Source organism: Neomoorella stamsii (genome assembly GCF_002995805.1).
Classification (GTDB): Bacteria; Bacillota; DSM-521; order Neomoorellales; family Neomoorellaceae; genus Neomoorella; species Neomoorella stamsii.
On record NZ_PVXL01000040.1, the window covers coordinates 114,981 to 172,651 of the forward strand.

At 53.8% G+C, this 57,671-nt stretch carries 57 protein-coding genes and 2 pseudogenes (1 of these 59 only partly in view); 12 read left to right on the forward strand and 47 right to left on the reverse strand.

The window, feature by feature from the left end:
- Positions 1–148: 148 nt before the first annotated feature.
- From MOST_RS17920 to truD, 4 genes are read right to left on the reverse strand one after another with little or no spacing between them, the layout of a single operon-like run.
- Positions 149–349 carry a DUF6485 family protein gene (locus tag MOST_RS17920; protein ID WP_054938217.1) on the reverse strand — a complete coding sequence of 67 codons (201 nt, stop codon included), beginning with the start codon at positions 347–349 and terminating at the stop codon, positions 149–151.
- 29 nt (positions 350–378) lie between these two features.
- Positions 379–864 (reverse strand): flavin reductase family protein, encoded by a 486-nt coding sequence (locus MOST_RS06900; RefSeq protein WP_054938138.1) that lies wholly within the window; start codon positions 862–864, stop codon positions 379–381.
- A gap of 42 nt (positions 865–906) precedes the next feature.
- The gene (locus MOST_RS06905) at positions 907–1,677 is read right to left on the reverse strand and encodes a pseudouridine synthase (protein WP_054938139.1); all 771 of its coding nucleotides are present in this window, start codon (positions 1,675–1,677) and stop codon (positions 907–909) included.
- A 46-nt stretch (positions 1,678–1,723) separates the two neighbouring features.
- Positions 1,724–2,884 (reverse strand): tRNA pseudouridine(13) synthase TruD, encoded by a 1,161-nt coding sequence (gene truD / locus MOST_RS06910; protein WP_054938140.1) that lies wholly within the window; start codon positions 2,882–2,884, stop codon positions 1,724–1,726.
- A 226-nt stretch (positions 2,885–3,110) separates the two neighbouring features.
- On the opposite strand from truD, the gene MOST_RS06915 reads away from it, so the two are divergent.
- A complete protein-coding gene (locus MOST_RS06915; protein WP_054938141.1) occupies positions 3,111–3,464 on the forward strand; it encodes a cupin domain-containing protein in 354 nt (117 codons plus the stop codon).
- Between the two features lie 217 nt (positions 3,465–3,681).
- Positions 3,682–4,122: a Uma2 family endonuclease gene (locus MOST_RS06920; RefSeq protein WP_054938142.1), complete on the forward strand. Its 441-nt coding sequence runs from the start codon at positions 3,682–3,684 to the stop codon at positions 4,120–4,122.
- On the opposite strand, the gene MOST_RS06925 is transcribed toward MOST_RS06920, so the two are convergent.
- The 4 genes and pseudogenes from MOST_RS06925 to MOST_RS06940 all read right to left on the reverse strand — a co-directional run.
- Complete coding sequence (locus MOST_RS06925; RefSeq protein WP_054938143.1) at positions 4,072–4,455, reverse strand: AAA family ATPase; 384 nt, start codon at positions 4,453–4,455, stop codon at positions 4,072–4,074. The genes MOST_RS06920 and MOST_RS06925 overlap by 51 nt on opposite strands.
- A 47-nt stretch (positions 4,456–4,502) precedes the next feature.
- Entirely contained in the window at positions 4,503–5,201 is a 699-nt protein-coding gene (locus MOST_RS06930) for a hypothetical protein (RefSeq protein WP_054938144.1), read from the reverse strand.
- Between the two features lie 70 nt (positions 5,202–5,271).
- Complete coding sequence (gene brxF, locus MOST_RS06935; RefSeq protein ID WP_106007068.1) at positions 5,272–5,658, reverse strand: BREX-3 system P-loop-containing protein BrxF; 387 nt, start codon at positions 5,656–5,658, stop codon at positions 5,272–5,274.
- 59 nt (positions 5,659–5,717) lie between these two features.
- A pseudogene (locus tag MOST_RS06940) lies at positions 5,718–5,852 on the reverse strand (AbrB/MazE/SpoVT family DNA-binding domain-containing protein); the annotation flags it as partial.
- A gap of 411 nt (positions 5,853–6,263) precedes the next feature.
- On the opposite strand from MOST_RS06940, the gene MOST_RS17635 reads away from it, so the two are divergent.
- From MOST_RS17635 to hepT, 6 genes and pseudogenes are all read left to right on the forward strand, one after another.
- Positions 6,264–6,404, forward strand: coding sequence for a Uma2 family endonuclease (locus tag MOST_RS17635; protein ID WP_083476834.1), 141 nt, complete (start codon positions 6,264–6,266; stop codon positions 6,402–6,404).
- Between the two features lie 240 nt (positions 6,405–6,644).
- Positions 6,645–7,073, forward strand: a complete 429-nt coding sequence (locus MOST_RS17640; protein WP_208974879.1) for an AAA family ATPase — start codon at positions 6,645–6,647, stop codon at positions 7,071–7,073.
- On the forward strand, positions 7,034–7,888 hold the full coding sequence (locus MOST_RS17645; protein ID WP_244267258.1) for an AAA family ATPase: 855 nt from the start codon (positions 7,034–7,036) through the stop codon (positions 7,886–7,888). Before MOST_RS17640 ends, MOST_RS17645 begins: the two co-directional genes overlap by 40 nt.
- Entirely contained in the window at positions 7,885–8,502 is a 618-nt protein-coding gene (gene mads4 / locus MOST_RS06955) for a methylation-associated defense system protein MAD4 (RefSeq protein ID WP_054938145.1), read from the forward strand. The genes MOST_RS17645 and mads4 overlap by 4 nt, the downstream gene beginning before the upstream one ends.
- Positions 8,503–8,648: 146 nt before the next feature.
- Entirely contained in the window at positions 8,649–9,098 is a 450-nt protein-coding gene (gene mntA / locus MOST_RS06960; RefSeq protein ID WP_054938146.1) for a type VII toxin-antitoxin system MntA family adenylyltransferase antitoxin, read from the forward strand.
- Positions 9,099–9,202: 104 nt separating this feature from the next.
- Positions 9,203–9,517: pseudogene (gene hepT, locus MOST_RS06965) on the forward strand (type VII toxin-antitoxin system HepT family RNase toxin); the annotation flags it as partial.
- Between the two features lie 278 nt (positions 9,518–9,795).
- Here hepT and glmS read toward each other — a convergent pair.
- Positions 9,796–11,616 carry a glutamine--fructose-6-phosphate transaminase (isomerizing) gene (gene glmS / locus MOST_RS06970; protein WP_054938148.1) on the reverse strand — a complete coding sequence of 607 codons (1,821 nt, stop codon included), beginning with the start codon at positions 11,614–11,616 and terminating at the stop codon, positions 9,796–9,798.
- Positions 11,617–11,749: 133 nt separating this feature from the next.
- Between glmS and MOST_RS17215 the strand changes: the two genes are divergently transcribed.
- The gene (locus MOST_RS17215; protein ID WP_157049512.1) at positions 11,750–11,926 is read left to right on the forward strand and encodes a hypothetical protein; all 177 of its coding nucleotides are present in this window, start codon (positions 11,750–11,752) and stop codon (positions 11,924–11,926) included.
- A gap of 164 nt (positions 11,927–12,090) precedes the next feature.
- On the opposite strand, the gene glmM is transcribed toward MOST_RS17215, so the two are convergent.
- Genes glmM through cdaA form a run of 3 tightly spaced genes read right to left on the reverse strand, consistent with a single transcriptional unit; the run spans position 12,091 to position 15,256 of the window.
- Complete coding sequence (glmM, locus tag MOST_RS06975; protein ID WP_054938149.1) at positions 12,091–13,425, reverse strand: phosphoglucosamine mutase; 1,335 nt, start codon at positions 13,423–13,425, stop codon at positions 12,091–12,093.
- A gap of 50 nt (positions 13,426–13,475) precedes the next feature.
- The gene (locus MOST_RS06980) at positions 13,476–14,420 is read right to left on the reverse strand and encodes a CdaR family protein (RefSeq protein ID WP_054938150.1); all 945 of its coding nucleotides are present in this window, start codon (positions 14,418–14,420) and stop codon (positions 13,476–13,478) included.
- A gap of 2 nt (positions 14,421–14,422) precedes the next feature.
- Complete coding sequence (gene cdaA, locus MOST_RS06985; protein WP_106007069.1) at positions 14,423–15,256, reverse strand: diadenylate cyclase CdaA; 834 nt, start codon at positions 15,254–15,256, stop codon at positions 14,423–14,425.
- Between the two features lie 155 nt (positions 15,257–15,411).
- On the opposite strand from cdaA, the gene MOST_RS06990 reads away from it, so the two are divergent.
- Positions 15,412–16,143: a DUF881 domain-containing protein gene (locus tag MOST_RS06990; protein ID WP_054938151.1), complete on the forward strand. Its 732-nt coding sequence runs from the start codon at positions 15,412–15,414 to the stop codon at positions 16,141–16,143.
- A 3-nt stretch (positions 16,144–16,146) separates the two neighbouring features.
- The gene (locus MOST_RS06995) at positions 16,147–16,872 is read left to right on the forward strand and encodes a DUF881 domain-containing protein (RefSeq protein ID WP_054938152.1); all 726 of its coding nucleotides are present in this window, start codon (positions 16,147–16,149) and stop codon (positions 16,870–16,872) included.
- 14 nt (positions 16,873–16,886) lie between these two features.
- Here MOST_RS06995 and cimA read toward each other — a convergent pair whose 3' ends face one another.
- From cimA to MOST_RS07050, 11 genes are all read right to left on the reverse strand, one after another.
- On the reverse strand, positions 16,887–18,476 hold the full coding sequence (gene cimA, locus MOST_RS07000; protein WP_054938153.1) for a citramalate synthase: 1,590 nt from the start codon (positions 18,474–18,476) through the stop codon (positions 16,887–16,889).
- A 3-nt stretch (positions 18,477–18,479) separates the two neighbouring features.
- Positions 18,480–19,553 (reverse strand): 3-isopropylmalate dehydrogenase, encoded by a 1,074-nt coding sequence (gene leuB / locus MOST_RS07005; protein WP_054938154.1) that lies wholly within the window; start codon positions 19,551–19,553, stop codon positions 18,480–18,482.
- Positions 19,546–20,046: a 3-isopropylmalate dehydratase small subunit gene (locus tag MOST_RS07010; RefSeq protein ID WP_054938155.1), complete on the reverse strand. Its 501-nt coding sequence runs from the start codon at positions 20,044–20,046 to the stop codon at positions 19,546–19,548. Before MOST_RS07010 ends, leuB begins: the two co-directional genes overlap by 8 nt.
- The gene (gene leuC, locus MOST_RS07015) at positions 20,043–21,308 is read right to left on the reverse strand and encodes a 3-isopropylmalate dehydratase large subunit (protein ID WP_054938156.1); all 1,266 of its coding nucleotides are present in this window, start codon (positions 21,306–21,308) and stop codon (positions 20,043–20,045) included. Before leuC ends, MOST_RS07010 begins: the two co-directional genes overlap by 4 nt.
- 445 nt (positions 21,309–21,753) lie before the next feature.
- Positions 21,754–23,301, reverse strand: coding sequence for a 2-isopropylmalate synthase (locus MOST_RS07020; RefSeq protein WP_054938157.1), 1,548 nt, complete (start codon positions 23,299–23,301; stop codon positions 21,754–21,756).
- Positions 23,302–23,326: 25 nt separating this feature from the next.
- Complete coding sequence (ilvB, locus tag MOST_RS07025) at positions 23,327–25,009, reverse strand: biosynthetic-type acetolactate synthase large subunit (protein ID WP_054938158.1); 1,683 nt, start codon at positions 25,007–25,009, stop codon at positions 23,327–23,329.
- Entirely contained in the window at positions 24,993–25,511 is a 519-nt protein-coding gene (gene ilvN / locus MOST_RS07030) for an acetolactate synthase small subunit (RefSeq protein WP_054938159.1), read from the reverse strand. The genes ilvB (MOST_RS07025) and ilvN overlap by 17 nt, the downstream gene beginning before the upstream one ends.
- Positions 25,508–27,193 carry a biosynthetic-type acetolactate synthase large subunit gene (ilvB, locus tag MOST_RS07035; RefSeq protein WP_054938160.1) on the reverse strand — a complete coding sequence of 562 codons (1,686 nt, stop codon included), beginning with the start codon at positions 27,191–27,193 and terminating at the stop codon, positions 25,508–25,510. The genes ilvN and ilvB (MOST_RS07035) overlap by 4 nt, the downstream gene beginning before the upstream one ends.
- A gap of 129 nt (positions 27,194–27,322) precedes the next feature.
- On the reverse strand, positions 27,323–28,981 hold the full coding sequence (ilvD, locus tag MOST_RS07040) for a dihydroxy-acid dehydratase (RefSeq protein WP_054938161.1): 1,659 nt from the start codon (positions 28,979–28,981) through the stop codon (positions 27,323–27,325).
- A gap of 21 nt (positions 28,982–29,002) precedes the next feature.
- Positions 29,003–29,881, reverse strand: coding sequence for a branched-chain-amino-acid transaminase (ilvE, locus tag MOST_RS07045; protein WP_054938162.1), 879 nt, complete (start codon positions 29,879–29,881; stop codon positions 29,003–29,005).
- A gap of 315 nt (positions 29,882–30,196) precedes the next feature.
- Positions 30,197–31,693, reverse strand: a complete 1,497-nt coding sequence (locus tag MOST_RS07050) for an Nramp family divalent metal transporter (protein WP_054938163.1) — start codon at positions 31,691–31,693, stop codon at positions 30,197–30,199.
- A gap of 403 nt (positions 31,694–32,096) precedes the next feature.
- Here MOST_RS07050 and MOST_RS18210 point away from each other — a divergent pair, with 403 nt between their 5' ends.
- A complete protein-coding gene (locus MOST_RS18210) occupies positions 32,097–32,231 on the forward strand; it encodes a hypothetical protein (protein WP_277995732.1) in 135 nt (44 codons plus the stop codon).
- 114 nt (positions 32,232–32,345) lie between these two features.
- Here MOST_RS18210 and MOST_RS07055 read toward each other — a convergent pair whose 3' ends face one another.
- The 24 genes from MOST_RS07055 to MOST_RS07180 all read right to left on the reverse strand — a co-directional run.
- Entirely contained in the window at positions 32,346–32,564 is a 219-nt protein-coding gene (locus tag MOST_RS07055) for an FmdB family zinc ribbon protein (RefSeq protein WP_054938164.1), read from the reverse strand.
- 24 nt (positions 32,565–32,588) lie between these two features.
- Positions 32,589–32,921 carry a hypothetical protein gene (locus tag MOST_RS17220; RefSeq protein WP_054938165.1) on the reverse strand — a complete coding sequence of 111 codons (333 nt, stop codon included), beginning with the start codon at positions 32,919–32,921 and terminating at the stop codon, positions 32,589–32,591.
- 10 nt (positions 32,922–32,931) lie between these two features.
- Complete coding sequence (locus tag MOST_RS17225; protein WP_054938166.1) at positions 32,932–33,345, reverse strand: hypothetical protein; 414 nt, start codon at positions 33,343–33,345, stop codon at positions 32,932–32,934.
- A gap of 563 nt (positions 33,346–33,908) precedes the next feature.
- Positions 33,909–35,582, reverse strand: coding sequence for an L-lactate permease (locus MOST_RS07075; RefSeq protein ID WP_054938169.1), 1,674 nt, complete (start codon positions 35,580–35,582; stop codon positions 33,909–33,911).
- Between the two features lie 448 nt (positions 35,583–36,030).
- The gene (locus MOST_RS07080; protein WP_054938170.1) at positions 36,031–37,530 is read right to left on the reverse strand and encodes an aminotransferase class I/II-fold pyridoxal phosphate-dependent enzyme; all 1,500 of its coding nucleotides are present in this window, start codon (positions 37,528–37,530) and stop codon (positions 36,031–36,033) included.
- A gap of 305 nt (positions 37,531–37,835) precedes the next feature.
- The gene (fbp, locus tag MOST_RS07085) at positions 37,836–38,975 is read right to left on the reverse strand and encodes a fructose-1,6-bisphosphate aldolase/phosphatase (protein WP_054938171.1); all 1,140 of its coding nucleotides are present in this window, start codon (positions 38,973–38,975) and stop codon (positions 37,836–37,838) included.
- Positions 38,976–39,252: 277 nt separating this feature from the next.
- Positions 39,253–40,743, reverse strand: a complete 1,491-nt coding sequence (locus MOST_RS07090; RefSeq protein WP_161952814.1) for a tripartite tricarboxylate transporter permease — start codon at positions 40,741–40,743, stop codon at positions 39,253–39,255.
- Positions 40,744–40,756: 13 nt separating this feature from the next.
- On the reverse strand, positions 40,757–41,233 hold the full coding sequence (locus MOST_RS07095; RefSeq protein ID WP_054938173.1) for a tripartite tricarboxylate transporter TctB family protein: 477 nt from the start codon (positions 41,231–41,233) through the stop codon (positions 40,757–40,759).
- Between the two features lie 102 nt (positions 41,234–41,335).
- Complete coding sequence (locus MOST_RS07100) at positions 41,336–42,370, reverse strand: tripartite tricarboxylate transporter substrate binding protein (protein WP_129588672.1); 1,035 nt, start codon at positions 42,368–42,370, stop codon at positions 41,336–41,338.
- Positions 42,371–42,464: 94 nt separating this feature from the next.
- A complete protein-coding gene (locus MOST_RS07105; RefSeq protein ID WP_054938175.1) occupies positions 42,465–43,541 on the reverse strand; it encodes a zinc-dependent alcohol dehydrogenase in 1,077 nt (358 codons plus the stop codon).
- An 85-nt stretch (positions 43,542–43,626) separates the two neighbouring features.
- Positions 43,627–44,889, reverse strand: a complete 1,263-nt coding sequence (locus MOST_RS07110) for a Tm-1-like ATP-binding domain-containing protein (RefSeq protein WP_054938176.1) — start codon at positions 44,887–44,889, stop codon at positions 43,627–43,629.
- A gap of 21 nt (positions 44,890–44,910) precedes the next feature.
- Positions 44,911–45,828, reverse strand: a complete 918-nt coding sequence (locus MOST_RS07115) for a sugar phosphate isomerase/epimerase family protein (protein ID WP_054938177.1) — start codon at positions 45,826–45,828, stop codon at positions 44,911–44,913.
- An 82-nt stretch (positions 45,829–45,910) separates the two neighbouring features.
- Positions 45,911–46,504 (reverse strand): class II aldolase/adducin family protein, encoded by a 594-nt coding sequence (locus tag MOST_RS07120; protein ID WP_054938178.1) that lies wholly within the window; start codon positions 46,502–46,504, stop codon positions 45,911–45,913.
- Positions 46,505–46,588: 84 nt separating this feature from the next.
- Entirely contained in the window at positions 46,589–47,440 is an 852-nt protein-coding gene (locus tag MOST_RS07125; RefSeq protein ID WP_054938179.1) for a creatininase family protein, read from the reverse strand.
- A 22-nt stretch (positions 47,441–47,462) separates the two neighbouring features.
- Positions 47,463–48,464 (reverse strand): LacI family DNA-binding transcriptional regulator, encoded by a 1,002-nt coding sequence (locus MOST_RS07130; RefSeq protein WP_054938180.1) that lies wholly within the window; start codon positions 48,462–48,464, stop codon positions 47,463–47,465.
- Between the two features lie 417 nt (positions 48,465–48,881).
- On the reverse strand, positions 48,882–49,577 hold the full coding sequence (locus MOST_RS07135) for a FadR/GntR family transcriptional regulator (protein ID WP_054938181.1): 696 nt from the start codon (positions 49,575–49,577) through the stop codon (positions 48,882–48,884).
- Positions 49,578–49,815: 238 nt separating this feature from the next.
- Positions 49,816–50,505 carry a GntR family transcriptional regulator gene (locus MOST_RS07145; RefSeq protein WP_054938183.1) on the reverse strand — a complete coding sequence of 230 codons (690 nt, stop codon included), beginning with the start codon at positions 50,503–50,505 and terminating at the stop codon, positions 49,816–49,818.
- 273 nt (positions 50,506–50,778) lie between these two features.
- Positions 50,779–51,054: a hypothetical protein gene (locus tag MOST_RS17065; protein ID WP_054938184.1), complete on the reverse strand. Its 276-nt coding sequence runs from the start codon at positions 51,052–51,054 to the stop codon at positions 50,779–50,781.
- Between the two features lie 276 nt (positions 51,055–51,330).
- Entirely contained in the window at positions 51,331–51,531 is a 201-nt protein-coding gene (locus MOST_RS07155) for a 4Fe-4S dicluster domain-containing protein (RefSeq protein WP_054938185.1), read from the reverse strand.
- Positions 51,532–51,555: 24 nt separating this feature from the next.
- A complete protein-coding gene (locus MOST_RS07160) occupies positions 51,556–53,259 on the reverse strand; it encodes an FAD-dependent oxidoreductase (protein ID WP_054938186.1) in 1,704 nt (567 codons plus the stop codon).
- Positions 53,260–53,374: 115 nt separating this feature from the next.
- Positions 53,375–54,487, reverse strand: coding sequence for an LVIVD repeat-containing protein (locus MOST_RS07165; protein ID WP_054938187.1), 1,113 nt, complete (start codon positions 54,485–54,487; stop codon positions 53,375–53,377).
- Between the two features lie 297 nt (positions 54,488–54,784).
- Positions 54,785–56,590 (reverse strand): aldehyde ferredoxin oxidoreductase family protein, encoded by a 1,806-nt coding sequence (locus MOST_RS07170; RefSeq protein ID WP_054938188.1) that lies wholly within the window; start codon positions 56,588–56,590, stop codon positions 54,785–54,787.
- 13 nt (positions 56,591–56,603) lie between these two features.
- Positions 56,604–57,134 carry a 4Fe-4S dicluster domain-containing protein gene (locus MOST_RS07175; protein ID WP_054938189.1) on the reverse strand — a complete coding sequence of 177 codons (531 nt, stop codon included), beginning with the start codon at positions 57,132–57,134 and terminating at the stop codon, positions 56,604–56,606.
- An 83-nt stretch (positions 57,135–57,217) separates the two neighbouring features.
- Positions 57,218–57,671: the 3' portion of a Bug family tripartite tricarboxylate transporter substrate binding protein gene (locus MOST_RS07180; protein ID WP_054938190.1), read on the reverse strand. The gene runs 605 nt beyond the window's last position; only the last 454 of its 1,059 coding nucleotides appear in the window; its start codon lies off the right edge, out of view; it ends in the stop codon at positions 57,218–57,220.

Below are 57,671 nucleotides of genomic sequence, written 5' to 3' on the forward strand. Positions count from 1 at the left end.
TCACCCCTGCCTGGCAGCCGGGATGGCGGAGTTTATTAAGAGGCCGGAAATTTTACCGGTTTGAGGAAAAATCAGAAGTAAAAAGACGGGGCTGAGGCCCCATCTTTTCCTTCTACCTTCACGCCAGGTTTGCCTTTCGTTTGTGAAACTAGGCACGGCTATTATAGGCTATAAAGCGTGCAATGCTGCGATCATAAGTTCTTTCTATTTCCGGTGGAAAGAAACAGCCAGGCAGCTCTCCATATTTCCGGTGATAGGTTATACATTCGCAGCATTTACCCTTGCGGCTGCAGGGTTGATAGGTACAGGTGCACCTTTCCATATTGGCCTGCAGATTGCACTGCGCCATTTTCTCACCCCTTACCGGTTCCAAACTCTTTACCGGCTCCAGCGGGTAATGTTGTGTTCATAGTAGAGAAGGGGTTTTTTATCGCCGCTGACATTGGCCGCCGCGACCTGGCCGACAACAATCACATGATCGCCGCTTTGATAGTGACCAGAGACCTTACACTCCAGGTTAGCCAGGGCGTCTTTTACCCTGGGAGTGGCAACCACCGCCGCCGGTTCGGTAGCCAGACCAAGTTCCTTAATTTTATCCACGTTCCGCCCCGAATGGGTGCCGCAGAAGACGGCAATATTCTCCTGGTCCTCGGCCAGGATGGAAAGAACAAACTCCCCGGCAGCATCCAACAGTTCCAACACATAGCGATCGGGGTGCAGGGCCACCATTACTTGGGGCGGGTTGGAGGATTCCTGGGTAAACCAGGCCACGGTGGTCAGGTCGTGCTTCTCCCCGTGTTTAACGCCTACCAGTCCGCAGGGGCAGGCAATTTTACCCAGGGCACGGGTAATATCGCTGCTCATAACGGTTCAACTCCTTCCTGCCAAGGAAAAGTTTCCTAACGTTTATATTTTAGCTGAAAACAGGTCGGGAGGCAACGTTGGCGGGTTTAATTCCCGCAGCTTGCCGATTTCTTCCGCCGTCAATTCCCGGTACTCCCCGGGTTTTAATTGTTCGTCCAGCACCAAAGACCCCATGGCAATCCGCTTGAGATAGGTTACTTTCTTGCCTAGAGCAGCAAACATACGTTTTACCTGGTGATATTTTCCTTCATAAATGGTGAGTTCAACCTCTGCTTCCGGTCCGGGGCAGAGAATCTTTAACTCACCCGGCATGGTACGGTAACCGTCATCTAAGATTATCCCCTGGCGAAACGCTTCCACATCTATTTCTGTAACCATTCCACAAACCACGGCATAATACGTTTTTGGCACATGTTTTTTGGGTGACAGGAGCTGATGGGCCAGCTTGCCGTCATTGGTAAGTAAAAGCAATCCCTCGGCGTCTTTGTCTAAACGCCCGACAGGAAATGGATGAAAGGCGCGATACCGGGGAGGGAGCAGGTCAACTACTACTTTCGCCAATCTATCTTCAGTGGCAGACAGGACACCCTGCGGCTTATTTAACATTAAATAGATGTACTGTCTATACTCTAAGGGTTCGCCGTCCACGTCAATGTGATCACGGCCGGGGATAACATGTAATCCCGGCTCTCTGGCCAACTCGCCGTTGACCTGCACTCGTTTTTCTTTAATCAGCTTCTTAATCTCTTTACGCGTACCAAACCCCATGTGGGTCAGCAATTTATCCAGGCGCTGCCGCTCTTTTACCGCCATTTTTCTTACCTCACCGCTGTTTCCTAAACGCTGGCTATGCCAGTCATCATGGCATGGTCAGCCTCTTGATAAGCATTGTACCGTAGCTCCCCCGCGGCAGTTTGAAAAAAAGGCGGATTTTCTGCCTGCCGGGGTAAAGGTCATCAGGCTCCGCGGGCTGCAAATGAAAATCGCCGGGAAAAACTACGGCTTCCCTGGGCGTCGACTTAAAAAAGGCCTGCCGGACTTTACGCAGGTTGAAACTGCTGCGCTTGATACCTCTTTCCTCCATGATGGCCACAAAGAGCTGCTCGGTGCGGGCATCGGGAAACTCCATGCGGCTGGCAGCCAGCGGCAAGAAAAGGGACTTCAAACAGGCAAGCTCTTTTCTTTCCAGGCGCCGGTAAAAAAGGTAGGGCCCGGCTACTCCGGGTACGGCCACAAGATCAAGCCCCAGATCCTGCAAAATCCTTCTTAAAAGCTCGTTAAAGAGAAAACTCTGGTAGGCCGAAAAAAGTAGCGAAAGCTCTTCTCCGGGGATCATCTGCAAAGCCTCTATGTAGGCCTTTGGTTTCTCTGCGAGCAAGGAAAACATTCTACTTTCCATGGTGGTTTTAGCCCGAGAAAGGCAGGTCGCCCAGTCACCCCAGTGCTCGCGGAAAAAGAGCTTGCGTTCCCTGGCTTCTTTTTTTTCTTCCGGGTAAATACCGGTAAGGTAGATCTGCAGGCTGCCGTTATAGTGCCTCTTCAGCAGCCTTTCGGCCATGAGGCCCATCTGGCGGTCCATGCTGCCGAAACGCTGGTCGTCGTAGTAATTAGGATAGCCGAAACCCCGCACCTCATCAACCCGGCGGGTGATGCGGGATACCTCTGCTGCGCTGAGGGCGCGGAGGGTGATGGCAAACTCGTTTCCCTCCAGGAGGTCGGGCCCCATGGGCCGGTCCATATAGCCAATGCTCCGCAAGGAAAAGTTTTTGTCTTCAGAGGTTAAATCAGCGGGATGCTTTACCGTAACGTATTGATAGGTATGGGCATGCCTGTCCTTCAAGCCCCCGTAAGCAAAAAGGCGGTAGGGAAGGTCATGGGCCCTGGCAAGGCGTATTAAAAGATCAATGGTATTCCAGCCCTTCTTTTCCAAAAGGTACAACCGGTAAGGACCCTTTTCCCGGGCAGGGAGGCGGGCCAGTTCCCTTACCACGAAATCCTCGGGGGTCACCTTTAATTTCATAGCCTTACTCCTTATGCCTGTTTATCGCCTCCTTAATATGTACCACAATCCCTACCGCTTTGCAAATGTGCCGGACCGAAAACCAGAGTCGGGACACCATTATTACCACTTCCTGTATCTTAAAGCACCAATATTTAAAAAATTATCCTTGCTCCCTAATACCTTCTCAGGTAAAATAAAGAAAAAGCTGGTAGATAATATAATTTTGCAAAGGAGGATATATTGCATGATAAGAAGAGCTCAGGAAATGAAAGAGGAAATAATTACCGGTTTAAGAGGTGGCAAAGGTAACGTCGCAATGGTTCATATACTAGAAGAAAGCAAAAATGAGTTCAATGGCAAGGGACGACTATTTGCCCGGTTAACCCTTAAACCTGGTGCATCAATCGGCTGGCACCAACATAGCGGCGATTCAGAAGCTTATTACATACTTAGCGGCCAGGGAATAGTAAATGACAACGGGACGGAATCTATAATTAAGGCAGGCGATATGGTTCTAACAAAAAATGGTGAATATCACTCGATAATCAATAACGGTGAAGAAGATCTGGTTTTCATCGCGTTAATTTTGTTCGCATAACTGCCCTTGATACCGGAGCCCCGACCCATCAAAGTAAAGAGTTCGTTGCGGGACTCCGGGCTAATGTATTTGCCGCCGCCCGGCCTCAGTTTCGCGCTGCAGGCGCGCCAGCACGGCAACGACCCGGAGCTCGCTTTTGCCCACCTTCATGCTGTCCGCCAGGCGGCTGGCGGCATCTGGAATAGACTTTCTCGTCTTGAAAGGGGGTACGAAACAGGTGGATACCTTGGTGCAGGAGGCAGCTTTAACTTACGATACCGGCAAGCTCTTACCGCCAGGCAAAATGACTTTCGAGGAGTTCCTGGCATGGTGCGACGAGGACACCTGGGCAGAGTGGGTGGACGGGGAGGTCGTGGTCTTGGCGCCAGCAGCGAGAAAGCACCAGGACGTTAAGGGTTTCTTATATAGCTTTATACGTGAGTTCTTATATTACAAAAAAACTGGACGAATTCTGGATGCCCCCTTCCTGGTGCGACTGCCGGAAACCTTACGCCGGGGGCGCGAGCCCGACCTCCTTTACGTCAGTAACAAAAGGATCCACCTTTTAAAAGAAACCTACATGGACGGCGCTCCCGATTTGATCGTTGAGATTACTTCTCCCGAAAGCCTAGCCCGGAACAGGGGCGCTGCGGTCATGCAGGCCCGCCATTTCATTTAAACGGGTTTTACCATGGGCAATAGCCCTCAGCACAGCAAAATAATTGGCCGGTTCCCGCAGTTCCTGCATAAGAAGAAAACGAGGTTCTTCATAAAGGAAAGTGCCCCGGCGTAACACCCGGCGGGCAATGCCGGCAAAAAGATCATCTTCATCCATAAATTCCAGCAGGTATGCCGGTACTCCACCGAGCACGGCGTAGGCTTCCACAAGCCATAGAGAATCCCTCCCCGGGAAAAAGCCAGCAATATTGTGAAAATGCAGGGGCTCAATCAGGTATTGCCCGGTGCGCCTGCCATAGAGAGCACTTTTATATCCCAGAACCCCCCTCTCCATCACCTCCACATAGGAACCACACAAAATACATATTACCCCAGTATTCCTCAATCCCTCGTCCCAGACTTTCTGCAAAATGGAAGGAATAGCCGGATTGGTTTCCATAAGATAGGGAAATTTATCCAGCACCACGAACTAAGGTCAACATATCTAGTGTTGGTATCAATATAGTTTTCTTGCTGCAACTTATCTTCCTCGATGTGTATATACCTTATAATTTCTTTCGGGAATCTTTCACAAAAATCTTTCACAATTCGCTCACTAACATGGAATGGAGCCTTGTAATCTCCGTAACGGTCGATAAAGGCGTGTGGTTCAGAAAGAAGTTCTTCTCTCCTAAGGCCCAATTTGCAAACCGATTCTTCAAATTCACTAATGATTATTAGGTTTTTCTCTATTGCCTTCCACCCGAAGAAGATAAGCTCCTCGCCAAACAATTCGGCGATAGCCCCGAATACTTCTCCAGCAGCCTTATATATAATTGACCCTTGGACATCACCGGAAGCTGTTACCGCATTCAATAGCCTCCGTTCGTCATCACAGAATGCATTTGCTTCCTCCCATGGAGCGACTAGTCGACTTTTGGGGACCCACTCTTCGAAGCCCTCGTATTCACCATCGAGGTAGCGGATTCGCCCCTTTTGTGATCGCGGTGGCCCCTCTTTTACAACTATTACAGGCACAACTGGTTCACCTAGCATTCGCGCACGTTCTCGATAAGCATATCGCTGTCCTACGATTGCCATCTGGTTACCCCCAATCTTCTCCAACATTAGAAGTGCTGTGAGAAACCCTTCAAACTACAGTTACCCGCAGTTAAAGTGTACGACCTTCAAATTTTCCACTCCATGCAGCCACAATGGTCCGGGTGCGGCTGATGTGTTGAAGCAGGCGTAAAGGGTCCTGCTGGAGAGCAGGGTCAAAGAGTATCTCAATGTTATCCAGTAAAACAGTGTCTCCCACCGTATCATCAATAATTGCTTCGACGATTCTTGGCAACCGCAACGTCCGTATCCGGTGGGGGTATTCAAGCAGCTTCTGGCTAAGGACAAGGCTCAAATTAATATATGGGCAGCCGGCGTCCTGGGCTAATTGAAGAAGAATTTGGGTCTTTCCGGAATGAAACGGTCCCACGATTAGTAGTAAGCGGTAATATCTTGACCGGGCTGCCTCTATCTGTTTTCTAAGTTCATCTGTTCTCATGGCTATTTTTAACACCAGCCTTTGTCCTGGACAGGTTAACTTTCATTGGCATGTCGCAATTAATTCTTTTTACCGGCAGGCATAATTATTGCTTTTTCCAGGACAACCTTCCCATCCGGTTCAACCTTGAGCAAAACCCGGTCACCCTCTTCCAGATCAAGGGCAGCCCGTATTTCTTTCGGCAACGTCATCTGGCCTTTTGGTCCTTTAAAAAACTACCTCCAGTAAACCTGAATTATGGGTATAGTAACCATTTTGATAAAACTCAACCTAAATCCTGCTGAAAACGGCAGGTGTTGCTGCAGTTAGAAAGATAGAAACATCCTTAAAGTCATTATATAGAGCGAGTTGGAATCCATGCGCTGTTCATAAGTTCTAGTTTGTAGGGATTTCGTTATAAGACTGGCTGAAATAAAAAGCATTGTATGATATACTAAAGGCCAGGAGGGTATTTTCTGGAATAGAATTTCCGGTTCTGAAAGGGAGTACGAAACAGGTGGATGCCGTGGTCCGGGAGGCAGCTTTAACTTACGATACCTGCAAGCTCTAACTGCCAGGCAAAATGACTTTCGAGGAATTCCTGGCCTGGTGCGACGAGGACACCTGTGGAGTACGAAGTTGCCGGCGTCAGGGAATACTGGATCATTGACCCCGACCGGCAGCAGGCGGAATTTTATCGTCTGGGAGATAATGGCCGTTACCACACCGTAGCACTTAACGCCAGCGGAATTTACCGGCCAAGTTAATCCCACAGTTTTGAGTTAAAATTGTATGGTTATTCCGGGACCCTCCCCCGGCAGCAATAGCCTGCCTTAAGGATAAAGGATTTTTTCCTAAACTGTACATACCTAAGGTGTTCTTTATTTTCAGGCAGTGGTTATAATATTAACCAGGGTAGAAATTTATATGGAACTTTATGGTTATTACATCCAAAATTCCAGATAAATGTAAATTTATAACATTAGCGAGGGTACCTTATGATAACTTTGATTGAAGTATTAAATTTCCGCTGCTTGAGGTATATCAAGCAACCTCTCGGCCCTTTTCACGTTTTAATCGGCCCTAACGCCAGCGGGAAAACTACGTTCCTGGACGTAATCTCCTTTCTGGGCAGCCTTGTTTCGGAAGGCCTGGATGCCGCAGTGGGCGAAAGAACGAAAAATTTTCAAGACATGGTCTGGATGCGAAACAGGAATAGTCTTGAACTGGCCATCGAGGCCAGAATTCCTTCAGATCGACGGGCACAACTGGGCAAACAGCCCTATGACTCCGTACGCTATGAAGTTAAGGTGGGGAATGAGCATGGCGAAACGGAAATACTTGCTGAAAAGGTTTTGTTAAAAAAGCAACGCCAATTCCTTATAAAGAAAGGACTTTGTTTCCTGATTATATTGAGCCGCCGCAAACAATTCTAACACCTAAAGGAAAAAAATACGGCCGTACCGTTGTTAACAAAGTTTATGGGGGAAATGATAATTATTATTCTGAAGTCTACTCTGAACCCGGCAAGGGATGGTCGCCTGCATTTAAGCTGGGTACACGTAAATCAGCCCTGGGAAACCTACCTGAGGATGAATCCAAGTTTCCTGTAGCGACCTGGTTAAAAGGCTTATTGACAGAAGGTGTGCAACAGTTTATCCTGAACAGTATGCTTTTGCGTAAAGCCAGTCCTCCCGGGCAGGTGCGTGGATTCAAACCGGATGGTTCCAACCTGCCCTGGGTGGTGACCAATCTGCGGGAGAAAGCACCTGAAAAGTTTAAAGACTGGATCGCCCACCTGCAGACAGCGCTCCCGGACCTGGAAGACATTCAGACCATAGTGAGGGAAGACGACAAACATTGCTACCTGGTGCTGGTTTATCGTGGCGGTTTAAACGTACCGTCATGGATGGCGTCGGATGAAACGCTGCGCCTCCTGGCGCTTACACTACCGGCTTACCTACCTGATTTTAAGGGCATTTACTTGATTGAAGAACCGGAAAATGGCATTCACCCCAGGGCAGTGGAAACCATGTTCCAGTCCCTGTCTTCCGTTTACAATGCTCAAATCCTTCTGGCCACCCATTCTCCGGTTATTTTAAGCCTGGCTGAACCAAAGAAAATTCTTTGCTTCGCCAGGACCGCCGAAGGCGCCACCGATATCGTCTTGGGCAGCGAACACCCGGCGTTGAAACATTGGCAGGGAGAAACCAACCTGGGTGTCCTTTTTGCCGGGGGTGTGCTTGGATGATTAAGGACCTGGTGGTCCTCGTGGCCGATAAAAACATGGAGTACACAATTAAGGGGTTGCTGACACGCCCACAGTCACTAGGGATACGTCAACTAATCTATGATTGTTTCGTTCATCCCGAAAATGACCCCGGGTGTCTCTTGCGAGGACACGATTTTTTACGTTCTATAGCGAGTAACTATACTTATGCACTAGTAATGCTTGATCATAAGGGCTGCGGCCGCGAACGTCTATCTAGAAAACAACTGGAAAAACAGATTGAAGAACGTCTGAGGCAATCCGGCTGTGGTGACCGGGCCGTAGCCATTGTTATCTCTCCGGAACTGGAAATATGGGTGTGGAGTAATTCTCCCCATGTTAACCGGATAATCGGGTGGACCGGCAGAGAAACGGATTTAAGGTCCTGGTTGATCCAGGAGGGTTTTTCAGAAGATCGCAAGGGAAAACCAAATCGACCGAAAGAGGCCTTTGAACGGGCTTTGAAACTAACCGGGAAGGCTCGTTCTTCTTCATTGTATTATCAATTAGCCATATCTGTAAGCCTGGAAAGCTGCGCAAACCCGGCGTTTTTAAAGTTAAAAGCGACCCTGAAGAAATGGTTCTCCACAGAATGAGCATCAGACCTCTTAGGGTATCGAGGTTAGTTAATGTTCAGCCAGCTCGATTGGATGCGGCGGTGTCTCTGCTCTGGTGAAGCTTTCCGGTGCACGATTTTCTGTAAAATAAGAAACCTTACACCTGATAATCGGGGTGTGATATTGTGGTCAGATTGAGCCGCAAATTAGAAAAAATAACCCTTTCTCCCAAGCAATTAAAAAGCTTGGCGGATTTCGCCGGCAGGCAGGCGGAGGTCCTGGCCTTGTATTTATATGGCTCCTACGGTACGGAGTGGCAAACGGCACTATCGGATATTGATCTGGCTGTATTGCCAATGCCGGAAACCTCGTGGGACTATAAGCGCGAATTGGAGCTGCTGTCCGAATTTTGCCATATTGGGCGGAGCGACGATATCAACGTGGTGAACCTGCATCGCGTTCCGGTGACCCTGCAAATGCGGGTATTAGAAACAGGGCGCCTCCTGTATGTTAAAGATGAAATACTCTTGGCCGATTTCAAGGAAGGGGTCATTCGCCGTTATTGTGATTTTGAACCCGACTTGAAGAACCTGTACCAGGATTTTGATGCTAGCCTGCGGGAGGAATTTCTGTGACGGTTGATAGGGAAAAAATCCGCCAGAAGTTGCAGTTTATGCGACAAGAATTGAGGGAGCTAAAAAAGTTCCAAGGTATGGATTTAAGCTAGTTCCAATCAAATAGCTTGTACGAAGCCGCCGCCACAAGAATGCTGCAGGTAGCCATCGAAGCTATGCTGGACATTTGTGCTCATATTATCTCCAGAGAAGGGTGGGGATTACCTAAGTCCTACGTCGAAACGGTTGAGCTGGCGGCCCACAACGGCTTGATACCGCAGCAGCTGGAAGATACCTATAAAGCCATGGCCCGCTTCCGCAACCGGGTAGTCCATCTTTATGACGAAATTGATGCTGCTGAAATCTGGAATGTCATTCAGAACCATCTCGATGATTTTAGACCATTTATAGCTGCAGTAATACGGAGATACTTGAGTTAGCCTGTTATTTTGGATGCAGGTTAACCCGCTGGCGGCCGTATAACACCAGCAACTGGGCACAACCGCTTTTATAAACTTCCTCCAGCCAGTTCAATTCAGTTTGGCGGTTTACAAAAACCATTTTTAGTACCTCGCATCATTAGTCTAATCATGATTATACTATGTTCGCAACATGAATTCAAAGGAAAAGGCCCTCTTCCCAATCTGGAAAGAGAGCCTTTTTCTTGGCAAGAAGAACCAAGGTCAACACATCAGGATAACAGAATTATTCTATCTTGCTACTCCACCGTCACGCTCTTGGCCAGGTTGCGCGGTTTATCGACGTCGCAGCCGCGGGCGACGGCGGTGTAGTAGGCCAGCAGCTGCAGGGGTACTACCGTCACCACCGGCGCCAGCAGGGACGATACCGGCGGCAGGTAGAGGACGGCGTCGGCCTCGGCAGCTACCGCTGTGTTGCCTTCCTGGGTCAGGGCCAGCACCCAGGCGCCGCGTGCCTTAACTTCCTTGATGTTGCTGAGCATCTTCTCCAGGAGTTCCGCCTGGGTGGCCAGGGCCACCACCGGCGTGCCTTCTTCGATCAGGGCCAAGGTGCCGTGCTTCAGTTCACCGGCCGCATAGGCCTCGGCATGGAGGTAGGAGATCTCCTTAAGCTTCAGGGCTCCTTCCAGGGAAACGGCATAATCAAGGCCGCGGCCGATGAAAAAGGCGTGTTCGTGGGCAGCCATGCGGCCGGCCAGCTCGCGTATCCGGGGCTCCAGCTTTAATACTTCCTCCACGCGGCCCGGCAATTCCTTGAGGCCCCGGGCCAGCCCGGGTGCCCAGGGAGCCGCGCCGCGCCTTTCTCCCAGGTACAGGGCCAGGAGATAGAGGGCCGCCACCTGGGTTAGATAGGCCTTGGTGGAGGCCACGGCGATTTCCGGCCCCGCCCAGGTGTAAATGACGTGGTCGGCTTCCCTGGCCACCGAGCTGCCGACGACGTTGGTAATGGCCAGAATCTGCGCCCCTGCTTTTTTAGCCTCCCGCAGGCTGGCCAGGGTATCCGCTGTTTCGCCGGACTGGCTGATAACCAGGCCCAGGGTTTTTTCATTAAGAATGGGGTCGCGGTAACGAAATTCGGAGGCAATGTCATCTTCCACAGGCAGGCGCAGCAGCTTCTCCATGAGATACTTGCCGACCATACCGGCATAATGGGCGGTACCACAGGCAATAACGGCTATTTTTTCAATAGAAGCAGCCATTGCGGCTGTTAAATTCACGCCTTCTAACTTTACCTTGCCGTCAGGCTGCAGGCGGCCGCTCAGGGTATCGCGTAATGCCCGGGGCTGCTCGTGAATTTCTTTGAGCATGAAATGGGCATAGCCGCCTTTTTCGGCCGCCTGGAAATCCCAACCTACGTGATATATCTCTTTGGATTTGGGTATTCCTTGAGCATCAAAAACCTTTGCGCCTTCGGGTCTGATATGCACAATTTCCCCGTTTTCTAAAATATAAGTATCACGCGTATAAGCCAGCAAGGCCGGTATATCTGAAGCCAGATAAGTTTCCCCATCGGCCAGGCCTACAATCAAAGGGCTGTCCTGGCGTACCCCAACCAGCTCCTGGGGGTGGTAGGCGCTGGCCACGGCCAGGGCATAGGAGCCGCGTAAGCCCGGCAGCATCTTGAGGACCGCCCGGAGCAGGTCGCCTTCATAAAATTGTTCCACCAGGTGGGCCAGGACTTCCGTATCCGTCTCGGAAATAAAGCGGTGACCGGCGTCCACAAGCTGCTCACGCAGTTCCTGGTAGTTTTCAATGATGCCGTTGTGGACGACGGCAAACTTGCCCGTGCAGTCCAGATGGGGATGGGCGTTGACGTCGGACGGCCGGCCGTGGGTGGCCCAGCGGGTGTGGCCGATGCCTACCCGGGCCCCGTTAAGATTGCCATTGAGACGGCTCTTCAGGACATGGAGCTTACCCGCGCTCTTTTCTACTACCAACCCCCCGCCGTTCAATACCGCTATACCGGCAGAATCATAACCCCGGTATTCCAGCCTTTCCAGTCCCTGAACCAATATAGGGACCGCCGGGCGCGGGCCCAGATAACCAACGATACCGCACATATAGAGCTCACTCTCCCTGTATTTTTTTAACCAGGGAGAGATAAAGGGTTACCCGGCGCCCTTTGTCCCCGGGATTACTCCCGGGTTTTGTAGCGCCTTTGACGGTCGTAACCAGACCGGGGGGCACCCGCCGATGCCTCGATCAACCCCCGCCTCGTCAACCCTCCGGCACCCGCCTGCCTGGATGGCCCTCCTGGCTCACCCGGGCATAAACGGCGGGCCGGCTGGTCCCGGCGCTTGCCTTTGTCCTGATCCTTTATCTCTCCCCTTGAACCTGCTGGATAACCAGGACCTCCTGCAGCCCGGGTAAGAATCACCCCCTTTTCCCAGAACGGATTTCCTTATGCCCCGGCGCCACCAGGTAGTAACGGCGGTGATAAGCCGGCTTAAAACAGCCTGGCCCTTTCGTACCCTGGTGCTGCCGAGTAACAGCGGCGGCATCCGGCAGTTCCTGCGCTCCTTTGCCGACAGGGCTCACAGCCCGGCGGCAGCTCGCTGCAGGCAGGCCATAATAGCCTCCAGCTCTTCCCTGTCCGGGCCTTCTACCATGAGGCGGATAATGGGTTCTGTTCCCGAAGGCCTGACTAAGACCCGGCCCCGGCCCGCCAGCTGCTCCCGGGCCGCCGCTACGGCTGCCAGGAGGGCAGGGCTGGCCATGGCGGCCTCTTTATCCGCCACCGTTACATTGACCAGCAGCTGGGGCAGGTGGGGCATGGCAGCCGCCAGTTCCGACAGGGGCCGGCCGGTGGCGGCCATGACCTGTAACAGCTGCACCCCGGTAAGCAGGCCATCACCGGTAGTATTATGTTCCAGGAGGATAATGTGGCCCGACTGCTCGCCGCCCAGGACGGCACCCGTCCTTAGCATCTCCTCCAGGACATAGCGGTCGCCGACCCGGGTCTGGTGCACCCGCAGGCCCGCTGCCGTCAGGGCCTGGTGGAGGCCGAAGTTGCTCATGACCGTCACCACTACCTGGCCGCCGGGCAGGCCTCCCTGCTCCTGGCGGTACAGGGCCAGGATGGTCATGATGGCATCGCCATCGACCACCTGCCCCTTTTCATCCACGGCAATCACCCGGTCGGCGTCACCGTCAAAGGCCAGGCCCACATCGGCCCCCCGGGCGACAACCTCAGCCTGGAGAACCTCCGGGTGGGTGGAACCGCACCCGACGTTTATATTAGTCCCATCGGGGGTATTATGCAAGAGGTAAATTTCCGCCCCCAGGCGCTGGAAAACCGCCGGCGCGACCCGGCAGGCGGCACCATAGGCGCAGTCCAGCACCACCCGCAGGCCGGCCAGGCCCCGCCCGGCGGTACTGCAGATATGGGCAATGTAGCGCTCGGCAGCCTCCTCCAGCTCCCGCACCCGCCCCAGCTCCACGCCAACCGGCCGGGGCAGGTTATCTTCCGCTTCCAGGACCAGCCGTTCAATCTCTTCTTCCACCGGGTCAGGCAGTTTGTGCCCGCTGGCGCTGAAGAATTTAATGCCGTTGTCCGCCACGGGGTTGTGGGACGCCGAGATCACTACGCCGGCATCGGCTTCCAGGGCCCGGGTCAACCAGGCTACCGCCGGGGTAGGCACCACCCCTACCTTCAGGACGTCACCCCCGACAGAACAAATGCCGGCCACCAGGGCGGCTTCCAGCATATCGCCGGAAATACGCGTGTCCCGGCCCACCACCACCCTGGCCCGGCCTTCCGGCCCCGCCAGGACGGCAGCGCCGGCGCGTCCCAGGCGAAAGGCTAACTCCGGGGTAAGGCCGGCGTTGGCCACCCCGCGGACTCCGTCAGTACCGAATAACTTTACCATGCTCTCACCTGTTTACTGCATTATATGTTCTTGCTGGAAAATCGCTACTGTCACGGCGTGCTGGCAGGATTGGCAGCCTTGCCTATCTCCACTACCACCCTTACCCGCGGGAAGCTGCTGACCTGTACGCCAGCCGGTATTTCCAGGTTCGTCTCCGCCGTAACATTCTTCATAGCCCCGGCAATATTAATTGGGGCCGTATTGATATAATCCAGGGCCGCTAAATGGTTGTAGGGAGCAAAGACCTCCACCACTTCCGGCTGGAGAATTACCCGCTGGACGGCATAGCCTTTGGCCGGCTCGCCTGCCAGCTGGGGACGCACCGCCAGGAACTTGCTGGGCATGTCCTGGACTACAGGTACAAATGTTTCTACCACTTCCGGGGAGACGGTTAACCATTCCTGCAAAGGACGACCCTCCCGGTCAGCCAGCTTTACCGGCAGCTGGGCCAGGAAGTTGCCGCTGGCCTGGTCGATTTTGGCCTCCACATAGACCCGGCCGATGCTTTTCAGGGTTTCAGCAGAACCGGAAACAACTACCTGGGAAGGCTTGATGACCGGTTCCAGCGCCCGGTAGCCGCTGACCGGCGTGCCCAGGAGGTTCACCTGGACCGGCAGCTGTACCTGCTCAATTTTATCTAGTTTTATCGTCACCTGGGAAGGGTTCACGTGAATTACATTTATCCCTTCCGGTACCTCGACCCGGACGGGTAAAAGATTATCACCGACTTTAGCCTCCCGCAGGCTAACAAAGGCATGGACGTCCCTGGACAGCAAAGTATTTACCGCGGCCTTGCGCCCCTCCACCCGCACCTGGACTTCCGCCGGGCGGTCGGCAACCACCAGGCCCTCCCTCAAGTTTTCTGTTTCCAGGGGGACCCGGACCACCTTTTCCCCGGTGGGGTTCTGCTCGCCGGTTACATACATCCAGAGAATAATGGCCAAAGCGACTGCCAGCAGGCGATAAATCCAATCCTGGCGAAAATGCTCCCGCATTCTTACGACCTCCAGGGCCAGAAGAAAGTACTGTGGTTAACCTGCGGTAATAATAAACTCTGGAGGAGTTCCTTCAGGTTTTTCTCATCCAGGAAGCGGGTCAGCTTCCCCCCCTCGGCAACGGAAATGGCGCCCGTTTCTTCCGAGACCACCAGGACCACGGCGTCGGATATTTCACTGATGCCCAGAGCCGCCCGGTGCCTGGTCCCCAGCTGCTTGCTTAAATAGGGGCTTTCGGAAAGGGGCAGAAAACAGCCGGCGGCTACCACCCGGTCCCCACGAATAATGGCTGCCCCGTCGTGGAAGGGCGTCAGGGGTACAAAGATATTAATTAACAGCTCGGCGGAAACTACGCCGTCGACGCGGATGCCCGTCTCGATATAATCATTGAGGCCCGTCTCCCGCTCGACAACTATCAGGGCGCCGGTACGGTTTTTAGCCAGCACCTGGGCGGCCCGCACCAGCTCATTAATAAGCTTTTCCATATCTTCGGCGCCCAGGACCGTCAAGGGACGGGCAAAAAACTTGCCCCGGCCCAGTTGTTCCAGGGCACGCCGCAGTTCCGGCTGGAAGACTACCGGCAGGGCCACGACAATCACCAGGCGCAACTGGCTTAAAAGCCAGTTAATGGTGGTCAGGTGCAGGCGCTCGGCAATGACCGAGGCTACCACCAGCACCACCAGTCCCTTGATCAGCTGGACGGCCCGTGTGCCCCTGATGAGCATGATGAATTTATAAATGACAAAGGCGACGATGCTGATATCAAGGATTATCCGCAGAAGGTCGATTATGTTTAACGATAACAAGTAGCGCCACAGGGCCGCCAAACCAGTCACCCCAAATTTTCCCGCCAGCTTTAGTTAGTATATGATGGTCCAGTCACTTCATTCGACAGGTAGAGGCTAAATCCCTTCTTTTTATGGCTGCCCGTTTTTACTAGTTGCCACCGGGCAAGACTTCATATAAAATAGCGCTAAAGGAGGAGTCCCTAGTGCGTAAAATTTATCTTTCCCTGCTCCTCATCAGCCTTTTTTCCGGGCTCCTGGTAGCCTGGCAGTGGCGTTCCCACCAGGCCACCGCGGCTATAGAACGGAAGGATCCCGAACTCATTGATATTATTCATTCCCTGGAAAAAGAAGACGCATCCCTGGAAAATACCATCGCCGACCTGCGCAGCCAGATTGAAGCCCTCCAGAAGGATCGCGCTCAAGGAAAGGGCCGGCTGGCCCAGCTGCAGCAGGAAATAGAAGCCCTGAAACTGGCTGCCGGCCTAACTCCCGTGACGGGACCGGGGATAACCGTTACCCTGGATGATAATAACGCCGGCGCCCAGGCGGCTAAAAACAGTTCACCGGCAACCTATAATCCGGAAGATTATATAATTCATGATAAGAATGTCCTCTACCTGGTCAATGAATTAAAGGCTGCCGGCGCCGAAGCTATTGCCGTCAACGGCCAGCGGATTGTCACCAGCTCGGACATCCGTTGCGTCGGCACCGTCATCCTGGTGAATTCCACCCGCCTGGCCCCGCCTTACGAGGTTCAGGCTATAGGCAACCCCGATAGCCTGGAGGCAGCCATTCAGAAGGCAGTTGACTTTTCTTACTTAAAAAGCCGCGACTTCCCTGTCAAGGTAACCAAATCCCAGAACCTAACCCTGCCCGCGTATAAAGGCGGTTTTTCCCAGGACTACGTCCGGCTGGTTAAAGCAGGGGGGCAGTAATAAATGCGAGGAAAATACTGGCCTGTTTCCCTGACCGTTGTCTTCTTAATTCTGGGCCTGCTTTTATCGCTCCAGTTTCGTACCCAGCGGCTGCTGGCCAGCTCCCTGGAAGCCCAGAAAACCGAAGACCTGGTGGCCATGTGGAAAAATTTGAGCAGCAAGCGCAGCCAGCTGCAGGGTGAGATTGCCCAGCTCCAGCAGCAGCTCTTCACTCTTAAGACCGGTTCCGGCCAGGATAGTGACGCCGAAACGGCTCTGGAAAAAGAGCTGGCCCGCCTGCAGATAAGCACCGGCCTTAGTCCTGTCAAAGGCCCGGGGATTACGGTTACCATTACCGGCGACGCCCCTCTTCTCTATGAGGATCTGGTAGACATCGTCAACGAGCTCTGGGCCTCCGGAGCCGAAGCCATCGCCATCAATGACCACCGCATCGGCGCCTTCACTGCCATTGCCGATAAAGAAGAGGGGTCGCGGGTTTACATCACCATCGACGGCCAGAAGCTCCTCTATCCCATTGTCATCAAAGCCATCGGTGACCCCCATACCCTGGAGAAGGGTTTAACCTTCACCGGCGGCCTGATTGAGAACCTCAATAACATGTTCAATATTTACCCCGACATTAAAAAAGAGCAGGACCTGCAGTTGCCGGGAACTTCCCTGCCCCGTTGGCAGTATGCTAAACCCCTGCCCCCTGATAAACAAGCGCCAAAGCAAAGCCAGGCAAAATAAAAAGCCTGGCTTTTTTAAGTGGCTGCCGCTTTTTTGTTTAACTCCCGGGACTGCTTTAAGAGGGCGTATTCCATGCTGTCCAGCAGGGCTTCCCAGCTGGCCTCGATGATGTTGGTGGAGACGCCGACGGTATTCCACGAGCTGCTGCCGTCCCGGGACTCAATAAGGACCCTGACCTTGGCGCTGGTGGCATCCTTTTCATCCAGGACCCGCACCTTGTAGTCCGTCAGGCGCATGCGGCCGATGGCCGGGAAAACTTCCTCCAGGGCCTTGCGCAGGGCGTTGTCCATGGCATTGACGGGACCATTGCCTTCGGCCGCCGTATGGACTACCTGGTCACCCACCTTGAGTTTAACAATGGCTTCGGCGATGGCTTCCTGCCCGGGCCGCTTTTCCACTAGGGTCTTGACGTACTCTACTTCAAAGGGCTGCCGGTATTCCCCCGTTGTTTTCCGTAAAAATAATTCCAGGGAAGCGTCGGCCCCTTCGAACTGGTAGCCCTGGCGTTCCATTTCCTTAATGCCGTTCATGACGGCCCGTTCCTTTTCCGGGGAAAGCTCCAGGCCCATCTCTTCTACCTTACAGCGCAGGTTGCTGGCCCCGGCCTGGTCCGACATTAGTATGCGCCGTTCGTTTCCCACCAGCTGGGGACGGATGTGCTCGTAGGTGTGGGAGGCCTTTAAGACGGCGCTCACATGGATGCCGCCCTTATGGGCAAAGGCGCTGTAGCCGACAAAGGGCTGGTTACCGGCCGGTACCACATTGGCAATCTCGCTGACATAGCGGGAGACTTCCGTGAGAAAGCTCAATTGCCCGGCGGGCAGGCACTGGTAGCCCATCTTCAGTTCCAGGTTGGGCAATACAGAACACAAATTGGCATTGCCGCAGCGCTCGCCTAAACCGTTGATGGTTCCCTGCACCTGGCGGCAGCCGGCGGTTACGGCGGCCAGGGTATTGGCCACGGCCAGGTCGCCGTCGTTATGGGTATGAATGCCCAGGGGTACCTGGATCTCCTGGCGTACCCGGGCTACGGCGGCGGCGACATCACCAGGCAGGCAGCCGCCATTGGTATCGCACAGGACCACCCAGCTGGCCCCGGCAGCCGCCGCGGCCTTCAAGGTAGCCAGAGCATAATCGGGGTTGGCCTTGAAGCCGTCAAAAAAGTGCTCGGCATCAAAGATTACTTCCAGGCCCGCCTCCACCAGGAAGGCGATACTGTCGGCAATCATGGCCAGGTTTTCCTCCAGGGTCGTCTCCAGGGCCGCCGTTACATGGAGGTCCCATGCCTTGCCGAAGATAGTGGCCACCTTCACCCCGGCCCGCCTGATGGCCAGCAGGTTGGCGTCTTCCTCAGCTTTCCCGCCGGGCTTGCGGGTGCGGCCAAAGGCCGCGAGTTTAGCCTGCCGCCAGATAATCTCCCTGGCCCGGAGGAAAAACTCCATATCTTTGGGGTTGGCCCAGGGCCAGCCGCCTTCGATATAGTCCACGCCCAGCCGGTCCAAGCGGGCGGCAATCTTTAATTTGTCTTCTACCGACAGGCTGATGCCCTCGCCCTGGCTGCCGTCCCGGAGGGTAGTGTCATAGACATAGATCTTTTCCGGCATAGGCTATCCCTCTTGCAGCTCCCGCCGTACCAGGGCACCCATTTCGGCCGTACCTACCAGGCTGGTCCCCGGCACGTAGATATCCGCGGTACGGTAACCTTTAGCCAGCACCCGGCCGACGGCTGCCTCCACGGCTGCCGCTGCCTGGTCCATCTTGAAGGAGTACTTGAGCATCATGGCTGCCGAGAGGATGGTCGCCAGGGGATTGGCCTTTTGCTGCCCGGCAATATCCGGGGCGGAGCCGTGGACCGGTTCATAAAGGGCCACTTGACCGCCAATGCTGGCCGAGGGCAGCATGCCGATGGAGCCCGTCAGGACGGAAGCCTGGTCGCTTAAAATGTCGCCAAAGGTATTTTCCGTCACAATCACATCAAACTGGGCCGGCCGGCGGACCAGCTGCATGGCGCAGTTGTCAACATACATGTGCTCCAGGGTAACCTCGGGAAACTCGCCCTTAAGCCCATCTACCGTGTCCCGCCACAGCCGCGAGCTGGTGAGGACGTTGGCTTTGTCAACGCTGGTTAAATGGCAGCGGCGGCTACTGGCTATCTCAAAGGCCAGGCGGGCGATGCGCTCTATTTCCGCCGTGGAATAGAGCATGGTGTCGTAGGCTACCTCGCCTGCACCCGCCTTTTCCCGCTTTTTCGGGCCGAAGTAGAGGCCGCCCGTGAGCTCCCGGACAATGATCAGGTCGGTACCGGCAACAATTTCCCGTTTTAAGGGCGAAGCCTCCGCCAGGGGCTCAAAGAGGTAGGCCGGCCTTAAGTTGGCGTAAAGGCCAAGCTCCTTGCGCAATGGCAGGAGGGCGGCCGTTTCCGGGCGTTCCTCCGGCGGCAGGGCATCCCATTTAGGACCGCCCACCGCCCCCAGGAGCACGGCGTCGCTCTGGCGGCAGAGGTCCAGGGTTTCCGGTGGTAAAGCCTGGCCGCGGGCATCAATGGCCGCTCCCCCTACCAGGGCCTCGGTAAACTGGAACTCTATCCCCGTGCGGCGGCCGACAACCTCCAGGACCTTTACCGCCTCCGGGACAATCTCGGGGCCAATGCCGTCACCGGGCAAAACGGCAATTTTATACATGCGCCTTCACCTTCCTGGCCACGTAGGGCATCAGCCCCCCGGCGGCAATGAGTTCCTGCATGAAGGGCGGGAAGGGCGCCGCCTGGTAGGTTTCCCCTTTAGTAAGGTTCACAATTTCGCCCTTCTCGGCGTCAATCTTTACTTCATCCCCGGCGGTTATCCCTGCCGCCGCGGCCGGGGACTCAAAGATGGGCAGGCCGATGTTGATGGCGTTGCGGTAGAAGATGCGGGCAAAGGAGGCGGCGATGACCGCCGCCACCCCGGCGGCCTTGATGGCTACCGGCGCGTGCTCCCGGGAACTGCCGCAGCCGAAGTTTTTCCCGGCCACGATAATCTCCCCTTTTTGCACCCGCCCGGCAAAGGTGGGGTCGGCGTCCTCCATGCAGTGGCGGGCGAGTTCTTCCGGGTCGGAGGTATTCAGGTACCGGGCCGGAATGATGGCGTCGGTGTCGATGTCGTTGCCGAAGGTGTGGCATTTACCCTGGATGATCATTTTACTACCTCCTCGGGGGCGGCGATGCGCCCTTTAACGGCGCTGGCGGCGGCTACGGCCGGGCCGGCTAGATAGACTTCGCTTTCCGGATGGCCCATACGGCCCACGAAGTTGCGGTTGGTTGTGGCCAGGGCCCGCTCGCCTCTGGCCAGAATCCCCATGTGACCGCCCAGGCAGGGGCCGCAGGTGGGGGTGGAGACGGCGGCGCCGGCGGCAATGAAGGTTGCTATCAGCCCTTCGGCCAGGGCTTCTGCGTAGATCTTCTGGGTGCCGGGTATGACGATGAGCCTTACTTCGGGATGGACCTTTTGCCCCTTGAGGGTCTGTGCCGCTACCCGCAGGTCCTCCAGGCGGCCGTTGGTGCAGCTGCCGATGACCACCTGGTCGATTTTAATTTCGCCTATTTCTTTGACGCTCCTGGCGTTCTCGGGCAGGTGGGGCAGGGCTACCTGGGGTTCGATCTTACCGGCGTCAATGTCTATTTCCCGGGCATAGCGGGCATCAGGGTCGCTCCGGTAGATGTGGTAGTCGCGTTTAAGGCGACCCTGAATGTATGCCAGGGTCTTTTCGTCCACCGGGAAGATGCCGTTCTTGCCGCCGGCTTCGATGGCCATGTTGGCCATGGTGAAGCGGCCGTCCATGGAGAGGTTGGTAATGGCTTCGCCGGTGAATTCCATAGCCATGTAGCGGGCGCCGTCGACCCCGATCTGGCCGATGGTATAGAGGATGAGGTCTTTGCCCCCAACCCAGGGCTGGAGCTTGCCGTGGTAGCGGAAGAGGATAGTCTCGGGTACTTTAAACCACAGCTCGCCGGTGGCCATGGCGGCGGCGAGGTCTGTAGAACCGACCCCGGTGGCAAAGGCCCCGAGGGCCCCGTAGGTGCAGGTGTGGGAGTCGGCCCCGATGACCAGGTCCCCGGGGCCGACCAGGCCCGCCTCCGGCAGCAGGCAGTGCTCGATGCCCATGCGGCCGATTTCAAAATAGTGGGTGAGCCCCTGCTCCCGGGCGAATTCACGCAAAATTTTAGCCTGCTCGGCGGACTTGATGTCCTTGGCCGGGGTGAAGTGGTCCGGCACCAGGACGACCCTTTCCGGGTCGAAGACCTTCTTTATCCCCAGTTGCTTGAATTCTTTTATGGCCAGGGGCGCGGTGATGTCGTTCCCCAGGGCCAGATCTACCTTAGCGTTGATGAGCTGGCCCGGCTCGACATGTTCGAGGCCGGCGTGGGCGGCCAGGATCTTTTCGGTGATGGTCATGCCCATGGAGTTTACCTTCTTCCTCCGAAAATAACTTATCTTTGGCTGGCCATGTTTGCGCTCGCTCCGTGGTCTTCGCGGAGCGGCCTGCACTCAACTCGTTTATAATAGGTGTCACTTCGCGAACAAAACTGTTGCCGAGTTGAGTGCTGGGTCAACCAGGGCTCGGGCACCCAGCACTCACTAAACTCAGGTACCTCCAAAGGTAGTACGACTGCATAAACCGAAGAACTGGTTGCTGTAACTTGGTTACTGTGAGTGCTGGGCGGCCTATTCGGCATCCTTGCCTCAAAGGCCGGCCTCGGACCTCCTGTCCTCGGCCCCGCCCTCGCTCCTCGGCACAGCCTGCGGCCGCTTCGCCGCTCAGACCAAGTCGCTCGCTGCAAACAAATGCCAGCCCCAAACTATTATGGTTCGCTCCATCCTCTGTTCCGACTTCAGACTTCCTGTTTCATGCTTCCAAAACCTGCAGGTTCTCTTCCCCAATCTCGTAAACGACTTTATTAATCGCGTTCACGTAGGCGCGGGCGCTGGCTTCGAGGACGTCGGTGCTGATGCCCCGCCCGATAAAGACCCGGCCGGCATACTCGACCTTGACGGTTACCTCGCCCACAGCGTCTTTGCCGCCGGTAACGGCGTTGAGGGTGTAGGATTTAAGACAAACAGGAATGCGCGTTATCTTGTCGATAGCCTTGAAGGCAGCATCCACCGGTCCTTCGCCGCAGGCCGCCTCTTCTTTTAATTCCTCGCCCACCCGGAGACCGATGGTGGCCGTTGGTACCACCCGGTTACCTGTGGAGATGTGGATATGCTCCAGGGCGAATTTTTCGGGGATCTGTTTAACTTCGTGCTCGACAATGGCTTCCAGGTCGCGGTCGCTGATCTCCTTCTTGCGATCGGCCAGTTCCTTGAAGCGGGCAAAGGCTTTGTCGAGTTCCGCTTCATTCAGTTTAAAGCCCAGTTCCTCCAGGCGACTACGCAGGGCATGGCGGCCGGAGTGCTTACCCAGGACAATATTGCTCTGGACCACGCCGATCATGGTGGGGTTCATAATCTCATAAGTGGTGCGCTCCTTCAGGACGCCGTCCTGATGGATACCGGCCTCATGGGCGAAGGCGTTTTTGCCCACGATAGCCTTATTGTACTGGACGGGCATGCCCGTCAGGCTGCTCACCAGCTTGCTGGTACGGTAGATCTCCTCGGTAACAATGGCGGTGTGGCAGCCGTAATAGTCACGGCGGGTATAGAGGGCCATTACCAGCTCTTCCAGGGCCGTATTGCCGGCCCGCTCACCGATGCCGTTGATGGCCCCTTCTACCTGGAGGGCTCCGTTCTCAATGGCCGCCAGGGAATTGGCCACCGCCAGCCCTAGGTCGTTATGGCAGTGGACGCTGATTTGCACCTTCTCAATCCCCGGTACCCGCCGGCGAATCTCGGCTATAAGATGACCAAACTCGGCCGGGGTGGCATAGCCGACGGTATCCGGGATATTGAGGACGGTGGCCCCGGACTCAATGGCTGCCGCCAGCACCTGGCACAGGAAGTCGATGTCGCTCCGGGAAGCGTCTTCCGGGGAAAACTCCACGTCCTGGCAGTAGCTTTTGGCCCGGGCCACCCCTTTACGGACGGCGGCCAGGACCTCTTCCCGCGTCATGCGCAGCTTGTATTTTAAATGAATGTCGGAGGTAGCAATAAAGACATGAATCCGCGGCCGCCTGGCTTCTTGCAGCGCCTCCCAGGCGCGATCGATATCCCGGTCATTGATGCGCGCCAGGCCGGCGATCACCGGGCCCTCTACTTCCCGGGCTATGGCCCGCACGGCTTCAAAGTCGCCGGGGGAGGCAATGGGGAAGCCGGCTTCAATGACGTCAACCCCCAGGCGGGCCAGCTGGTGGGCAATTTTCAGCTTTTCCTCGACGTTGAGGCTTACCCCGGGCGACTGCTCGCCATCACGCAAGGTAGTATCAAAGATATAAATCCTTTTGCTGGTATCCGGCAAGACACATCAACCTTCCTTGGCCAGTTTATTCCGGTAGGAGCATTTCGTTCAGGGCGGCTCCATTCAGGACCATAGGGTAAACCATTTCCTCTTCGCTGATCAGGCACTCAATAAGGGTGAGACCATCATTCTGCATGGCCTGCGCCAGCACCGGTACCACTTCTTCCTGTTTAGTAATACGCAAGCCGGTTGCCCCATAGCACTCTGCCAGGCGGACGAAATCGGGGTTACCCGTGAATTTCACGGCTGTATACTGGCGTTCGTAGTAAAAATGCTGCAGCTGGCGCACCATGGCCAGGCTCTGGTTGTTAAAAAGCAAAATCTTTAAGGGTAATCCCTGCTCCACGGCCGTACCCAGCTCGGCCATCCCCATTTGGAAACTGCCGTCGCCGGTAATGACCCACACCTGCCTGTCCGGCCGGGCGAGGGCGGCGCCGATGGCTGCCGGCAGGCCGTAACCCATAGTGCCCAGGCCACAGGAGGAAATAAAGGTGCGGGGCTCAGTATAGCCGTAAAAGAGGGCCGCCCACATCTGGTGCTGGCCAACGTCGGTGGTAATGATGGCCCGGCCGCGGGTCATTTCTCCCAGGCGTTCGATGACCCACTGGGGCCGCACCTCACCGCCCCGGCCGTAAGTGAGGGGGTAATTATTGCGCAGGGTTTTAACCCGCTCCAGCCACGCCGGGTGCCCGGCCGGCTCTACCAGGAGCAGGAGTTCCCTAAGGACACAGCTAATATCCCCCACCAGGGGCAGGTCTACCCGCACGTTTTTACCGATTTCTGCCGGGTCAATATCCACATGAGCTATTTTAGCCTGGGGTGCAAATTTTTCTATTACCCCCGTCACCCGGTCATCAAAGCGAACCCCCAGGCCTACCAGCAAATCACATTCCATAACGGCGTGGTTGGCACAGGGTTTGCCGTGCAGGCCGACCATTCCCAGGGAAAGGGGATTATCTTCAGGAAAAGCCCCCAGGCCGGTAAGTGAAGTAGCCACCGGCGCCTGGATTTTTTCTGCCAGTTCCTGCAAATATCGTTCCGCCCCGGAAACCACCACCCCGCCACCGGCAAACAGTACCGGCCGCTCGGCTTCCTGGAGGAGCTTTGCCAGGGCGCGGAGCTGGCCCGGGTGGCCCTGGTAGGTAGGTTTATAGCCCCGCAGCTCAACCTTCTCCGGAACCGGTGCCTGGCAGGGAGCCAGGGCTACGTCTTTAGGGAGATCCACCAGCACTGGCCCCGGGCGACCGGTGCTGGCGATATAAAAGGCTTCTTTGACAATACGGGGCAGTTCCTCAACATCCTTGACCAGGTAATTATGCTTGGTAATGGGAATGGTGATTCCCGTAATATCGGTTTCCTGGAAGGCATCACTGCCGACCTGAGAGGTTGGTACCTGGCCGGTAAAGATTACTACCGGCACGGAATCCATGTAGGCCGTAGCAATCCCCGTTACCAGGTTGGTGGCCCCGGGACCGGAGGTGGCAAAGCAGACGCCCGTCCTACCGCTGGTGCGGGCGTAACCGCTGGCAGCGTGGACGGCATTCTGCTCCTGGCGGACCAGGATATGACGGATGGAAGTCCGGGCCAGTTCATGGTACAGGGGCAGGACGGCGCCGCCGGGATAGCCAAAGACCAGTTCCACGCCTTCGGCCTGCAGGACCTCCATCACAGCCCGGGCACCGGTGCGTTCCCTAGTCTCCTGTCCCATCGCCGCTGGCCTCCATTCCCCTGGTTTTCGCTCCCCGGAGCATGGCGATTTTACCTGTGCGTACTACTTCCCTGATACCAAAGGGGCGCAGGGAGTTTTCCAGGGCATCAATCTTGTCGGCATCGCCGGTAGCTTCGATAATCAGGCTGTTGCGGGCAATATCGACGATCCGCGCCCGGAAGATGTCAACTATCTGCATAATCTCGCCCCGGACCGCCGGCTCGGCATTAACCTTGATGAGCATCAATTCCCGGCCCACATGGGGATCATCGGTTATATCGCTGAGCTTGATGACATCGATGAGCTTATTGAGCTGTTTGCAGACCTGCTCGATAATCTGCTCATCGCCATCCACCACGATGGTCATACGGGAAATAGATGGGTTCTCCGTACGGCCTACGGCCAGGCTGTCGATATTATAACCCCGGCGGCTGAAGAGGCCGGCCACCCGGGTTAAAACCCCGGGGCGATTTTCCACCAGAACCGAAAGGGTGCGTTTCACTCCTGCCTACCTCCCGTCACCATTTTGTTCAGGGTACCACCCGGAGGCACCATGGGGAAGACGTTTTCTTCCGGGTCGATTAAGATATCCACCAGGAAGGGACCATCTGTCTCCAGGGCCTCCTGCAGGGCCGGGACGACTTCCTCCCGGGCAGCCACCCGCCGGGCCGGCAGGCGGTAAGCTTCAGCCACCTTGACAAAATCCGGGTTACCTGCCAGTTCGGAATAAGCGTAGCGCCGGTCAAAGAAGAACTCCTGCCACTGGCGCACCATACCGAGATAACCGTTATTGAGGAGGATAATTTTCACCGGGATGCGATAATGGCTTAAGGTGGCCAGTTCCTGGATATTCATCTGGAAGCTGCCGTCCCCGGTAATGGCCACGACGGTTTCATCAGGCCTGGCTACAGCCGCCCCCATGGCTGCCGGGACGCCAAAACCCATGGTCCCCAGGCCACAGGAGGAGAGGAAGGCCCGCGGTCGATCCAGGGGGTAATACTGCACCGCCCACATCTGGTGCTGGCCTACGTCAGTGCTGACAATGGCCCGGCCCCTGGTTAAGCGATATAATTCCTCAATTACATACTGGGGCTTCAAGCCGCACTCATCATAGCGTAAGGGATGCTCTTCCTGCCAGCGCCGTATTCTTTGGCGCCAGGCCGGGTGCTCCTTTTTCTCAGGCAGTCTGGCCAGCAAGGCCTGGAGGGCCTGGCGGGCATCAGCGACGATGGGGATGTGGGCCGGGACAACTTTGCCGATCTCGGCCGCATCAATATCAATATGAATGATTTTCGCTCTCGGGGCAAAGGCCTCAATTTTCCCTGTCACTCTATCGTCAAAGCGGACACCGACACCGATAATCAGGTCCGTCTCACAGACGGCGTAGTTGGCGGCGGCCGTACCATGCATCCCGACCATACCAACAAAGAGGGGATGGGTTTCCGGGAAGGCCCCTTTGCCCATCATGCTCATGATGACGGGAATATCCTGCTCTTCGGCCAACTGCCATACTTCTTCATGGGCCCCGGAAGTAATCACCCCGCCCCCGATAAAGAGCAGGGGTCTCTCGGCAGCTTGAATAGCAGCAGCGGCCTGGGCTACCTGCAGGGCATGGGGTTCCACCCGGCTGCGGTAGCCGGGCAGGCGTAACCGCGGCGGGTAGTGAAAGGCCGCCCGCTGGGTGGTGATATCTTTGGGAATATCAATGAGGACCGGCCCCGGCCGGCCGGTAGTTGCTACGTAGAAGGCCTCATGGATAGTTGCCGCCAGGTCCCTGATGCTTTTCACCAGGTAGTTGGCCTTGGTAACAGGCATGGTGATGCCGGTAATATCGGCTTCCTGGAAGGAATCCCGACCAATCATGGCCAAGCTGACCTGGCCGGTAATGGCTATAATGGGAATAGAGTCCATATAAGCATTGGTTATCCCCGTTACCAGGTTGGTTGCCCCGGGACCGGAGGTGGCGATGCAGACACCGGGTTTACCGGTGGCACGGGCATAGCCTTCGGCAGCATGGGCGGCTGCCTGCTCATGGCGGGTTAAAATATGGCGGATGCTGGCTACTGCCAGTTCATGGTAAAGGGGTAAAACCGCCCCGCCGGGGATACCAAATACAGTATCCACACCTTCCGCCTGCAGGGCTTTAATGATGATTTCGGAACCGGTTAATTTTTTCGTTTCCACGCGATCCCCAATGGTTGAAGCACTCCTTTGCGCTTTAGGATAGATTCTTTCACTTTTTCCTGATTTAGAAGGGTTTGTTTTACGCTCGTTTCCAAACAAACCCTTCCTGGTTCGCGGTCAACCAGAACTTTACTCCAATACTGCGCCCCTGGCCCCGGAACTCACCATCCGGGCATAACGGGCCAGGTAACCACTGGTAATTTTGGGCGGCGGTGCCTGCCAGCTGGCCCGGCGGCGGGCAATTTCTTCTTCCGGCACTTTTAATTCTAACTTGCCGGCCTCAATATCAATGGCAATGATATCTCCCTCTTCCACCAGGGCAATGAGGCCCCCTGCCGCCGCCTCCGGCGAGACATGGCCGATGGAGGCACCGCGGCTAGCCCCCGAGAAGCGACCGTCGGTAATCAAGGCCACGGAGCTATCCAGGCCCATACCAGCCAGGGCCGCGGTAGGACTGAGCATTTCCTGCATACCCGGGCCACCCCTGGGGCCTTCATAACGGATAACGACGACATCGCCAGGCTTAATCCGTTGCCCCATAATGGCCGCAAAAGCCTCTTCCTCGCTGTTAAAGACCCGGGCCGGCCCTTCATGCTGCATCATCTCCGGCAGGACGGCACCCTTTTTCACCACCGCTCCTTCCGGGGCGAGATTCCCGTACAGTATGGCCAGGCCACCTTCAGGGCTGTAGGGATCCTCCACGGGCCGGATTACTTCCCGCCGCTTTACCTCCCGGCCAGTAACGTTGTCCGCCACCGTTTTACCGGTTACCGTCAGGGTGCTGCCATCAATCAGGCCATGGCGGTAAAGCTCGTGCATCACCGCCGGGATGCCGCCGGCTTCATCCAGGTCCTGGATATGCTGGCTGCCAGCCGGGCTCAACTTGCAGATCTGGGGCGTCCGCCTGCTAATGGCGTCGAAGGTGCTCAAATCCAGTTCTAAACCTACTTCCCTAGCAACGGCCGGCAGGTGGAGGCAGGTGTTGGTGGAACCCCCCAGGGCCATATCTACGGCTACAGCATTGTGAAAGGCGGTCGTCCTCATAATGTCCCGGGGGCGGATATTTTCCTTTAGCAATTCCATAATACGCATCCCGGCCTGCTTCGCCAGACGCACCCGGGCCGCGCTGACAGCCGGTATGGTCCCGCTGCCCGGCAGGGCCATCCCTAAGGCTTCCGTCATGCAGTTCATGGTATTGGCCGTAAACATCCCGGCGCAGGAACCGCAGCCCGGGCAGGCACAATCCTCCAGTTCGGCCAGTTCGGTTTCCGTCATTCTACCGGCCTGGGTGGCTCCTACAGCCTCAAACATGGTGCTCAAGGAGACATCCCTGCCCCGGTAGCGACCGGCCAGCATGGGGCCACCGCTGACAAAAATAGCCGGGATATTTAAACGGGCCGCCGCCATCAACATGCCCGGGATGATTTTATCACAGTTAGGGATAAATACCAGGGCATCAAAGGGGTGGGCAATGGCCATAACTTCAATCATATCGGCAATGAGTTCCCGGCTGGCCAGGGAATACTTCATGCCCACATGATTCATGGCCAGGCCGTCGCAGACACCAATGGTGGGAAACTCCAGGGGCGTCCCGCCGGCCAGGCGAACCCCGGCTTTAACTGCTTCGGCCAGGGTATTTAAGTGAATATGACCGGGAATAAGTTCGTTATGGGCATTAACAATTCCTATTAGCGGGCGTTCTATTTCGGCATCCGTCAGGCCCATGGACTTTAAGAGCGACCGGTGGGGGGCCCTGGCCAGACCCGTTTTCATAGCATCACTGCGCATGGTTGTTCTCCTACCCTTTATTTATTCAAAAATTTCCGGGCCATCTGTTTTCGTTAACTCCCGGAACCTGGCAATGAGATCCCTGGTAATGGGGCCCGGCTGGCCGTCACCAATGGGGCGACCGTCTACCTTTACCACAGGAATGACTTCTGCAGCCGTGCCTGTCAGGAAGCATTCGTCGGCCGTATAAACATCATGCCGGGTAAAGACCTTTTCAGAAACGGGTATTCCCGCCCCAGCAGCCAGTTCCATCACAGCATTACGGGTAATGCCTTCCAGCAGGCCGACATGGGGCGGCGGGGTAAGCAGCTGGCCGTTTTTGACGATAAAAATATTATCGCCGGTGGCTTCGGCTACATAGCCTTCTTTATTGAGAAACAACCCTTCCGGGGCTCCTGCACGGGTAGCTTCCATTTTAGCGATGATATTATTCAGGTAGTTCAGGGATTTAATCCGTGGGTCCAGGGCGTCGGGGGCATTGCGGCGGGTACCCAGGGTAACCAGTTCCAGCCCTTTTTCATACAATTCTGCCGGGTAAAGTTCAATGGCTGCGGCGATACAAAAAACCGATGGCCTGGGACACTTGCGGGGATCCAGTCCCAGGTCCCCTTTGCCCCTGGTAACTACCAGGCGAATGTAGCCATCTTTTAAATTATTACGCCGACAGGTTTCCAGGACTACTTGCGTCATTTCCTCCCTGGTCAGGCCCGGGTCAAGGTTAATGGACCGGGCGGATTCATAAAGGCGGTCAATATGGGCCTTCAGGCGGAAGACCCGCCCGTGGTAGGCGCGTATCCCTTCAAAGACCCCATCGCCATAGAGTAGACCATGATCGAAAACAGACAACTTTGCCTCTTCTTCGTCCACATACTGGCCGTCAAGATAGATAATGAGCCCCACGCTTCTTCCTCCTCATTTCTACCGGTCAGTGGCAGTTTTCAGGCCGGCGCGACAGGAGCCGCAAAATATGTTTATGTTTCAGTATAAATAACCGTAAATTAAGTGTCAAGGATTTTTCGTTGCCGGGAGTATTAAGTATTGGTTAAGGAATGGCTCCTTACTGTTGCCAGGGCCCCACCATAACTGCAGCCATTGCCGGGAAGCTAATTAACAGCACCAGGTCCAAGGTGCCATAAAATAAAACCGGCCCCGCCGGCTATTCAAAATCATATGGCGGGGCCGATTAATTTATAAAACTTGCCGTAGCGATAAACCTTAGAATTTCAGACCAAAGAACTGGGTACCAAAACCGATAACAGTAAAGGTCCCGTAGAAGAGGATTAAAACTACTAATACTAGCTTCATCCAGATAGGCGTTTTGAGTTCTTGCGGGTAAATCCGGTCCAGGAACAGGAGCTGGATACCGGCTACGGTAAAGGCCAGGTTGGCAGCATTGGCCATGAAGGCCACCAGGAAGAGGGGCGAACCCTGGAAGAAGAGCCAAATGGACCAGATCGTGAACAGTAGGAGAATGCCGTAGTAGATGCGGCGGATGTCATTCCGGGAAAGCTTCTCCCGGGCCCAGGGACTGGTATTCCAAAGGACGTCAGTTACCTGGCGTACGAAGGTTTCACTGTTGGACAGCTGGGAACCATATAGGACCCAGAAACCAATCATTAAAACCCAAATCCAGCCAAAACCGCCTAAAACCTTACCCACGCCTTCGGCCTGGTGGGCTGCTGCGGCCCAGCCGTCGATCTTGGTGCCGCCGGGGACCATGGCGTAGGCCAGCAAGACGCAGAAGAACATGCCGATAAAGGCCCCTAAGGCCCAGACGCCAATCTGGTCCACCAGGGAATAACGCCACCAGTCTTTAAACCGCTGCAGGGTCGTCTGGTTCAGGGGCGGAATTTTACCAGTCGAAGATACATGGACTTCTTTACCACCGATGAGGGAGGGGATATAGCCTACCGCCGCGCCCATACCGTAGCCCTTGTCACGGTACCAGTTGGTAACACCCATATTAAGGATGCCACCGGCGCCGGCATAGCCGGCCAGCCCGGCCAGCAGGAACCAGTTAACATTCCCCGCCGGCAACTTGCCAAACTGGAAGAAACCGGCGGCCACTTCCACCCATTTACTGAAGGGCGCAAACATAATTACCAGGATTAACAAACTACCAAAAATAAAGGCTACGATCCATTTGTTAATTTTTTCTAGCAGGGCTTCAATTTTACCGCCAAACATAAGGATAATAACTACCGATAAGAAAAGGATGATCCCGGCCGTCATAACCGCTGGCTTATCAGCAGTCTGGGGCATGCGCCTTAGGAACATGGCCGCCAGGGCCGTGGCCGAACCGGAGGCCCAACCTGGACCAATGGAAATAAAGGAAATGAAAATCCAGATGGGGGCCCACAGCTTGGGGCCGGGCATGAGCCTGGTAAATCCGACCATAATCGGTTCGCCGGTATAGAGGGTATAACGGATACAGGTCATGTTGAAGACAGCCTGAGTGAGGATACCGATGGTAACGATCCAGAGGACAAAGGGACCATACTGGAGAACACTGGCTGGCCCCATCAACCACTCACCGCTACCAATGGATAGAGAAAGGATAATAAAACCAGGGCCGATTACCTTCCATAAATTAGACCAGTTAAAGGGTAGCGTGGCCGGCATTTCTTTAGCCTTTTCCCACGGCGTCCCATAAACTTCGGGCACCTCGTGAACAACTTCATCTACCCTGGTGCCAGGAACATTTGTTGCCATATTAACCCTCCTTTTCCCATCAATATTTAGTTAAATAATCAATACCATCTTTTAGACCCAAATAATCAAAATACCCCCTTCTCAATATCTTCTTACTGCTTTTCTTCCTCACCCTTTCTTGTTAATTTTAATTACTCTGAGGACAATTTCTCTATCACCCCTTTTGCTAGATAATATGCTTTCCCCGGGCAATCATGACTTTTTAGTCACGAGCACTGCTGTTTGATGGTTAGACCGGAGAACATTTTATTTATTCGCTACCGAATATAAAATTTCCTGCTTAAATGGACCAAAAATTTTTATTTTACTAAAACCTTGTGACAACTATAACATACTTCTATAGTATAATTAAACACTCTCTGGAACAAAATAAGTTAAAAATAAAGGAAGGAGTTAATTGCACATGGCCAGATTAGAGGAATTAGATCTTGCCCTGTTAAATGACGAACAAATCAAACGCCTGCAGGAAACAGAAAAGCTAATCAACGCTGCCGGTAACCAGGATATTTATTTAATGGCTTTAAAGAAGAAAAAATAGCCATCTGCAGCCATGACCCTAACACAGGCTTACTCCCTCCCTGGCTTCATAAAGCCTAAAATAATAACCCGGGCCATTTCCCGGGTGTAGTGGTTGCCCCTGACCGGGGCTTTTTTAATGACAACCGCTGCAGCTGCTGCAACTACCACCGCTGCAGCTGCTGCCGGAAGTAGCCGCTCCCGGCTCACCTTTGCGGACATATAAAAAACCGGTAAAACGCTGGCTTACCTCGCCGCCGCACTCCGGGCAACGGACTTTATCTTTATCCTTAATGGGTACAAACTGGCTGAACAGGTGCCCGCATTCTTTGCACTTAAAATCATAGGTCGGCATGGCTTCATCTCCTTCCCCTAATGATTATAACACCCGGTAACCCTCGTTGTCACCCTCAGCAACCTTGAGATCACAGGTTAAGGGTAGTAAAGCCTCTGCCGGCAGGAGATGGCTGACATAATAGTCCATTTCTACCGCCAGGTCAAGGGTAAGTTGTTCTCTATAAGGTTCTCCGGAAGGCCGGTAAAGGAGGCGTACCCGGGGCCGGTGGGAATGTCCCCGGGCCGTGCCCGTTACTACACCGACATCACCGCTGTTAAGTTGCACCAGGGTCCCTACCGGGTAGGCAGCCACATTGGCCAGGAAGGCTTTAACTATCTCGAAATCATGGGTAAAATTGCCCGACCCGGCCAGCATTTCATAGGCCTCATGGGGTGGGTAGGCCCGGCGGTAGACCCGGTCGGATATCGGTTAGATTAAGCATAAGTTCTTTGCGGTCTAAAAGGTCCTCGAGTAATCTGCTGACTATCCGCTGGATGCGACCCGAATCTACCAGCAGGGACACATGGCTCTTTTCCCAGCCCTGGTAATTGCCGAAGAGTTCCTTCACAGCCCTGACGGCTGCCAGGCGGGTCTGCTCACTGACCATATCTTCTACTTCCAGGTCCCCCAGGAGTTCATCGCGAATATATACCGCCGGCACGCCCAGTTCTTTTAAGCGAATTATGTAGCTGGGCTTTAAAACTACCCCTTTATTCAGTAATACCTGCCCTTCGGCACTGTAAATGGACCGGGCCACCACCATCCCCGGTTTTAAACTATCTACCGACAGCTTACGCAATACCGGCACTCCCCTTTTCCCGCCGCGCCGTTATTTCGACACCGGTAACGTAAAATCCTTCCTGTAAGGGCCGACCTGGCCTGTCTGCCAAAGAGACCAGCAGTATGTAATATCCACCGGAGGCATCCTGACTTAAGCAGGATAATAACACCCGGCAGTGGCGGCAGTTTGCCCCGGAAAAACGCAACCACCCTTTGTCAGGGTGGTTGCGTTTTTATCGCGATTGCTGGTTATGGGGGAAAATGTTATAACCCGGGTCTTTTTGCTGGCGGTAAAGGTAATAGCCCAGGGCCAGTACCGCCCCGCCGAGGATTACTATCCCATAAATCATTTCCTTTCACCACCGACCTTTTTTTGCCTCAAGCTACCCGCCATTTTTTTAAAAGCAGGCATCTACTTTATATTATAAAGAAAATACCTTGCTTTAGTATAAAAAACCTGCCCCTGGGTGTCAACATTTCCAGGAAAACAAAAAACTCCATCATCTATCATCTAGAGAAAAAGTATTCCCATTAACACACTTAAAATCTAAGGAAAGGGGCGGTATCCCACCCCTCTCGCCTTTACTGGAGGCCCAGGACATATATGGCTATCATCCCATATATGCCGACAGCAGCCAAGTAATAAATAGTCGGTAAGAAGGTACGACGCAGGATAAGACCTTCTTTGCCGATCATACCGACTACGGCGGCGGCGGCAACGGCATTGTGAACACAAATCATGTTACCAGCAGCGCCACCAACAGCCTGAATGGCTACTACCAAACGCTGGGAAACACCAATAAAATCGGCAACCGACCACTGGAACAAAGAGAACGTCATATTGCTGATAGTATTAGACCCAGCGATCATGGCGCCCAGGGCTCCGATGACGGCAGCAAAGGCCGGCCAGGCACCTCCGACCGCGTCGGCCACGGCACGAGCCAGGAGGATCGGCATGCTTTCAAGTCCACTATTATTGAGGTTTGACATGATGAAGATACGAACCATAGGGACAGTAAATATAAGGGCCGTTGAGGCGTTGACTAACTGCCCGCTTGACTCTTTTAAAGCAGCTTTAATTTCTTCACCCTTCATCTGGTACAGGAGCCAGGTAATAATGGCTACAAAAGAAATCACTGCACCGGGCGAATAAACCCACTCCCATTTGTGGCTGATAGAGGTTCCCAGTATATTAAGATGATTTATGGTAATCTTGGTTAAGGCACCTTTCAAACCGGGGTTCATCCGGGTAAGCAATAAAAAGAGACCGACCAAAACATAGGGAATCCAGGCTTTAATTAAGGACATGTTTGCCCTCACTTGGCCCGGGTCCCCACTCACGGTTCCCATCCATCCCGGTTCCCACTCTTTCTCAGGCGGGAAGTCCCAAACCTTCTTCGGTTGGAGAAAACCTTTACTGGCAGCAAAGCTAGTTATTCCAACAGCCAGCAAACCGCTAATCATGGAAGGGAATTCCGGGCCAACGAAATTGGCCAGCAAAACGTAGGGAATAGCAAAGACAATCCCAGCAAAGAGGGCAAAGGGCCAGACTTCAAGTCCTTCTTTCCAGGATTTGTTCTTTCCGAAAAAGCGGGTTAGCATCATGCAGATGATCAGGGGCATCACAAAACCGATTATGGCATGGAAGATACCGGCCCGCGCCCCAATGCTAGCTAGATATTGGGGCCAGGTTAAACCCAGGGATTTAGCGTGCGCTTCAACAACGGCCGCTCCGGTTAAACCGGTGTTTACACCAACCAGAATCGGCGTACCAACAGCACCGAAAGTAACCGGCATGCTCTGGGTAACCATACCGACTATCACGGCCGCAAAGGCTGGAAAACCAAGAGCTAACAAGAGGGGACCCACAATGGCTGCTGGAGTCCCGAAGCCGGAAGCCCCCTCAATAAAGGAGCCGAATAAGAAACCCACGATGATGGCCTGGATACGGCGGTCCGGGCTGATTTTCATAAAACCGGCCCGGATGGTAGCGATGGCCCCACTATGTTTCAGGGTAGCCAGTAATAAGAGGGCCCCAAAAATAATCCACAACAGAGTGGCGGCGATCCATAATCCTTGGATTGTAGCTGCCAAGACCGTAGTTAAACTCATCTTCCAAATAACAATACCAACAATAAAGACCACCACGTAGCCAACTGGCATGGCCTGCCGGGCACCCCATCCCAGTCCAACCAAGAGGAACATTGCTACTAAAATAGGTAAAAAGGCTAAAAATGCAAGAAGATACGTGTTCATAGTTAACCCCCTATAAATTCAGGCATGGTCTATCCCTACCAAACAAATTACTTACCTATGATTCTTTATCTTCCTTTTCTAAACAATTTGCCACAAATGCAAAAACTACTTCCTCAGAACTACTCCTCGTATATTTACCTAACTCTTTGTTAAAAAATAACATTCCTCTTATAAGTTTTGTTATTGGCCATATTTTTACTAAAAGTCTTTTTAACCCACCATTTTCACCTCCTTCCTCTACATTTTTTCGTTGAAGTTCTACTGTTCAGGTGGTTAGGCCATCATTCCATAGCAATATATTCAACATTAAAGCAAAAAATCCTCCTCGATATAACAATTTTCTTGCAAGTGTTTATGTACACACATTCACTATTGTTTGCCGTAACATGGCTTAAATAAAATAAGCCGCAAGCAAAATGCCGCGACTTATTTTTATTTTCTCCTTAAGTCAAGCTAGTTCCGCCCGGTCAGCCTTTTCATGCTCTATAATACTCACCGTATCCTTGAGGATGCGGATGAATTTCAGTTCCGGGTCTTCCGGTCCCTGGAGGTCGGCATGCTCGTTCTTAAGCAAGTTGACATAGTCTATAATCTCCCGGGTGATGACTTCTCCCGGGCAGACCAGGGGAATACCCGGCGGGTAGGCCGTAATGGCTTCGGCGCTGATTTCCCCTTCGGCGTACTCCAGTTCTATGCTGCGCGTCTGGCTGTAAAAGGCCGCCCGGGGCAGCACTGCCATCCGCGGAAGGGCCGGCAGGGGTGGACAAAAACGAATCACGTTTTTTAAAGAGCGTTTCCTGGCAATATCCTGGAAGGCAGCAACCAGGCGGCCGGCCGTTTCCCGGTCATCACCAATGGAAACAAGCAACAGGACATTGTAGAGGTCGGAAAGCTCTACCTGGATCTTGTATTCCCGGCGCAAAATGGCTTCCATCTCATAGCCAGAAAGGCCCAATCCCTGGACGTTGACGGTGATTTTGGTCGGGTCCAGGGCGGTACAGCCGGGCAGGGAGGTTACTTCGTCTCCCATAATGTTCAGGCCTTCGATCTGGGAAAGTTCCCGGCGTATCCACCAGGTTATTTCTAAGGTGCGCTCTAAAAGCTCCCGTCCCCGGAGGGCCATCTGTTTGCGGGCCACATCCAGGGAGGCCAGTAAAATATACGAAGGGCTGGTGGTCTGGGAAAGGTTGAGGACGGCCTTAATATGCTTGGGGTCCAATCTCTCCCCCTGGAAAAGGAGAAAAGAACTCTGGGTCATAGACCCGGCTAATTTATGGGCGCTCACGGCCGCCAGGTCAGCCCCCGCTGCCATGGCTGACAGGGGTAGCGCCGGGTGGAATGGTAAATGAGCACCGTGGGCCTCATCCACCAGCACGGGCACGTCAAACTCGTGAGCTACAGCTACTATTTCCTTCAGGGGCGGTACTGTACCGTAGTAATTGGGGCTAATGACAAAAACCGCCTTGGCGTCGGGGTGGTCCTTTAACGCCCTTTCCACCTTCTCCGGCGTTACCCCCATGGAAATGCCGTAATCCTCGTTAATCTCCGGTTCGATATAAACAGGGTGAGCCCCGCTTAAAATAAGTCCGCCCAGGGCTGAGCGGTGGGCATTGCGGGGGATAATAATCTTGTCTCCCGGCTGGCAAACGGCCAGGATCATGGCCTGGATACCGGAGGTAGTACCGTTTACCAGGAAAAAGGCATAATCCGCCCCGTAGGCAGCCGCCATCAGAGCTTCTGCCTCCCGGATAACATCCCGGGGATTGCAGATATTATCCAGTCCGGGCACACAGGTCAAGTCCATGGCCAGGACCCGCTCGCCGACATATTCTTTAAATTCTGCCAGGGCCCGGCCCTGTTTGTGACCGGGTACGTGAAAGGGAATAACTCCTTCTTCAATATACTGCTTGATAGCCGTAAAAACCGGTGTCCTGGTCTGGTCCAGCATGGCAAACGCCCCCTATCACGCGCTGCAACAGAATTTATTACACCACAAAAGGCGCTGGAATGCAAGCAGAATCTTTACTTTATATTTCTATGGGCTTTAGCCATGCCGGGTTACCCCTAAAATAAAAGGGAGCCACCACCCGGTGACTCTCGCATTTGCCGGCTTTTGTTTTCGCATGGCTCCATGGCCCTCGCGGAGCGCCCAGCACTCAGCCTAAAATTTTGCATGCTTACTTTCAAGTTGGCCGGGATAATTAAAGGGCCAGGTTGAGTGCTGGGTCAGCCGTGAGGCTCCGAGCTCCCGATCTATTTCGCCCCCAGTTCATCAACAAACCTTTCTTTCGTCACTTCCCTGCCCACTTTAACAAAACGGTTCTTCAGTTTAGCCATAACTTCGGGCATGGTGGTATATTCCATATCCTCCAGGGGCAGGCGGTGGGGTTCGAAGGGCCCCAGGGAACGCAGGTAGCTGGCGATTTCATTGGCCGTCTGGCGGGCCTTATCAAAGGCTACATCGGCAAAGAGATCCTGGGGACCCACCAGGCGTCCCTGGGCCAGCTGGAAGCCCATGGCTACCACCCGCGGTGGCCCGTCAAAGCGTGTCGGCGCCGATTGGTTAAGGCCCACAGGCATGAGGGGTCCGATATGGGAACCGCGCATCCAGCCGGCCACCAGGTGGGGACTGGCAAATGGTTCCAGGGCTTCTCCTACGGCCGGCAGTCCGCTCTGGCAGCGGACAATGCACACCGGGTCATCCTTACCCACATAACGCCCGGCCATGAGGTTCAGGCGCTGGGTACTGGACACGGCGGCGATTTCGCCTGTGGTTTTAGAATAAACAGCCTTGATACAGTAGCGTCCCGGAGCACCAATGAAGACCAGGAGATCGTAAAGTTCTTCGGGTAAAGAAAACTCCACCCGTTCATTTTTAATCAGGTCGTAAACCTCAAAGCGGAAGCCCTGGTGCATCTTGGGGTCGATAACCAGGCCGATGGTATTGAAGGGATCGGCAAACATCTTGTAGAGGGGGAAGTTCCAGGCGCCGGGCTCGGTCTTGTCGGCAGCGAAGACAATCACCGGTTCGCTCTTGCGTTCCTCAAATTCCATTTCGGCAACGCCGGGACCCATACCCTTGACATTACCTGAGAAGGCATCAGAAAGGAGATCCTGACCGGCACCGTAAAGTTTCAGCTCCCGGGCCACCTCGGTACATTGTAGAAAAACATTCCAGGCCAGATGGTGAATTTCTGGGCAATCAACGCCATATTTATGGGTCATGATAAGGTTAATATCATCACCCACATGGGCCACCCGATAATCTATCAACAGCTTGCTAGCGGCCAGGCAGCGCTCAGCCGTTTCCAGAAGTCGCGGGTGGACGCTGGAATGACCAACATAGCCACCAATATCAGCCTTAATAACACTTAAAGTAATCTTCTCTCCCAAGACATACGTCCCCCTTTTTATATTATAAAACATTTATGTTATACTATATGTAGTTTTACTAGAAATAGAATAGCATAATTGTCTTTTGAAGTAAACATTTTTGGCAAAAAAATATGCCCCTTATAAGGGGCACAAATGTTATCTATCTATAACTTTTTTACCTGCGTGTCTTACTGGTTACCTCTGCGTCCCTATCCTAATTATGAAAACCTCCTGCTCAACTAGGGTCAAAATATCTCAGGCCAGCTCATCCTACTACTATTTACTAAGGCAAAGTTCAGGTCGCTCGCCTGGTAGCAATTTTATCTTTGATAGTAGGACCAAAGAGCATTGCCAGGGTTAAAAGAATAAATACGGCGCTAATGGGATGGGTGAAGAAAGCGGCATAAGTCCCTTCTGCAATTATTGCCCGCCGCATTTCTGTCTCCAGGGTCGGGCCGAGAACGATGGCCAGGATAACCGGCGTCGTCGGAAAATCATAGCGCTCTAAAAAGTAACCTATTACCCCAAACACAGCCATTACATAGACATCAAAAAGGTTATTACGTACTGCAAAGGAGCCAACTATGGTTAACACCATTATAAAGGGCAGCAAAATTGTTTTGGGCACCTGCAAGATCTTCACAAAAAGGCGAATGCCAAACCATTGAACAATTAAAGTGAGGATATTGGCAATAAACAAGGCGGCAAATATGCCATAAACAATATCAGCATTTTTCTGGAAGAGCAGAGGTCCCGGTTGTAACCCGTGAATAAGCAAGGCTCCCAACAAGATTGCTGTACCCGGGTCGCCGGGAATACCCAGGGTCAACATGGGAATGAGGGCACCCCCGGTAACGCCGTTATTGGCCGCCTCCGGGGCTGCTACCCCTTCCAGGATACCCGTTCCCCACTTTCCCGGATACTTAGACATACGTTTATTGGTTTCATAAGAGAGAAAGGCTGCGATAGGACCTCCTGTCCCCGGAATGGCCCCTATCCCGGTTCCCATTAGAGCGCCACGTACCATGATTCCAAAGCAATTTTTAATTTCTTGCCAGCTTGGAAGCTGGTTAGCAATACCCTGGTCTTTTATTTTAAAACCAGTATCAGCGTGACCCCTTGGTAAATCTTTGATAATCTGGGGCACAGCAAACAAGCCGATCATGGCCGCCAGCAAATCTATCCCGGCTTGCAAAGGTTCATAACCGAGGGTAAAACGATGGACCCCCATAATGGGGTCCAGGCCGATTTCCATGGCCATTAACCCGATAATCCCGGCAATTAAACCTTTAATGATGGAACCTGATGAAACGCTGATAATGGTCGATAAGCCAAACAGCACCAGGGCAAATATTTCCACCGAACCAAATTGCAGCGCTACTTTAGCAATCAAAGGTGCCACCAGGATTAATAAAAGTAAACTGACTAACCCGGCAAAAATAGACGCGATTACCGCCATCCCCAGGGCCTTACCAGCCATTCCCTTTTGTTTTAGAGGATAACCATCGATTACCGTCGCTGCTGCCGAGGGCGTACCCGGGATGCCCAGGAGGATAGCCGATACTGACCCCCCGGTCATGCCGCCGATAAAGACGCCGACTAGCAAAGAAATTCCTGTAATTGGGTCAAAAGCAAAGGTTACTGGCAGGAGCAGGATCAGGCCGGTTGAAAAAGTAAGTCCTGGCATGGAGCCAAAAGTTATGCCTACAATGACGCCTATCAAGTTAGCTACCAGGGCCGTCAATTGAGAAGCTTCCCCGATGCCGGTCACGATACTTGCCAGCAAACACATTCACCCCTTAAAATATGCTCCCCATGGGCAGAGCCATTTTGAGCAACACCCTGAAGATGAAATCTACTCCAAAAGCCAGGACAACTGTAATCAGGGCGATTTCCAGGATGTTGCGCAGGCGGAAACTTATAAACAGGAAAAAGGGCATCATTACCAGGGTACCCCAGCGGAGCCCGATCAGATCTACCATCCAGATATAAACAAAAAACATAGCCAGGGTGCCTAAACCTATCCAATCGATACCCTTTTTAGCTTCACTGGCCCCGGCCTTAACCTTCTTTTCCCTGGCTGGCTGCTGCCAGCTTTGCCCTAACATAACTAAGCTTAAAATAACCAGCCCTGCTACCAGGAGCCAGGGAAAAAACCGTGGTCCCGGGGTACCCGGTACCGTTGCTGGTGGTATTTGTAAGGTAAGGTAGCCCCATATAGCTGCCAGCAGTAAAAAACAGATGGCTACCAGGCGCTCTTCTCTTGGTTTTGGCATTTTTCTCACCCCTGGATGTAAAAAACATCCTTTCTAATCGCAGCTGCTATAACTAAAATTTTGGTAACGGGGCGGTTTTTACCACCCCGTTACCGCTTATACTTATTGCTTTTTCATCCCGATCTGTTCCATTAAGTCCGCCAGTTCTTTGTCTTGTTGGGCGATGAACTTGTCAAAGTCGGCAGCCCCGCGGAACTCTATATTGGCACCCATCTGCTTGGCAAAATCCTTGAATTCCTGATTTTCAGCCACCTTTTTAAAGGCCGCTTCTAATTTTTCAATTACCGGTTGCGGCGTGCCGGCCGGTACGGCAATACCCCGCCACAGGGAAAGGGTCAGATCGATGCCTTTTTCTTTAAAAGTGGGCACATCCGGCAGGGAGGCCAGGCGTTGTTCACCGGTAACAGCCAGGATACGCACCTGCCCGGCTTTAACCTGAGACATAATCTCCGCCGGTAACTGGGAGCTGGCCTCAATTTTACCCCCCAGCAGGCTGGACACGGCCAGGCCCTGCCCAAAGGGTACATGGGTAAATTTAGCGCCAGTTTTATTTTCCAAGGCTACTGCTGCCAGGTGGGTAAAGCTGCCCAGGCCTGAGTTACCAATTCTCACTTTACCCGGATTCTTTTTAGCGTAGTCGATGAACTCGTTAATATCCTTCCAGGGGGCATCGGCCTTGACGGCTATGCTTACCGGTTCGGTTGTTAATTCTGCTACACCGGCAAAGGCCTTGTAATCAAACTTCATATTACCCTGGTGATAAGCTGTGTTAATGGAATTGGAATTCCAGACAAAATTATAACCATCGGGTTTCTGGTCTTTAACATAGGAGTATCCTACAGCTCCGGCAGCACCGGTACGGTTGACAACGGCAATGGGTTGGCCTAATTCCTTGCTGGCCAGGTCTGCTACCTTACGGGCCAGAAGATCGGCACCGCTACCGGCGCCAAAGAGGACGGTCATTTCCATGGGTTTGGTCGGAAACTCTACCGCCGCCTTATCGCTCTGTTTTCCACCTGCATTTTTCGAGCTGTCATTTGCTTGCTTGCTCCCGCCACAGCCAGCCAGGGACAAAGTAAGCACCAGTAGCAGAGCACCCAGGCCTAGAGCTACACCCTTTAACCTCCAGTTTTTCATGTTAACCCTCCTTGAATTGATTTTTATTAATGCAGCGGTATTTCCGCTGGCATTAACCTCCAAGAAAAGCTTACCCTCCTTCAAACATAAGGCACTAAGGATTAATAACTACCTTCATGGCCCCGTCTTTGCGGTTGACGAAGTAGTCCAGGCCCTTATGGAACTCTTCCAACGGGAAAGCGTGGGTCATGATAGGTTTGGCGTCGATTTTACCCTGAGCCATTAAGGACAGGGCGCGCTTGCAGTTCTGGTTGCCTTCACCGCGTACCGTTAAAAGGCTGATCTGGTTCATGACCACATAGTCCAGGTTGGCAGTGACCGGTTCTTTGTAGAAGGATACCAGCACCATAACGCCGCCTTTTTTAGTTGACTTGATGCCGTATTCAAAGGCCTGGGAGTTGCCGCCGCACTCAAAAACCCTTTCGGCACCTTTACCACCGGTGATGGCCATGACTTCGGCCACAGGATCGGCAACCTCGCGGATATTGATGGTATGGGTTGCCCCCAGCTGGCGGCCCTTGGCCAGGCGATCTTCCCTGGTGCCCATGAGGATGATTTTCTCGGCTCCTAGAGCCCGGGCTCCCTGGACAACGGACAGGCCAATGGGACCGGGGCCGATCACCAGGACCGTATCGCCGGCAATATAGCCGCCGCTCTTATCGATGGCATAGAGGGCGCAGCCGGCAGTAGTCACATAGGTGGCCTCGTTAAAGGAAATATTATCAGGAATTTTATAAACAGAGTTCACGTGCTGGACGGCATACTCGGCAAAGCCGCCGTCTACCGTCATGCCGGCAGCCCGATGGCCTTTATCCAGGCGGCCGTAGTTTAAACAGGCAGTATACTTGCCGTCAATGCAGTTCTCGCAGCGACCGCAACCCTTATGGGCCTCAATGGCCACCCGGTCGCCTACCTTGAATTCGTCCACCGTTTCCCCCAGGGCCACTACCGTACCGGCCCACTCGTGGCCGAAGGTAAATTCCCCATAGGGCGGCATCTTGGGCATTCCTTTGGTTATGATTTTTACATCAGTCCCACAAATGCCGCAGGCGGCTACCCGGACCAGCACTTCTCCCGGGCCGGGTTTGGGTACCGGTTTCTCCACCAGGCGCACGTCATTGGGACCAAAAAGAACCAGGGCTTTCATTTTCTCGGGAATTTGATATTCCATTTTAATGAATAACCTCCTCCGAACGATTATGCCGGAATATCTGCTGGTTGGGGACATATCCCCATCCTAACGCCCAGGCAAATTTTTAGGGTTCGCTGACGGCAGAACTTTCCTGGCCCGCCAGCCATACTTCCATCAACTGGTGCATAACGGCAGCCGCGCTGGCAGCAAAGACCGGGTCGTTGATATTGGCGTCCAATTTCATTAACTTTACCCGGGGGTCCAGATTGGCCTCCAGGGCCGCCACCAGGGCGGCATCGGCCTCCGGGTCGTGGAGGGGGCCACCGGCGCGGCCGTTTTCCGACCAGCCTTTAAGCGGCACCATAACGGCCACCGGCCCGCGGGCGGCATTTAACCTGGCTGCCAGCACTTCGCCCACCCGGGTTAACTCTTCTTTAGTTGCCCGGACGTTAGTGTTGTAAGGATTATGGTAATGGGTCGGGCGGCCCCGGTAGGCTGGCGGTATGCTCTCCGCCGGGCCGAAGCAGAAGTAATCCAGTCCCCCCAGGGAAATCACCTGAGGGATACCCCTCCGGCCCGCTGCCTCCAGGCGCGGCCGCATGGGGGTATAGATGTCGCCGGCCTCACCAAAAACCTCGCCGATTAATTCATGGGTAGTGAGATCGAGAACACCCTGAATCAGGCCGGCCTCGATTAATTCTTCCATGGCCGAACCGCAGGCCCCGGAAGCGTGGAAGGCAATCACCTCGTAACCCTGCTCTACTAGCATCTCCCGGGCGGCCGTCACTGCCGCGTTGGTATTGCCAAAGGCGGTGGTGGCGATTGCCGGCCGGTCACTGGCCTGCAGGTGCTCGCCGTGGGCAGCCATGCCCATGACCGCCCCGGCAGCATTACTGAGGATGGTACGGCTGACGGTATTGGGGCCTCCCAAAAGGTCGGCTACCGAGAACATCATGATGATATCCTTGTACTCAATATAGGGGCGGATGTTACCGGAAGCCACCGTGGAGACAATTACTTTGGGCAGCCCGATGGGCAAAGCCCGCATGGCAATGGCCGCTATGGCCGTACCCTGGTTGCCGCCGATGCCCAGTACGCCGGCCAGCTCGCCCCGGACATAGAGGTCGGTTAACACCCGGGCCGCTCCCAGCCCCATGGTCTGCATCATGGCATCGCGGCGCAGAGCCTTTAAATCCTTAAATTCCACCCCGCCCCGGCGGCAGATTTCTTCCCGCGGGTAGGCGGCCTTAAACCCATGGGGGAGATAAGTGCTCACATCCAGGACCGGGGCCTGCCAGCCCCGGGCGGCGATGAAGTCCTGCAAAAAACGAGTTTCAGCTTCTTTGGTATCGACAGTGGCGATAATAGCAATGGCCTTGCGCGGCACGCTTTTCTCCTCCTGGTTACTTTAAGCCAGGGCCCAGGCTTCTTTAATTACCCTTTTGGCATTGGCCAGAATTAATTCCGAAGTCTCGCCGGGAAGCAGTGGGCGCACTTCGGCACTCAGGACCGGCCGCTTTTCCGGGCCGATAAGGCCCATATCGGCCAGCAGGCGGAAATAGGCGCTGACCTCGCCAGTGTCGATCTCCCCGTCTTCCACCCCGAAACGGGGCTGCAGGTCGCCGTACAGGGGATGGCGCCGGTCCTTCATGACGCAGTTGCCGATATGAAAAGCCATTAAATAATCCTTTACCAGGGGCAGGGCTTCCTCAGGCTTTTCCCGGAGCAAGGGGAAATGGGAGAGGTCCGCCAGGAGCCCGAATTTAGGATAGCTGGGCCGCAGTTCCCTGGCAATATCAAAAGCATCCCTGAAATGGCCAATCAAGGATTCTTTGTCAATATCCCGGTCAAAGATTTTTAAGGTAATGGCCGGGTCGCCCATTTCCCTGGCATATTCGCAGATCTGGGCCAGGGAATCTACCAGCAATTTCTTGGCCTCTTCCCGCCGTTCCGGGCCAGGGTCTTTGCCGGCCGGGATGCGCACAGCAACAGCGCCCAGGTCGGAAGCTTCCTTAAGGCAATTGAAAACCTGCTTGATGGCCCGTTTCCTTTCCCCGGGATCGAAGGAGTTAAGGTTTAATTTCTGGGAAAAGATGGCCGGCTGGCAGGCATAGCAAACCTCCAGGTGGGCAATCCTTAAAATTTGCGCCGCCTCGGTACGCTGTTTGATGTCCTTGATCCAGCCCACTTCCACGGCTGTAAAGAAATCGTCTTCGGCAATACGGCGCAGGGTTTCTACTACCGGCCCGGTACCGTTTACTACCTCTGGAAAGGCTTTAAAATGGACGATGCCAACCTTCATGAACTCATAAATAGAAGCCCTCATACCTTAACCTCCCCTTAATTTACCCCATTTTCCCCACTCGCCGGAAGTGTGGATCAATTCTGGCTAGCCCTTGGAAAAAAAATTAACTTAACTGAGATAGCAAAAAAGCTACCTTAGCATTATCTTCTAAAACATCCGCCAGGTAAAAAGCCCGGTGGATATTTTCTCCCACCGTGACAAAACCATGGCGCTTAAGGACGGCGGCTTTGATGGTAGGATCCTCAAAAGCTTTAATCACCATTTCGGCGAGTTCCACCGATCCCGGCGGGGCATAGTCAACAACCCCCACTTTGTTAAGACCGGCTTCGGCGGCAGCCGTAACAACCGGCAATTCACCCCTCACCGACACGTAAGCTGTAGCATAAGCCGAATGGCCGTGGACGACGGCCTGGACTTCCGGGCGGGCCTTCAAAATACCCAAGTGAAAACGAATTTCCTTGGATGGTTTACCTTGGCCTGCCAGGATATTACCTTCCAGGTCCACCAGGATAAAATCTTCCGGTTCCACATCTCCAAAGGACTTGCCGCTGGCTTTAATTAAGACTTGATCTGGATGCCCCGGGACGCGGGCGCTGGTGTTGCCACTGGTAGCCGAGGTAAGGCCGCGGGCAAAGATTTGCCGGCTGACCTCTACCATTTCCTGGCGCAACCTGGTAACTGCATCTAAATCGATCATTTTACCTTCCTCCCAGCCTTGCTCGTGGGTACAAGCCAGGCTTTAAAGCCGGGCTTGTACCTTGAGTCAAGGTGATTACGCGCGTTATGCCCTCTCGGGGAAATCGCGGTTTTCTACTTTGAAGGGGAACTTCTTGACCTCTTCAATGAAGGCGGCCAGGTGCTCGGCTTCTTTCTCAAAGAGCTTCAAGCCTTTTTCGGCGGTGCCCCGGAAGGGATTACCAATAGTGGCGTGATCGGAATACTCATGGTGTTCCATGGGGACAATGATGTTTTCGGAACCCCGGAATTTAACGGTAGCAGTGCCGTCGATCTTGGAGAATTCCGGTCCCATCCACCGCGGCGCGTGGGCACGGTCATTGACCGCCCGGCTCATATCAACCAGGTCCATGTTGTAAGCCATTACCTGGGCCGTTTCCATTTCGCCGGCGTGCCAGCCGGGGGTCTCCTCGGGAGGTCCTTCGAGGATACCTTTAACTACTTCGCATTCCCTCTCGGTGGGCGTCTTGTACCAGGCCACAAAGGCACCGGTATGGTAGCGGAGTTTCCGCAGGAGTTCATCAATGGGTTTGGTGTTGGAGCCATGGTGGGAAACAAACACTATTTTATTGGCGCCGTGGAAGATCAGGCTCCGGGCAATATCATGGAGGACACGGCGGAAGGTTTCGGCAGCCAGAGTAATGGTGCCGCAACCTTCACCGACTTCGCCCATGTGATGGGGAGAGTAGCCAAAGGGCAGCAGCGGTGTGTGGGGAACATTAGCCAGTTTAGCGGCCCGCTCGGTAACGGAAATGGTAGTAATGCTGTCAGTTCCCAGGGGCACATGGGCGCCGTGCTTTTCACAGCTACCGACTGGTACGAGAACGGTATCAGTTTCCTTGAACCATTCCTGGGCATCAACGAAGGAACATTCCAAGAGGTTGTAACGTTTTGCCATTTCATAAACCTCCTGCCAGTTATTATTTTAGTATAGAAGATTCCCTGACCTCAAGGTGGGTTGCCAGGGTGGTAACCGGCGGCACCTCCCGGCCGGCAAGGAGCTCGGCCAGTACCCTCATGGCAGTCACCCCCAGGTCATAGACCGGGACAGCTACAGTAGATAATGCAGGCGTAATAAAGGATGCGAGGGGAGTATTGTCAAAACCCACAACAGCAACATCTTCTGGTACCTTGATTCCCCGTTCTTGCAGGGCTTTAATAACGCCTATGGCCATAAGATCGTTATGGGCGAAAATAGCAGTTATCTTCCGTGGACCGCTAAGGGGCAATCGGCCAACGGCTTGATAACCGCTATTAAATTCAAAGTCCCCTTCGATGACCCACCCGGACTCTATACCTGCCCCTTCAGCCTCCATAGCAAGGCGGTAACCTTCCAGGCGGTCCCTGGCTGTAGTTGAAACCGCAGGGCCAGTCACCGTGGCAATCCGCCGGTGGCCGAGACGTAATAAATGCTCAACAGCTTCCCGGGCAGCCCGTACATTATCAACCTGCACCGCCGGCAGGTCGGCTTTATGGCGCCCGATGACCACCGTCGCCACCGAGCCCTGTTCAAAAAAGTGTTCCCGGCTGGCATCCTCTACAGCTCCACCGCCGGTAAAGATTACCCCGTCCACTCGTTTTTCCCGCAAGACACGGAGATATTCTTTCGTGCGTTCCCGGGAACGGTCGGTATTGCAGAGGATAACTGTATAGCCCTTTTCATGGGCTACATCCTCCACCCCCCGGACAATCCCCGGGTAATAAGGGTTAGCAATATCCGGGAGGATCAGGCCGATGGTTTTTGTTTCATTCAGCTGGAGGCTGCGGGCCATGGCGTTGGGGTAAAAGCCAAGTTCTTTGATAGCTGCCAGGACTCGCTCCCTGGTCTCAGGGTTAATGGGATGCTGGCTGTTGTTAAGGACGCGGGAAACAGTTGTCACGGAAACGCCGGCATGTCTGGCTACGTCTTTAATGGTGACCATGGCTTTCACCCCTCTGCGGAAAACGTTTTCCTTAGTTATAAATCTAGCATGGTTTGGCTCCTGTGTCAATAACTAATTTTAAATCGCGAGTATTTTTTTATGGCAACCGTTTCCCTCTGGCATTATATGTTATGGCAAACGTTTTCTATTTGTTTTTCCGCACCCCTTCCTGGAAAGCCATGAAATATGAAGCTGTACATTTTGCCATAATCTGCTGCCATAGTAACAAACCCGGTATTCATACGCCTCTCAGATACCGGGGCGGGAATTGAGCCGTAAAGAGTCTGGAGATTCTTCCAAAAAATAAAATCTCCCCGCAGGGTAACTAAAAATTTACGGGGAGTTTCAGGAAAGCAGTATCCCTTATTCAGAAGAGTTGTTGGTGAAAGGCCACTAGTGCAAGATAGGAGGCACTTCCTACTTCAATTGCCGGGCTACAAAGCGCAGGTGTTTACCCATGGCCCGGCGGGCCGATTCCGCAGCCCCGGAAATAATGGCCTGGGTAATTTCACTGTGCTGTTCAAAAAGCACCCGGGCGTTATCCGGATCAGAGTAAAGCCGGTTGCGTTTATTGGCCAGGGTCTGGGCAATGGTATCAGCAATGGTGTACATCAAACGGGAAAGGATGGGATTATGGGCCATGCCAGCAATGGTTAAATGAAATTTGACATCCGTATCCTCCTGGAGAAATCCCCGGGCCAGTTCGTTGCCCATCTGCTGGATTATCCCCACCAGCTTTTCTTTGTCTTCCGTTGTCGCCCGCCGCGCTGCCAGGTAAGCTATTTCCCGCTCCAGGATTTGCCTGGCTTCCAGCAAATACATGACCTGTTGTTCTTCCAGCAGCAAGGCCATGACCAGGGGCTGGACAATATCGCAGTTCTGCACCTTGCGGACAAAGGTCCCTTCGCCGGGCTTTACCTCCAGGACACCCATGGTGGTCAGGGCGCGAATGGCCTCCCGGACAGACGCCCGGCTGACGCCCAGTTTCTCCGACAGCTCCCGTTCAGAATAAAAACGCTCCCCCGGCATGAGCTTGCCTTCGCTGAGGGATTTTTTCACCTGCTCGACAATTTCTTCGTAAATCTTTTTCGTTTTAATAGGCTGCAGTTCCATCGGCCCCTACCTCGGAGTTCTTTTTAGATTATTATTGCACTTTTTCAGGCCGATGGCAACCGGCTGTACCTGGATCAAAAAATAAAAAAATAAAATCTGTTCGATCTCCCTGGCTCTATAATCTACCAACCAAGTTGACTGCTTAATCTCAATTCCAGTTACCGGGCCGGGAATTTTTCCTTTGAGGTTGTTCATTGCAGTTCATACCCGGTTAGCAGATTTTTTACCAGCTATTACTTTATTGATCTCCATCTTCAAAGGGAGGGGTCCCTTTAGAATATTTAAGGAACATCTCCAGAGCAATGCGTTTCTGCTCAGCCATGACCTTTTCGGCTATTTCAGGCTGGCCTTTGGCCATGGCCTCTACGATAGCACGGTGTTCTTTTAAGGATTCTTTAAACCGGGTACGATTATAGGCGAATAAAGCCCGGGCCCGGTCAGTGCGGACTGTTAAATCATCAATAATCTTTTTTAGCTGTTCATTACCACAGTGGGTATAAATGGTCTGGTGAAAGCGACGATTTAAGATACCATAACGACGGTAATCATCATTCCGAACGCAAGCTTCCATTTCCTTTATTTGCTGTTCCAGCTCGGCTAAGATTTCTGGCGTAATCCTTTCTGCCGTAAGGCGAGTAGCATAGGCTTCCAGCACCACGCGGATAGAACTCAGCTCGCGAAAATCCTTTTCTGACAACCTGCTGACCGTAACCTCACTGTGGGCTGATACATCTACCAGCCCTTCGGCTTCCAGCTGCTTAATGGCTTCGCGTACCGGAATAGCACTGACGCCCAAGTCGCTGGCAATCTTACGTAATACAATTCTTTCCCCAGGTTTTAATTCGCCGGAAACAATGGCTTCCCGCAGCATGTTATAAATCATTTCCGTTTTGGTTTTCCATTGCAAGGGGGTAGTTAAACTGGACATGGTAACCCTCCTTAACAGGTATGCCTTTCTATGTCTAATAGCACAGTTTAATTAGATTTAATTAGTTTTATATAATAGATCATATATCATGTTAAAATTAGTTCAATAGAAGCAGTAGAAATTCCTGCTTTCTTCCTTATTTTATCTTTGTCAACAACCCTGCTATTAAACCTGTTAAAGCCACCGGCACCAGCAAAAACGAACCTGCCGGCCATCACCCGCCAGCAGCCAGCCCAAACTGACCGGCCCCAGCAATACACCCAGGTTTTGCCCTCACATGATGGCCCCGTTAGCCATGGTTATACCCGTTCGCGCCAGCCAGCAGCCGCCGGGGCTGCCGCAAAGGTCGCCGTAGGTATAAACCCCGCCACCAGCCCCAGGGTTAACATGAAAGGAGCGATTGTTATCACCTGTAACCTGAAAGCTGTAGATAATAAACCCACCAACGTACACCCGGCGATAGCTTTTTAAGCGATTAATCAGATAGCCGGCAATAATATTGGCCGGAACAACCCCAACGTGAACCGGGCTGGTATAAAAGGCAGCCAAGCTGGATTTAGGTCAAAGTTAGCCTGAGATAAGTGGGTGCCCAGGAATTATAGGCAACAATGTTAAAATTATGCCAAAATATACCGCGAGCAACATCCCCCACTTGAGCGACAACTCTCGCACCCCTGGTTTCCAGACATTTAAAGCCGGGGAAGGCGTATTACATTTATCCTGGTCTTTCTTCCCCGGCTTTGGTATCAAGCGACCGTCTCAATTCCCATTACATAAGGTGGATAACATGATCCCTGGCAAACATATCATGGGCCTCAAGGGAGTTTAAAGACTGGTTAGCGGGAAAATAATTCTGATACAATCTTCCGGGCAGTCGATGCGGCAGGCGCCACAGTACCAGCATTCATCGGGATAAACCACCCTGGGCTGGCCGGAAACAGGATCCATTTGAATAATGTCGCCCGGACAATTATGATCACATTGGCCGCAGCCGTTGCAGCGTTTTTCGTCAATAATTATCGCCATTGTTCCATCTCCTCCCCTGCTGGCTTATAGAGAACTGGGCGCTACACGCTGTAAGACCACCTGAGCGTTTTCCAGGCGCTGGTGCAGGGAACAGTGCCACTCCTCCCGGCTGGACGGGAAATCGCCCCGGTAATGGGATAGGCCAAAACGGCTTTCTTCCCTTTCCAGGGCTCCGCGGGTAATGGCCCGGGCTACAAGCAGCAAATCCCGTAACTCATGGGTACGCATCAATTCATGCAGGTTACCGGCACGTACGTCTTCTATCAATTTCTCTAATTTATCGAGTTCGTGGACAGCAGCCTGCAAACCCCTGGCTGTACGGCCGATACCCACATATAATGTCATCACCTGGCGCAGCTTGTTTTCCAGCTCATAGTACTTTAACCCATCCCGGCGATTGAGGGGGTCATAAATGGCTTCCCTCCTGGCGTTAAGTTCTTCCCTGGATACTACCGGTTCCACACCTCCCCCGCGGCTAATAAAGGTAGCTGCTTCCTCACCGGCCGTTTCCCCTACACACATGGAACCCGAAAGGCTACCTACGGTTACTGCACAGGCACCCGCAGCGAAAAGTCCGGGAACGGTGGTAGCACACTCAGGGGTGACATAAATGCCGCTTACTGATCCTAAAAAAGCCGGCAACTGGCCCTCAGAGATCTGCACTTCCAGCAGGTCTTTACGCAGGTCCACACCCTTTTGCCAGCAATAATCAAGGAAAGTATTTTTATCGACAGGCAACAGGTGGTGTAAAAGATGGTTAAGGGACTCTTCAGGTAAATGGCGCAAGTCAAAGTAACAGGGGCCACGGCCTTCCTTGATTTCCCAATAAACACCCCAGGGCATCACCCAGCGGGGTCCTTTTTCACCCTTTTCGTGGTACTTGAAAAGGAAACGTTCACCCAAACCGTTAACAATGTAACCGCCCATGCCCACAATGGCATTGAGGGCCGAAGCACTGAAGTTCACAGGGGTCAAGGTATAATTGACGAACTCCATGTTTTTTAATTCCGCTCCGGCCCGGAAGGCCATGGCCTGGGCCCCGCCGTTATTATAGGGGCTATGCCAGCTATTATAGGGCATACCGGCCTGGTTGTTATAAAGACGGGTAACATTACCTGTAGCCACAATGGTAGCCCGGGCCAGAAAGGTATAAAAATCGCCTTTACGGATATCAAAACCAACGGCCCCGCTTACCGCACCATTGCTCAGGAGCAGGTCTGTTATATTGATCCGGCGGAAAAATTTTACGCCTGCCCTGGCGGCCTCGGCACTGACCGTAGGCTTTAACTTGCGGCCGTCAAAATTGATGAAGTAATCTCCGGGCTGGCCGAAAGAACCGGTGCGAATATAATCGTTATGGGCCGTGTTCAGGCGCATGGGAATACCCAGTTCTTCCAGATAAGCAACCATGCGTTTGATTCTTGAAAGAAATACCTTTTCCGGGATAGCCATATCCACCAGTCCCTGGGTCAGGCGGTGATACCATTTTAAAAAGGCTTCCCTGGTGTCCCATTCCGGGCCGCTTTCCAGGATGGCCAGGAAATGGTCATTGCCGGCGCAACCGCAACCGCTGCGATCGATGCCCGCTTTATCCACCAGGGCTACCTCCAGCCCCTGCCGGCGGGCGGCCAGGGCGGCCATGGTACCGGCCGAACCGCCGCCAATAACCAGGACATCGGTAGTAATCTGGTGCTCGGGCAGGTTGGCAAAGCTAAAATTGCATGACATGGTTTCTTAAACCTCCTGTACCACTACCAGGCATCACCTGGTTGGTTTTCCTGTTCTTTAACAAAAGCCAGGGCCAGTCAGGTTCCCTGACCCTGGCCAGAGGGGAGGATAGGCTTTAACTTTCTAAAATATATACACCCGCCCCGGCTCTATCGCTGATGTAAATTATCCCTTCGGGTTCAACGTATACGTCGTTGATTTGGATCGCCTCGATCCCCGGCGGTGCCGGGGGAAGATAATGGTCTACCTCTACCGGCCGGTCAGGTTGAGTTAGATCATATACGCGCAGGCCGGCATTAAAATAAGTTACAAAAATGAGGTTCTCGCTGATAAACGAACCGGGCCGGTTTTCGTGCAGGTTATGGGGGCCAAAACGCAGCCCCCTGTTACAAAAATCACCCCGGGGCAAGGGACATTTTGCTATTACCCTGGGTTCCCGCTCATTCTTGATATCGATAATCCTGACGTATTTGGGCGGTTCCTGGCATCGAGGCCGGGTCGATTCATCAGTAACCACCAGTAAATTCCGCCCCGTCAGGGGCAAAGCCGTATGGGTACAGCTTCCCTCCTGGGGTGCCCAGGACAGGCGGCTGATCTCCCGGGGCTGGCCAATATCACTAATATCAAGGATTATAACTCCCGCATCCCAGAATCCCAGATAAGCCCGTTCCCCGGCGACGATGGCGTGGTGCAGGCAACAGCGCCTCTCCGGCGGCCAGTCCGGGGTTTCGCCACCGTCGGCCCACAAACCCGGTAGCCACCAGCGTCCCACCTCGCAGGGATGCTCCGGATCCTTCATATCGATTATCAGCAGCATCCGGTCGCGAAAGCCCGGTGGCACTGCCGAAATAAAAGCATAGCGTCCCCCCGTATACCAGATGCGGTGCACGCCCTTGCCGCCGGTATGATAGTAGGTAATTTCCTTCGGCCGGCGGGGGTTGCTGATATCGTAAACGGCAAAACCGACCCTCTCTGCTTTATTAGCTCCTCGCTGCTCATAATTAACCAGCAGCAGGTCGCCCGCAATTTGTACCTTGGGTGATAAGGTATCTTTGAAACCAGGGAGGGAACCGATAACCCGGGGCCGGCGGGGATCGGTTACGTCGACAATACTTGTACCCAGCCCCGGCTTCATGTGGCCTACAAAAAGCAAACCTCGGGAAGTCATGAGCTGCAGGGTGGCGCCGTTACCATTAAGATCGGTATGTCCTAAAAGGCGTAAGCTCACTGGCCATCGCTCCTTCAAAAATAACTTTATCACAGGCTGGTATTGTCTGGCTCGCTCCGTGGTCCTCGCGGAGCGGCCTAATGGCTCAGCCTCGGGCTCGGGCGGGGTTCCCGGCCTATTCGGCGTCCTTGCCTCAGAGGCCGGCCTCGGACATCCTGTCCTCGGCCCCGCCCTCGCTCCTTGGCTTCGCCAGGGCCGCTTAGCCGCTCGGACCAAGTCGCTCGCTTCCGACAAATGCCAGCCCGGAATTTTCATGCTCTCTATGGTTGCTGCTCGCCACCATGAACGGCTCCTTCATTAAACTCCATCAGTAAAAATATCGTTGATGACGGGAATGGTGAACCCCAGGCCAAGGGTGTCCAGATGTTCAGGGGTTGGAATACCGCTGGCATCGCAACCACGCCTTTGATACCAGGCAAGCCTGTCGGCTAGAAACCTTGCCCGCGGGTATACAGTTCCTGCCTTTTCCCCCCTGGTTAAGGGTTCTTGATGAACCCGTTCCGGTAACACGTCATCACGTAAAGGTATCATTCCTTCCCTGAGGTTATAGACCCGGGCCAGGAGTAACATCCGCTCGGCTATAATATCCCATTCGTTAATATCTACCTCCCATCCCGTGACTGCCCTTAATAACTGTAAATACATTTCTGGCGGAACCAGGCGGCGGTGCCAGGAGCAAACTGTCAGAGAATCCGCCCATACGCGGTGGTTTTGTTCAGCAATGGTGCCCCCGTAATGGTGGCAGGGCCCCCGGTCAGCAACGGCATACTGTAACGCCCGCTCCGGGTCCCCCTGCGGTGTAAAACCGGGGAACTCGACCCCTTTTACCTGCATGGCGAACCTTTCGGCCCCCTTGCCAATCGCTGCCGCCGCCCTTTTTACCCCTTCAGCCAGCAAAGCACCAATGCCTTCGCGGCTAACAATTTTCTTCCATAAGGCCAGGATTGCAGATACATTGCCCCACCGGAGATCGATGCCCTCCAGATCCGAAAGGGTTAATAAACCCTTCTCGTAACACTCCATGACAAAACCGGTAATATTTCCTAGAGAAGTCGCATCCAGGCCCTGTTCATCCGCCCACCGGCTCAGGTAAACCATGGCGCCAAGATCATTAACCTGGCAGCCGGGCCCGATGGTAGCCGTAGAATCAAAATCCGGGCATACTATTTTACCATCAAAAGGTCCTCCCCTGATCACGCCCACCTGCATACAACCCAGGGGGCAGCTGAAACAGGAGCGCGCCCTTGATCTGAAGCGTAATTCGTACTTTAAACCATCGATTTGAGCTATTTCTTCCCAGGCACCCTCCCTGTAATTACGTACCGCCAGGCGGGCTTTTTCCGCATGGGCCCTTAAACTGACCGTGCTCCCCCAGCGAACGAGTTCATAGGCCCGCCGGTGGTTCTGGCGACTGGCTATGAGCCTTTCCTCAATCTCCCTTCTGACGTGAAAGGTGTCTTCCGGGTTTACCGCTGCAAGAGGGCGTGTCCCCCTTACAACAATAGCCTTTAGCCGTTTGGCCCCCCAGACACATCCAGAGCCGCACCGAGCGGCGGCCCGGAAAAATTCTTGCTGAACAGAAGCAAAACGTACTTGCTTTTCTCCCGCTGGGCCAATGCACAGGATCCGGGCTCCGGGGTCCTTTATTTCCTCTTTTAAAATCACCTGAGTTTCCCAGGTGGTACAACCCCAGAGATTGCCGGCGTCGCGGAATTCAGCGCCATTATCTGTTATCAAGAGCCAGGCCGGCTTTTCCGCCACCCCCCGGATAACCAGACCATCATAGCCGGCGCATCTTAATTCTGTTCCCCACTGGCCCCCGGTCAAAGAATACCCAATGGTTTGCTCGGTCAGGGGCGATTTGAATACCAGGCAGCTCTGGGACCCCCCTGGAGCTATTCCCGTCAGGGGGCCTGTCAAAATGTAGATTTCTGCTTCTGGGGCTAAAGGGTCCAGTCCCTGGGGTTGTCTTTCCCACAACATCCTTGTCCCTAGCCCGCGACCGCCGATAAAGTCCTGCGCCCAGCCGGTAGGAAGTTCTATTGCTTCAGCTTTTCCGGTTGTCAGGTCAACTGCTAAGATTTTGGGCCTGAATTTCGCCATAGTCTCACCCTTACTACCCGGCATTAAAGCGACCATAAATTTTTAAAGTCAAATCGTCGACCATCGTTTCCGGCCGCCGGGCGTACACCTTGCTGTCAAAACTTGAACCGGAAATATAAGATAAAGCCCCAGGACCACACGCTGTTACGCAGGCAGGATGGCCATCACAAAGATGACAAAAAAGGGGTAAACCCGTGGCTGGGTGGAAGTTAATGGCGCCAGCCGGGCATGCCTGATAGCACCTGCGGCACTTTGCCCCCCGTGAACGCAGGCATAATGCCGGGTCAACTTTAACTACGCCGCTACCAGGATCACAGCTCAGGGCTTTTACCTTGGGAGGACATGCAGCCACACAGGGGTGATCCGAACACTGGTGGCAATAAACAGGTACGTCCAGGGGGCCAGGGCCTACCTGGAGCACCCGGATACGGGCAGCTTCCAGCCACAATAACCCTTCATTTTGAATTGCACACGCCACCTGGCAGGCCCGGCAACCGGTACACAGGTCGTAACGTACTTCTAACGTTCCAGGTAATGTGCTCATTTCTCCTGCCACAGCCCCTACTTCGGTTTATAAATTTATCCTGTTGCCAGGAGCCGGATCCAACCGGCCCCTGGCAATTTAATTTACTTAATAGCGGCGATGGCTTCTTTTAAGATCGGCTCGATTTTTTTGCTGCTTTCAGCAATCTCGGTAATCTTTTGCTGCAGGACGTTGCCGGCCATGAAAACAACAGGCATGTTGGCTTTCTTGGCCTTTTCCAGCAATTCGGAATCTGCCAGCGCCTTCTCCAGGGCGGCCCGCATCTCCGCGGTAGCTTTGGCATCCATCCCCGGCGGTCCGAAGAAGCTACGGTGCATTTCAATCATGGTCGTTACTACCTTCATAAATTCCTGGGATTCTCCCGAGGTTACCTCAAGAGCCGTTGGAACATTGGGATATTCCTTTACCCGCTGGGGCGCAAACATTAACAGGGGTTTTTTGTCACCGGCTTTAATCATGGGCTCGGCATCGCTTAAAGCCGTAATATGCCCGTCTCCCTCTCCCTTGACTACGGCCAGGGCCGTATCGGCGTTGCCT

Coding starts and splice junctions, on each gene's coding strand:
- MOST_RS18210 (WP_277995732.1), top strand. CDS start 32,097: ATGGCCAGATTAGAGGAATTAGATCTTGCCCTGTTAAATGACGAACAA.
- MOST_RS07120 (WP_054938178.1), bottom strand. CDS start 46,504: ATGATCGATTTAGATGCAGTTACCAGGTTGCGCCAGGAAATGGTAGAG.
- MOST_RS06980 (WP_054938150.1), bottom strand. CDS start 14,420: ATGCGGGAGCATTTTCGCCAGGATTGGATTTATCGCCTGCTGGCAGTC.
- leuB (WP_054938154.1), bottom strand. CDS start 19,553: ATGTATAAAATTGCCGTTTTGCCCGGTGACGGCATTGGCCCCGAGATT.
- MOST_RS17220 (WP_054938165.1), bottom strand. CDS start 32,921: ATGCTGGCCGGGTCGGGCAATTTTACCCATGATTTCGAGATAGTTAAA.
- MOST_RS07050 (WP_054938163.1), bottom strand. CDS start 31,693: ATGGCAACAAATGTTCCTGGCACCAGGGTAGATGAAGTTGTTCACGAG.
- MOST_RS07010 (WP_054938155.1), bottom strand. CDS start 20,046: ATGATCATCCAGGGTAAATGCCACACCTTCGGCAACGACATCGACACC.
- truD (WP_054938140.1), bottom strand. CDS start 2,884: ATGAAATTAAAGGTGACCCCCGAGGATTTCGTGGTAAGGGAACTGGCC.
- MOST_RS17920 (WP_054938217.1), bottom strand. CDS start 349: ATGGCGCAGTGCAATCTGCAGGCCAATATGGAAAGGTGCACCTGTACC.
- MOST_RS07155 (WP_054938185.1), bottom strand. CDS start 51,531: ATGGCGATAATTATTGACGAAAAACGCTGCAACGGCTGCGGCCAATGT.
- cimA (WP_054938153.1), bottom strand. CDS start 18,476: ATGCCGGAAAAGATCTATGTCTATGACACTACCCTCCGGGACGGCAGC.
- MOST_RS07170 (WP_054938188.1), bottom strand. CDS start 56,590: ATGGCGAAATTCAGGCCCAAAATCTTAGCAGTTGACCTGACAACCGGA.
- ilvB (WP_054938158.1), bottom strand. CDS start 25,009: ATGGGACAGGAGACTAGGGAACGCACCGGTGCCCGGGCTGTGATGGAG.
- MOST_RS07080 (WP_054938170.1), bottom strand. CDS start 37,530: ATGCTGGACCAGACCAGGACACCGGTTTTTACGGCTATCAAGCAGTAT.
- leuC (WP_054938156.1), bottom strand. CDS start 21,308: ATGGGCATGACCATCACCGAAAAGATCCTGGCCGCCCACGCCGGCCTC.
- MOST_RS07125 (WP_054938179.1), bottom strand. CDS start 47,440: ATGGCAAAACGTTACAACCTCTTGGAATGTTCCTTCGTTGATGCCCAG.
- MOST_RS07135 (WP_054938181.1), bottom strand. CDS start 49,577: ATGGAACTGCAGCCTATTAAAACGAAAAAGATTTACGAAGAAATTGTC.
- MOST_RS07100 (WP_129588672.1), bottom strand. CDS start 42,370: ATGAAAAACTGGAGGTTAAAGGGTGTAGCTCTAGGCCTGGGTGCTCTG.
- glmS (WP_054938148.1), bottom strand. CDS start 11,616: ATGTGCGGTATCGTTGGTTATCTGGGCCCGCGCCCGGCGGTCCCTATA.
- MOST_RS07175 (WP_054938189.1), bottom strand. CDS start 57,134: ATGAGCACATTACCTGGAACGTTAGAAGTACGTTACGACCTGTGTACC.
- MOST_RS07075 (WP_054938169.1), bottom strand. CDS start 35,582: ATGAACACGTATCTTCTTGCATTTTTAGCCTTTTTACCTATTTTAGTA.
- MOST_RS07105 (WP_054938175.1), bottom strand. CDS start 43,541: ATGGAATATCAAATTCCCGAGAAAATGAAAGCCCTGGTTCTTTTTGGT.
- brxF (WP_106007068.1), bottom strand. CDS start 5,658: ATGAGAACAGATGAACTTAGAAAACAGATAGAGGCAGCCCGGTCAAGA.
- ilvD (WP_054938161.1), bottom strand. CDS start 28,981: ATGCGCAGTGATGCTATGAAAACGGGTCTGGCCAGGGCCCCCCACCGG.
- MOST_RS07145 (WP_054938183.1), bottom strand. CDS start 50,505: ATGTCCAGTTTAACTACCCCCTTGCAATGGAAAACCAAAACGGAAATG.
- MOST_RS07160 (WP_054938186.1), bottom strand. CDS start 53,259: ATGTCATGCAATTTTAGCTTTGCCAACCTGCCCGAGCACCAGATTACT.
- MOST_RS07130 (WP_054938180.1), bottom strand. CDS start 48,464: ATGGTCACCATTAAAGACGTAGCCAGACATGCCGGCGTTTCCGTGACA.
- MOST_RS06915 (WP_054938141.1), top strand. CDS start 3,111: ATGATAAGAAGAGCTCAGGAAATGAAAGAGGAAATAATTACCGGTTTA.
- MOST_RS07115 (WP_054938177.1), bottom strand. CDS start 45,828: ATGAGGGCTTCTATTTATGAGTTCATGAAGGTTGGCATCGTCCATTTT.
- MOST_RS06930 (WP_054938144.1), bottom strand. CDS start 5,201: ATGGCAATCGTAGGACAGCGATATGCTTATCGAGAACGTGCGCGAATG.
- glmM (WP_054938149.1), bottom strand. CDS start 13,425: ATGGTAAAGTTATTCGGTACTGACGGAGTCCGCGGGGTGGCCAACGCC.
- MOST_RS17215 (WP_157049512.1), top strand. CDS start 11,750: ATGCCTCGATCAACCCCCGCCTCGTCAACCCTCCGGCACCCGCCTGCC.
- mads4 (WP_054938145.1), top strand. CDS start 7,885: ATGATTAAGGACCTGGTGGTCCTCGTGGCCGATAAAAACATGGAGTAC.
- MOST_RS06905 (WP_054938139.1), bottom strand. CDS start 1,677: ATGGCGGTAAAAGAGCGGCAGCGCCTGGATAAATTGCTGACCCACATG.
- MOST_RS06925 (WP_054938143.1), bottom strand. CDS start 4,455: ATGGAGAGGGGGGTTCTGGGATATAAAAGTGCTCTCTATGGCAGGCGC.
- MOST_RS06995 (WP_054938152.1), top strand. CDS start 16,147: ATGCGAGGAAAATACTGGCCTGTTTCCCTGACCGTTGTCTTCTTAATT.
- MOST_RS07095 (WP_054938173.1), bottom strand. CDS start 41,233: ATGCCAAAACCAAGAGAAGAGCGCCTGGTAGCCATCTGTTTTTTACTG.
- MOST_RS07055 (WP_054938164.1), bottom strand. CDS start 32,564: ATGCCGACCTATGATTTTAAGTGCAAAGAATGCGGGCACCTGTTCAGC.
- MOST_RS06900 (WP_054938138.1), bottom strand. CDS start 864: ATGAGCAGCGATATTACCCGTGCCCTGGGTAAAATTGCCTGCCCCTGC.